This is a genomic window from Bacillus sp. OTU2372, assembly GCF_038440275.1.
In the GTDB taxonomy this organism is placed as follows: domain Bacteria; phylum Bacillota; class Bacilli; order Bacillales; family Cytobacillaceae; genus Neobacillus; species Neobacillus bataviensis_B.
The window spans coordinates 1-57671 of sequence record NZ_JASATK010000023.1 but is presented as its reverse complement, the minus strand read 5'-3'; the positions used below and the strand labels follow the sequence as shown (position 1 = coordinate 57671).

Genomic DNA, 57671 nt, shown 5'->3' with positions numbered 1-57671 from the left:
ATGGGGAGGATGAGATTTCTTATTCTTTTTCCAGTCGTGACAATGCTGGCAACCGGATGAAGTCGTTTTGGTTCAGACATCTTCTTCTGCCACCCTTGCTAATTTTGAAATAAACTTTCGCAGTTTTTCTGCTTCATCTTCTTCTAAAGCAGGGATTTCATGTGCCGTTGCTGCTGTATGTATGAGAACAGAGGCTAATTTATACTTTCTTAAAAGCGGTCCTTGAATAGTATCGACATGCTGCACACGAACCATCGGAACTAGTGTCCGTGTTTTAATAAAGATCCCCTCCTCCAGTTCCACTTCTTCCTCACGTACCTCATATCTCCAGCTCTTCCATCTAAAGAGTGGAGAAATTACTATATGATAGAGAGGAAAAATCACTCCCAGGGTTATTAAAATAATGGAAATCCAAAAAGGGGCATCAAAAACATCTAATAATAACAGAATTACTGCAGTTATCGTCCAGCCAATCACTGACCTAATCACACCGGAAATTCTCCAGACCGTTAATGCCTTCCTTGAGATTGTATTTTGCGGTTTTGCTAACAAATTATAGCCTCCTCCAAATCGTTAGGAAAAAACTTTCTCTAGTATCAATATATCCCATATGAATACACAAAAAAATATCAACAAATAATCTTTTAATTTATATTTATTTATGATAACGTATAAAAATAAAAAGTATTTACTGCAACATTTATATGAAGTGAAGGATTCCCTTCTTTTAGAAAGGTGGATAAGATGGAGCCACTTCCCTTTAAACAATTAGTTAAGGATCAATTTAACCATTTATCGGCAGGGCAAAAGAAAGTTGCCAATTACCTGATTGATAATTTAGATAAGGCTGCCTTTAAGACGGCTTTTCAAATTGGTCAGCAGGCATCGGTTAGCGAAACCACCGTCATCCGCCTTTCATACGCATTAGGATTTCAAGGATTTAGCCAAATGCAGGATCTCATTCAGCGGCAGATGCTATTGCAAAACCAAACCGCAGCGGCTGCCGCCCCGATTCAACCGACAGATAAACATGTTTTTACAAAGGTTATAGAAAACCAGATTGATATATTAAGGAATCTGCTAGACACTGCAAATATCCAAGAGATATGGAAAGCCGTTGAGGCGTTAATCAAGGCAGACCAAATTTTAATCACAGGCCACCGCATTTCTCATGCGGCCGCCTATTGGTTCTCCTATATGTTGAGTACCATTCGAGAACAGGTAAATCTATGTTCAACGTCAGGAGACTTTTTCGAAAAGTTTTCCAATCTGACTAAAGACTCAGTTGTTGTTGTGTTTTCGTTTCCACGCTATTCCAATGAAACCATAAAAATTGCTGAGTGTGCAGTAGAGAATGGAATTACCCTTATCTCGATAACCGATCGCCTTCTATCTCCTGCGGGAAGAATTTCCGACATCATACTAACTACTGAGGAAAATGCCGAAACAGGCACGAACTCCATTGCATCGGTTATTAGTTTATTAGATTTAGTGATAGTGGGAATCCAACAGAAAGATCAGGAGCGGATATTATCCTATCAGCAAAAACTGGAGAAGCTTTATACAACGTTTAATGTATTTAATGAATAGGATTAGAAGTTTAAGAGGTGAAAAGATTTGAATCCGCTAGACTTTATTGAGCAGCATAAAGAAGAGTTACTAACAACCTATCAAGAGCTTCATTGCCTGGCGGAACCCAGCTGGCATGAAAAGAAAACTTCCAGCTACATTGCAGAAAAACTGCAAACGGCCGGCTTCAGCGTAAAAAGGTTTAACGATCATTACGGAATAATCGCTGAAATACAGGGAACCTCTGGCCAAGTCGTGGCACTGCGGGCAGATATGGATGCATTGGTCCAAGAAGTGAATGGTGTGGTTAGACCCAATCATTCCTGTGGTCATGACGGACACAGCACAATGGTCCTATATACAGCACTGGCTCTGGCCTCAATCGACCTCAAACCAAAGTATACATTAAGATTCATTTTCCAGCCTGCCGAAGAAAAAGGAGAAGGCGCGCTAAAAATGATGGACGATGGTGCACTAGACAACGTCAGCTTATTATTTGGCACCCATGTACGGCCAGTTAGTGAGCTTCCCTATCGGAAGGCCTCCCCTGTGATTATTCATGGTTCAGCCGGTACGATTCGGGGAAATATAAAGGGACGACAAGCACATGCAGCCCGGCCAAACGAAGGAATCAACGTAATTGAGGCAGCTGCCCTACTAGTGCAGAACCTTAAGGAAATTGATTTACAAACAGATGTTCCATACTCAATTAAAATGACACAGCTGACGACGGAAAGTGAAGCAACTAACGTAATCCCAGAAACGGCGCATTTTGCTCTTGATGTAAGAGCACATTCCAACGAAGTTATGTCCCTGCTTGATCAGAGGACTAAAGCCGCGATGGAATTGGCAGCGGAGCAAACTGGAGCAGCCTTCACCTGGTCTATGGAGGAATTTGTTCCCGCCGCTGTTAAAAACGAAAGAGCGATGAAAATGGCGGAAAAGGCCATTGAAGAGGTACTCGGCGAAGAAAATGTTGTTTCGGTCTGTATCTCCCAAGGGGCTGAGGACTTTCATTTTTACACCGCGAAAAATCCCGGTCTTGCTGCTACGATGATTGGTTTAGGCTGCGGTTTAACACCGGGGTTACATCATCCCGAAATGAAATTTAATCTAGATGCATTAATATATGGAACGAAAATATTAACACAAACGTTGTTAACAGCATTACAAGAAACTTAAAAAACAATTAGGAGAGTTGTGCAATGGAAGATACAGCACGTAAAATAGATACAACCATTGAGCGAATTAAAGCTCAAGAACCTTTGGAAAGAAAGTTAAAGACTAGACACCTATCGATGATTGCCATCGGTGGAACGATTGGTACGGGATTATTTTTAGCAAGTGGTGCAACGATTGCGGACGCAGGTCCTGGTGGAGCTCTTGCAGCCTATTTAATTGCCGGAATTATGGTTTATTTTATTATGACAAGCTTAGGAGAAATGTCGGCGTTTATTCCAATCACCGGCTCGTTCAGCACGTATTCGGACCGCTTTGTCGACCCTGCTCTTGGCTTTGCAGTCGGCTGGAATTATTGGTATAACAACGCTATTATTGTTGCCCTTGAATTATCAGCTTCCTCACTGATTATGAAATATTGGTTTCCGGATGTCCCAGGGATTGTTTGGAGTGCCATCTTCCTTGTGTTGATATTTGGATTAAATATTTTATCTGTAAAGGGTTACGGTGAATCTGAATTCTGGTTTGCAATTATCAAGGTTGCTACAATTATTATATTCATTGTGTTAGGTTTATTAATGATTTTTGGAATCATGAAGGGCCATACAGGCGGCTTCGAAAACTTTACAAAAGGCGAAGCACCATTTAAAGGCGGATTCCTTTCGATTTTAAGTGTGTTCATGATTGTCGGTTTCTCGTTCCAAGGCACAGAACTTGTCGGGGTTGCGGCTGGTGAAAGTGAAAATCCGGAAAAGAACATGCCAAAGGCGATTAAACAGATTTTTTGGAGAATTTTATTATTCTACGTTTTAGCGATTTTTATTATCGGCTGTTTAGTAAGCTACAAAGATCCATTATTATTAAGCACAGATGTCAAAGACGTGGCAGTAAGTCCGTTTACACTAGTTTTTAAAAATGCCGGCCTTGCCTTTGCTGCCGCCTTAATGAATACCGTTATTCTTACCGCCGTACTTTCTGCAGGTAACTCTGCACTATATGCTGCATCACGTGTATTATGGGTTTTGGCGAAGGAAGGCAAAGCTCCTTCGTTCTTAAAGCAAGTAAGCAAAAAAGGTCTTCCTACTAATGCTTTATTGGTATCAACCATGATTGGTATGCTTTGTTTCCTTACTTCTCTGTTCGGTGATGGCACTGTTTACGGCTGGCTATTGAATGCCTCTGGTTTAGCAGGATTCTTATCATGGTTAGGAATTTCTATTTCACACTACCGCTTCCGTAAAGCTTATATTGCGCAAGGAAGAAGTTTATCAGATTTACCATATGTAGCAAAATGGTTCCCGCTTGGACCAATCCTAGCAACAGTTTTATGCTTAGTAGCTGTCTTCGGTCAAAATTATGGCGCCTTTTTTGGTCCAAAAATTGATTGGTACGGTGCATTGGTATCTTATATTGGCCTTCCTCTATTCCTATTAGCTTATTTTGGCTACAAGGTTGTGAAAAAGACCAAATTGGTTCCATTGCAAAATGCGGATTTCAGCCGCGAATAGTTTTTAATGGGGGAATTGACATTGACAACGGAACAAATCGAAATTCGATCCCTGTATACGATAAAAGAGCTAGAAGAAGTACGCAGACTTGAAAGTAAAATATGGGGGGAGTCTGACTCCATTCCCACACACCAAACCATTACCGCCGTCAAAAACGGCGGTTTAGTGCTTGGTGCCTATTGTGGCAATCAGCTTATTGCGTTTCAATACAGCTTCCCAGGCTTTAACGGCCAGTCTGTCTACCTTTGCTCTCATATATTAGGGACCGATAAACACTTTCGTAATAATGGGATAGGTGAAAAATTAAAACTAGCCCAACGCAATGAAGCATTAAAACTTGGCTACTCCCTTATCACCTGGACGTATGATCCACTTGAAAGCATTAATGGATATTTGAACATTGGCAAGCTTGGCGGTGTGGTCTCTACTTATCTTCCAAACTGCTACGGCGAAATGGAAGATTTGTTAAACAGTGGACTCCCATCTGACCGCTTCCTTGTCGAGTGGCATATCCGTGACGAAAAATCTGTTGATAGTATCGGGAACGCTTTCGAACAAGACTTTGTTTTGACGAACTCGATTCTGCAGTGGGACGTAAATGATAAAGGGCAGCCCGTTGTATTGCCTTTTACACTTAAAGACTTACATAATAATACGATTCAATTTGTGCCTGTCCCCAAAAACTATCGGTCGATTCGTGAAACAGACATCGAGCTTGCTGGTGACTGGCGAATGCGAACAAGGGACGCTTTTTCTGAGCTGTTTGACCAAGGCTGGCAGGTCAGCGGTTTTAAAAAAATCAGCAATCCGGAGATTCCGGTAAATTTCTATATTCTCACTAGGAACTAACCCGAAGAGTTAAAGGAGACTATTGGTATGAAGATTAAGCAAGTCATTTTAAGACACTTAAAACTAGATTTACTCTACCCTTTTACAACTAGCTTTGGAACCGAATATGATAAAGATTTTATTTTGGTGGAAGTCAAAAACGAGGACGGTCTCTCAGGCTGGGCCGAATCTGTAGCGATGCTCGATCCGCTTTATAATGAAGAGACTGTCAAAACTAATTGGCATATCCTAGAGGATTATTTGATCCCTATCGTTTTAAAAAATGACATCCAGCATCCCGATGAACTGTTTGAGAAGTGGTTTGCTCACTTACGCGGCAATTATATGGCTAAAGCAGCAATTGAGGGGGCTGTTTGGGATTTGTATGCAAAAGAACAGAACATGTCTCTTGCCCGTGCTCTTGGTTGTGAAAGATCCAAAATTGATGTTGGTGTCAGCATTGGAATTAAGGACTCTATTGAAGAAACGATAGAAACGATTGGTGAACGCCTTGAGGAAGGTTATAAGCGGGTAAAATTGAAAATTAGGCCCGGCTGGGATGTTGCTTTAATTGATCGGGTTCGCCAGGAATACCCTGATATTCCGTTAATGGCGGATGCCAATTCTGCCTATACGCTCGATGATATGGACCGTTTGGTTGCATTAGATGATTATCAGTTAATGATGATTGAGCAGCCTTTGGCCCATAATGATATTATTGATCATGCTGACTTACAGGCTAGGATGAAAACACCGATTTGTTTAGATGAGAGTATCCATTCTGTCGAGGATGCACGAAAGGCCTTGAAGCTTGGCAGCTGTAAAATTATTAATATTAAGATTGGGCGTGTTGGCGGGTTAACAGAATCACGCAAACTCCATGATTTCTGCCAGGCTAATGATATCCCGGTATGGTGCGGGGGGATGCTTGAGTCCGGGGTCGGCCGTGCCCATAATATTGCAATTACCTCTTTGCCGAATTTTACTCTGCCAGGTGATACTGCTGCTTCTTCGCTTTATTGGGCTGAGGATATTATTGAACCTGAAGTAACCGTTCAAAACGGTGAGATTACGGTTCCGACTTCTCCAGGGATTGGGTATGAGACTAATTTGGAAAAGGTTAATAAGTATACCGTTTACAGCAGGACTTATCGTGCTTAAGTTTTGTTGACTGAGGTGGCCCTTCGTTGAGGGGCCACTTTTGTTTTGTCTTAGAGATTGAGTATTCTTTCGGGGAATGAAGGACAGTACCGAGCTTGGCACTTCACAAATTGTCCTTCATTCTCCTGATGAAAGACAAAACCGATCTCAGTTCTCCACATTTCGTCCTTCATCCCCTACTCCACCACAAAATTAGTCTGATCAAGCCACTTAAATCCCCCGCGCTCCTTCAAATCCCGAACCAATTGAAACAGTGCCCCATCCTTTTGCTTCGCTTCAATCATACAATGAATCTCCGGCACACTCCCCTTTATTTCATTTACAAACGTCATAAACATTTCCGGATCAACGTTATCGGCATGCGCTCGAAACTCCTTCTTCGATCGCGGGCTTGAAATATGCATTTTAATCGGCAGGGCGGAATGTTTCCAAGTGGTAACAACCCGTTCCCAATCAGACACCCAACCCTCCTCTTCGTGGTTTGCAAGGTGGTGATGGTAATCAAACACCATCGGAATTCCTAACTTCTCACAAAGATATAACGTGTCTTTAACTGTAAAAGTAGTATCATCATTTTCTAACATAATCATCTTTTGAATACCGGGCTTAATATATCCCCAATTATGAATAAATTGTTCCAGCGCTTTCTCTTTATCCTCGTACCCTCCGCCAATATGCAGGACACAACGATGCTCGGGATTGATTGCCATTCCCTTCAAGAGAGCCTCATGCATCGATAAGGTCTTAAGTGAGTTTTTTAAAATATCCTTATCTAATGAATTCAACACAACAAAATGATCAGGATGGAAATCAATTCTCGCAGGGTGCTCCTTTAAAAAATCGGCTAATTTTTCAAGTGGCTCTTTCAGAGGCTTGATATAGTCCCAATCAAGTAAATCCTCATGATTGGCGAGTGGAATCAGCCGTGAGCTAAATCGGAAAAACTGAATATCATTCCCTACATTATGCTTAAGGAGGCGCAGACAATTCTCTAAATTAGATTCAGCAATCCTTTCTAATTTCCGAATCGCAGCTTCACGGTCCTTTATTTTGGAGAATTGGGCAAACGTCATGGTTTGAGAGGGGGATGCGTGCTGTAGTTCTACACTCATCGCTACATACCCTAGTTTCACAATCATATCTTCCACCTCTACTCAGTCAATATTATTATTCTCACCTATCTATTTTTTTCAACTACAAATTATTTACTTTAAATAGGGAAATCTAAAAAAAAGTTTTGTGGAAAGAGTGAACACCACCATGCCCATTTTTTCAAAAGTAAAAAAACAAACCCCAAACAGCAATACTCCTGAACAAGTTTTTTTAGGAGAAGATTTTGATGTCCGGTATAAATGGCTGATGCAGTCATTTAATCAATGCTCTGATATCACAATCTATGAATTAACCGCTAACCACACGCGCTGCGGGATTGTTTACTTACAGGAAATGGTTGATGAAAAATTATTTGATGAGCAGGTCCTATCCTATATCGTCAATGAGGATTTTGCCTCCTCACACCAGGAATTTATTCATAAATTACTTGAATTAAAATTGATTAGCTCAATGTCAAGCAGTGTTCTGACCGATATGCAAAAGGCAGTAGAACTTGTCCTTGATGGAAATATATTAATTTTTTTCGAGGGCGACCAGCGGATGCTTGCCTTCCCATTACAAAAATTTGAGAAAAGAGCTATCAGTGAGCCGGCAAATGAAAATGTAATCAGAGGACCTAGAGAAGCATTTGTTGAGGATATTCATACGAACATTACCCTTATTCGCAGGAAGATCAAGTCGCCCTCCTTAAAAATGGAACAGCTTGTGTTAGGGGATTATACAAAAACAAAAGTAGTCATTGGTTACCTAGAAGGAATATGCAAGCCAGAAATCATTGAAGAAGTGAGACAGCGGATTGGTCGTATTCAAATGGATGGTGTATTAGGAAGCAGTTATATAGAAGAGAATATTGATGATTTCCCATTATCACCCTTTCCGCAGTCACAAAAAACAGAGCGTCCGGATGTCGTTGCTGCAGCCCTGCTCGAAGGAAGAGTGGCTATTTTTGTAGATGGAACACCTATCCCTCTTATTGTACCGGTTATCCTTACTATGTTTCTTCAATCACCGGAAGATTATTATCAACGCTATGTTTTCGCCAATTTCGTCCGATGGCTGCGAATGGCTTTTCTAGTTATATCACTGCTGTTTCCATCCTTCTATATTGCGCTGACCACCTTTCATCCTGTGATGATTCCATCCGACTTATTATTGAGTGTAGCAGCTGCAAGAGATTTAGTTCCATTTCCAGCATTGGTAGAGGCCCTTATTATGGAACTAACCTTTGAAGCATTAAGAGAAGCAGGGCTTCGAGTACCTAAGGCAATCGGTCAAGCCATTAGTATACTAGGTGCACTAGTCATTGGGCAAGCAGCCGTTCAAGCAGGAATCGTTTCTGCGCCAATGGTCATTATTGTTTCCTTAACAGGGATTGCTTCCTTTATCGTACCGTATTTTGATTTGGGTTTTTCGATTCGTCTGCTCCGTTTTCCCATTATGATTTTATCTGGAAGTTTTGGCATTTTTGGATTGATGATTGGCTGTCTTCTCATTTATATCCATTTGGTTCACCTTCGTTCTTTTGGAATGCCATACCTTACACCAATTGCACCAATCCGCGCTAATGATTTAAAGGATACCTTTTTACGAGTCCCTTGGTGGTTAATGAAACGTCGTCCTTCGTTCGTTGGCACAAATGATCATAAGAGATCTAATCTTAATTATCCATTTGTGGAGGAGGATGAGGATTGAATAAAGCCCTTATTTTCTCAATGGTTATTTGCACGTTTTTTTTAACAGGATGCTGGTCTCGTATAGAAATAAATGAGCGAGCGTTTGTCTCAGCCATCCTAGTGGATAAAGGGAAAAATGGCAATATTGATGTTACCTTAACCTTTCCACTTCCCAATCGACTTGCTACAGGTCAATCAGGCGGAACGCTGTCATTAGGGAAACCTTATGCAACCTTAACTTATTCAGGCGCAAATATCTCACAAGCCTTTCATAAAATGCAGGTTGATTTGCCACGGAAAGTTAGTTTTGGACAAGCGAAACTTTTGATTATTGGTCAAGAAATGGCCAGGGAAGGGATAACCAAGATATTGGAATTTATTATTCGTGAACCCAGCCTTAACATTAATCTAGCTATGTTTGTAACACCTGGAAAGGCAAAGAATATTATTAACATGGTTCCAACCTTTGAGCGGTCGCAATCACGAATACTGTTAGGTTTCACCAAAAATGATATTGCCCTATTAACTACACCTAAGGACTTTCTTGAAACAGTAAATGGTGATATGGCAGTCAGTATTTTAAAAGTAGGTAAACGCAAAATGGTTAGCGAAAATGGAAAAAAAGTTGTTTGGGTTGGTACAGATGGAGTCGCCTTATTCAAAAATTACAAAATGGTCGCTAAGCTAACATCTTATGAAGGACGTGGTGCCTTGTGGCTGCGAAACACGATCAAGCGTGCACTGGTCACGATTCAATCACCAACGGATCACAAAGAAATTAGCTTAACCGTATTGCAGGCAAAAGCAAAAATTCATCCTTCAAAAAGCGAACCATATACGTTTGATGTTCACTTCAATGTCGAAGATGACCTTTCGGAATCGGACTCAACAATCGATTTAAGTAAGGAGACAAATATTAATAAATTAGAATTAATTGCAGAAAAAGATATTAGAGAAAGGATTGAGGGTGCCTTTACTGCCTCTAAAAAAGCTGGTGCAGATGCCTTTCAATTTGGTGAATATTTATCATGGTATAAACCAAAAATATGGGAAAAATCTGAAAGGAACTGGTCTTCACTTTATCAAGACAAAGTAAAGCTTAATATCTATGTCGATCTAAAGATAAAACGAAGGGGTACAGAGAATAATCCATTTTGGACAAAGGAACTAAGCCCATGATTATCATTATTTTATTTTTCATTATTATCTTTTTTTACGAATGGAATTACCTTAAGAATCGAAAGCGCAAAAAAAGAACATTCTTCATCGTTTTAGGTATTATGGGTGTTTCTTTCTGTTATTGTACTTCTACATATCTTTTCAAGTATAGTCTGAATCCCAATGAATTAATTGAAATCCTATTTAGACCGCTGCAAGAAAAGATTATAAGTTAGGTGGGGCATCGTTGAAAACTGAGGGGATCTCTCAACATCAAATCATCCATTTTTTAATTCTCTTTTTTTTCTCTACATTTGTTGGGTTTTCTTCGGTCCAACTCGTTAAAATGTCACAATATGATTCCTTAATTGTCATTTTTATCGGAGGATTAAGTGCAGTCGCTCAAGCCTTAATAGGAATAAAACTTGCCAACCGAAGACCAGATCAATTTATTGTGACTTATGGAAAAGAAATCTTTCCTTACTGGATCCATCTCTTCCTTATGGGGGCAATGTTCTTTTTTTGCTTTCATGGCAGTGCCTTTATGTTAAGAGAGTATGAGGACTTCATTATCCAAGTCTATCTGCCGGAAACACCAAACTGGGCCATCGGGATTCTCTTTGGTGGTACTGTCGCCATAATGGCTCGATTAGGTATCGTGACGCTATTTCGATCAGCGCAAGGTTTATTTTTTATCACCATCTTAGCCATTCTTTTAAACACGGTCTTTGTTGGAAGAGAGCTAAGATGGGAGCGTTCGATTGCTTTTATAACCAATCATGATTTCGAAGGTATTCTACAAGGAAGTTATTTTATTTCGCCTTTTTTCTGCGAGATAGTTCTATTAATTTTTATCTATCCCTATATTATGGATAAGGAAAAAACAAGAAGATCGCTTTTCTGGGCGATATTCTTTTCGGTTAGTCTGATTATCGTCTATATTAGCTTTTTATTACTTCTGTTTGGCCCAAATTTAACCGCTCATTTAGCCTTCCCAATATTAGAGATGGTTCGATTCATTAAAATTGCTGAATTTATTGAGAACTTAGATCCTCTCTTGATTGCCGTGTGGTCTACAATGGTTTATATCAAAATTAGTTTTTTCTTTTATCTGGCCGTTCAAATCCTTGCTCAGTTATTAAAACTAAAAGATTACAGGCCCCTAACATTTTCATTAGCAGCAGTTGTGGTTTCAATGTCGGTAACTATGGCGGAGAATTTCGCAAATCTTAGTGATGTTTATGAACACTCTTGGCCTACCTTTGCCCTCTGTGTAGAGTCCATCCCTTTATTATATCTTCTAATGGATACCATTAAAAAATATGTAAAGAAAAAGTCGATTAATCCAAACTAAGAAAAAAAGAGCAAGGACTGTGTCCTTGCTCTTCTTACGTTTATTGATGATTATAGCTTCTTGGCTTTGATGACTTACCGCCAGTTCGCTTTTCACCGCTTCTTGGCTTTACCGGTGCTTTTTTTCGGTTACGGTCAGAGTTGTATGAACCTCTAGAATCGTCTCTTCTGCGGCGGTCGCCACGGTCAAACTGTTTTCTATCTCTTTTTTGTGGCAGCGGAGATTCTTCTGTCAATTTTACAGGAGTGGTATCCGGCTCTTTTGTTAACATCTTTAACACTGCAGCCACAACAGTTTGAGCATCATTGCCTTCTAGTAATTCCTGTGCTGCTGCTTTGTAATAATGAAGGTTGTTGGATTCAATTGTTTGAACAATTTTATCTACAACTGCACGTTGTTGACCTTCTAGTGCTTCATCAAGGGTTGGAGCCTGCATTCTTTCCATCTTCCTCTTTGTTGTTTTTTCCACAACAGCAAGGTAAGATTTTTCACGTGGTGTGATGAAAGTCATCGCAACACCCGTCTTTCCGGCACGGCCTGTACGGCCGATACGGTGAACATAGCTTTCCGGATCCTGCGGAATATCAAAATTATATACATGTGTAACGCCGGAAATATCCAGACCCCTTGCCGCTACGTCAGTTGCAACAAGGACATCGACTGTTCCCTCTTTAAACTTTCGAAGGACCGACATACGTTTCGCTTGAGTCAAATCACCATGAATACCCTCTGCTGTATATCCTCTTAAAGTCAATGCTTCCGATAATTCATCAACACGGCGCTTTGTCCGGCCAAAAACAATGGCAAGTTCCGGTGATTGAATATCAAGAAGTCTTGTTAACACATCAAATTTATTTCTTTCTTGCACTTCAATGTAATATTGTTCAATTAAAGGAACGGTCATTTCTTTCGTTTTTACACGAACAATTTGCGGATCCTTCATGAATTTTTCTGCCATTCTTTGAATTGGTCCAGGCATTGTCGCAGAGAACAATAGGGTTTGGCGCTCTGCAGGTGTTGAAGCAAGAATCGATTCAATATCTTCGATGAATCCCATGTTCAACATTTCATCTGCTTCATCAAGAATAACGGTATTAACGGTATCAAGACGCATTGTTTTCCTATTAATGTGGTCTAATACACGTCCAGGAGTTCCAACAATAATATGTGGAGCTTTCTTTAATGAGCGAATTTGGCGGCTGATATCCTGACCACCATAAATTGGCAAGACACGAACTCTTTTTCCTGCTCCAATTTTATACAGTTCTTCCGAAACCTGAATCGCTAATTCTCGAGTTGGCGCAATAATAATCCCTTGGATGGCATCCATTTTTACGTCAACCTTTTCCACCAACGGAATTCCAAAAGCAGCTGTTTTACCTGTTCCTGTTTGAGCTTGCCCGATCAAATCTATACCTTTTAGCCCCAACGGAATCGTTTCTGATTGGATTGGTGTAGCTTCCTCAAAACCCATTTTGAGTACAGCTTTTAAAGTGGCTTGACTTATGCCTAAATCTTCAAACTTTGTCAATGTTTTCATTCTCCTTCATCTATATAAAAAATATTTGGTATATAAGTGCTGAATATACAAACATACGCATCAAAATGCGGTAATTTTCACTTCTTTATTTTACCAAAAAAAAGACATTCTCCAAAAGAGTATGCCTTCAATCATCGTCCTTTAGACACGTTGATGAATATCATACCACTGTTACTATTAATTTGCAATAATGACATCTTTTAAACCATCTTCAAGCCTTAAATAGGCTTTTTCTCCATTAAAAAGTCAAACACTTGAGAAAACAGGGAATCCCGTTCCTCACAGTGGCATATGAGATGCTTGGAATGCTTGATATAGGTGAGTTTTTTCTGCTTTGCACTTATGGTTTGGAATAAATATTCAGCACTTTTGGGCGGCACAATCCCGTCAGATTCCCCTTGTGCAATAAAGGTGGGTACATTTACCTGATGCAATAGAGGTTTAATAAAAGAAACAAGTCTACGGAACTGCAATGTCGCCGCAAAGGGTGTTTCTGTTATTTTTCTTTTATAACGGAGAAATAATTCATTTGCTTGTAAGTTTCCGTTCAGGGAATCCTTGGCTATTTCTTTTATGTCGACAGCTAACTGTTTCGGGTTCAGATAGAAAGCCGCTGCACTTAATAGAACCAGCTTTTTTACAGGATACTTGGCGGCGAGATAACTGGCTATCATACCACCCATAGAAAAACCAACGATATATACCTCTTTACAGGTAACAATCAATTTCGATAATTCAGCCTCGGCATAATCAATCCATTCCTGATATTGAACCCCTTTTAAGGAGCCGGGAACACCGTGTCCCGGCAATGTAGGAACACTAAATTTCCAATCTGTCCGTTCCTGTAAATACTCTGCCAGCGGCTCTACTTCATAAGGAGCACCCGTGAAGCCATGAATAAGCAAGCAGCCAATCATATTCTCACCGCCCATCCCCTTTACTTCTTTTGTAAGGCTTGAACAATCTCCTCTAATCTCATCCCGCGTGAAGCCTTAACAAGGACAAGTGTAGTTTCATCTACATATGTCTTTAATTTTTCAATCAGTTTTGACTTATCTTTAAAAGCAAATACCTTCTCTTCGCTTAAAGCCTGATGGGCTCCTTTGGCAATGTGGCTGCCTAACTCACCATATGTGAACAGATAATCGATTTTTTCCGAATTTAGTCCTGTACCTATTTGCAAATGATACTGCTCTTCCTCTGGACCAAGCTCGAGCATATCCCCCAGCACGAGGATTTTCCGTTTGTATCCCTGAAGATTGGATACCAATTCAATCGCCGCCATCATCGATGTAGGGCTGGCATTATAAGCATCGTTAATGATCTTTTCACCTTGTTTCCCTTCAACAAGTTCCATACGCATGTTAGTAAGCTTAATGTTAGCCAATCCTGCGTTCATTTTTTCAAATGGAATGGAAAAATAATGGGCGATTGACATGGCGGCGAGTGCATTCAATATGTTATGTGTACCAAGAACAGGCAGCTCAAAGACCGTGTCTGAGGCATTTATTTTAAAGGAGTTGCCTTGCTCAATTTGTGTTATATCCTTAGGATAAAGGTCATTCGTTGAATTTCGGCCAAACGTTTGGATATTGATGTTCCCTTTATATTGGAAAATCCTCTCCATTAATAACGGCTCATCACCGTGAAGAACGGCAAGTCCACCCTCACGCAGCCCTTGAAGAATTTCTAGTTTCGCTTCCGCTATCCCTTCTCTTGAACCAAGGTCAAGTAAGTGCGATTCCCCAATGTTAGTAATCACAACGGCATCTGGGCAGGCAAGTTTAGTCAAGAAGGCAATTTCCCCTCGGCCGCTCATCCCCATCTCCAGCACTGCAATCTCTGTGTCTTCATTTAGCCCTAGAACGGTTAAGGGGAGTCCCAGGTGATTGTTATAATTCCCCTCGGTCTTTTGAACCTTATATTGTGTTGATAATAAACTAGCTGTCATATCCTTAGTTGTTGTTTTCCCATTACTGCCAGTAATACCCACTACTTTTACTGATAATTCCTGGCGATATTTACGTGCCATCTCTTGCAGGGCAACAAGACAGTCCTCAACAATTAAGATTGGCAGCCCTTGCGGCGGATTTGGAACATCCTTCTGCCATAGTGCCGCGGCTGCCCCTTTTTGGATTGCCTCTTCCACATGCATATGACCGTCTGAACGTTCACCTTTAAAGGGTACAAATAAATTTCCTGCCTGAATTTTTCGCGTATCGATGGTAACCCCTTCAATAACAACATCTGCGAAAGGGGTAATATCATTTATGGCAGAGGCCATTTCTGAAATCTGCTTCAAAGAACGTTTGATCAATTGGGATACCTCCTTTTTCTCATTATAAATCTACCCACTTTTCTTAAATAGAAACGGACACGGCGTACAAGCCGTGTCTCAATCAATTTATTAAAACGTATACTTAATTTGCTGTTTCTCCGCATGTCTTTCTTGTGCTAGCTGAACCAGGCGTTCAATCAGCTGCGGATATTCTAAGCCTGTATGCTTCCATAAAAGCGGGAACATACTGAAAGGGGTGAAGCCAGGCATTGTATTTACCTCGTTAATTAACGCCTTGCCATCCTTTGTTAAAAAGAAATCTGCACGAACAAGGCCGGAACAGTCTAGTGCCTTAAACGCACGAACAGCCATCTCCTTCATTTCTGCATATTCTTCCTCGGTAATATCCGCAGGGATAATTAGTGCTGTATCCCCGTCTTCATATTTCGCTTTGTAATCATAAAAATCCTTCTTTGGAACAATTTCACCAGCCACAGAGCATTCTGGCTCATCATTGCCAAGGACAGCAATTTCAACTTCGCGAGCAACAACACCTTCTTCAATAATGACTTTGCGGTCAAATTGGAATGCTTCCTCAAAGGCTTTGTCTAACTCAGAACGATTTGTGCATTTGCTAATTCCGACACTAGAGCCAAGGTTTGCTGGTTTCACAAAACACGGATAACCAAGCTGCTCTTCGACACGGGAATAGGCCTCTTCCTTTGCCTTTGCCCATTCACTTTTAATAAAAGAGACATAGTTTACCTGCGAGAGCCCGGCTTGTGCAAAAATATTTTTCATCAACACTTTATCCATCCCGGCGGACGAAGCAAGAACGCCGTTTCCAACATACGGCAAATTGAGGAGTTCTAATAAGCCTTGGACGGTTCCATCCTCGCCGTTCGGTCCGTGTAACAATGGAAAAATAACATCAAGCGGCGCAGATTCTTGCTGATCTGCCTGAAAAAGGGCAGGTGCTAATGATAATGGTGATAATTGTGGCGCATTGGTAAATTCAAGTGCTTGCACATTTTCAACCGGCTCAAGTAACTGCGGCCCTTTAATCCACTGTCCTTCAACATTTATGTAAATTGGATAGATTTCAAATTTTTCAAGATCTAATGCTCGGATGACAGCAAGTGCTGTTTGTAAGGAAACCTTATGCTCCGCGGATTTTCCGCCATATAATAACCCTAGTTTTGTTTTCATTACTATTCCTCCAAATTCTCATTCACATTATATTTTAACACTTTACTAAATAAGATAGGAAATGTAGCAGACCTGTTTTTAAATGTTTTTTCTCATTCATTATTTTATGATGCCTAGTGCTTGCTTCAATACCATCTATCCACATTTTGTCACAATTTCTATCCCACAGGGCTACCTAGAAGTATAAACATAAACTGACTCTAGACAATGATCATTTTTTCCTATAAGAAAAACAGTCCTGCTATTAGGACTGTTCTGCAAACTATATGACATTGAGCTTCCACTCTTTGGTTCTTTTATCAAAGATTAGTTTGGCATGGTAAGGCTTATTGGAGATTTGTTGGTACTCTTCATACATATCATCCATATTGTCAAAATCGCCCATGACCCAGATTGGAATGTCAATTCGTGTTCGCTGGTGTTCCGCATCTCGTAAAGAAATACAAATCCCCTCTTTTATAAACGGGGTTAATGAAAGCAGGATTTCCTTATTGACCTGCGGATATGTCCGTTTTTTCCTAATCCCTAGAATAGATTTTTCAAGCTTTAATTCGCCAAGCTTACCTGCAATCACTTCACTTAATAAATGAAAAAAGTCCTTAAAGCTTCGATAGTAAATTTTGTTATACCAGCCATCATCATGAGCTAGATAAACAAAACGGTTGCTGAGTTTGTTGTAAAAGGGCAACTTTAAGTGCTGCTTCTGATGGCCAAGGAATAATAATTCAGCTAACTCCTGACCTGAAAGTTCATTCAATACTTCTTCCTCAGTAAAATCAATCCAGCAAAAGTTTCCATATCCGTATACATCCTCGGCTGCTAACTTATCAATTCGGTCGTCCGGACAATATTCGAGTAGTGTATGCATATTAAAATCAGCATCATCAAAACGGTGCTTTAGTAAAAGCAAATGATTTAATGAACCTGAAAAAGCAGCAGCAAATTCGCTGAATTCAATACCGTAGGACATTACATACTGGTCTGATTGATTAAGGTGTACATAGATGAGATCCCGTATGTCTTGATGATGCTTTTTCAAAGCCAAACTCCTCCGATCAACCACATGTAATATGTTAACGGACAGTTTCCATGAAACTTCCAATTATACTTTATAAATCCTTCCTTATTTTATCAAATTATAGGCCTAATAGCATATTTCATTTCTTTTACAAAAAATTTTCATCAGTTACACATACTAATTTTATATATCCTTCTCCTTATTATTTGTTCATCTACCATTTTTAACAGCTAATTTTTATCGGCACCCACAGAAAGGGGCAAATAAGTATGATAAAAGATATGACTGCGGATGAAATCAGCCTTTATATTATTAAAACTCTAAAGGAAAACAAAAAAACAGAATTTGAAGCCATCCTCGACGAGCTCCAGCCGTATGATGTGGCTAAAATTTATGAAGACCTTCCGGAAAAGCATAAAGGGAGATTCCTACTTTTTTTAAAGACAGATGTCCTGGCAGATTTGATGGAGGAGCTTGATAAAGAGGAGCAGCTCGAGTTATTAAATATTCTTGGAATCGAAAAGACCAGTAAAGTTTTGGACCTGATGGACAATGATGATTTGGCCCTGTTGTTAAATGAATTGTCTCCTGAAAAGAAGGATTCGCTCCTATCTGGTATGAAAAAAGAAGAATCAAGTGCCGTTCAAGGCATTATGAATTATCCGCCGGAAACAGCCGGTCGAATTATGACCAACCGTTTCGTTTGGATTCGGGACTATTTTACGGTAAGGGAAGCCGTAGACAAGTTTAAAATATTTGCCGAGTTTGCTGAATCCATTAATTATCTGTATGTCATTGATGAGGCCCGCAAGCTTGTTGGTGTTGTTTCTTACCGAGATTTATTGCTGGCAGAACCTGAAGAAAAAATCCGTGAGATTATGTATGAACGGGTGATTTCCGTTTCGGCTGCCACTGACCAGGAAGTCGTCGCTCAAACAGCTGAACGGTATGATTTCTTAGCTATACCGGTAGTCAATGAAAACAACGTCTTGGTCGGGATTGTGACGGTCGATGACATTATTGATATTTTCATCCAGGAGGCAAATGAGGATATTGAAAAATTATCGGCATCAGGGAAATCGATCGATTTTGAAACGAAAACCTTAGTAGCAGCCGCGAGGCGTTTGCCATGGCTGATTTTATTATTATTTATCGGTGTTATTTCGGGAAGGATCATTAGCAGTTTTGAGGAGACCCTGCAACGCGTAGTGGCACTCGCCTTTTTTATGCCAATGATTGCCGGTATGACTGGGAATACCGGGACCCAGTCGCTTGCGGTAGTGGTGCGGGGGCTGATTACACAGGATATTGATAGAAGGGTGATCACTCGCTTAATCGCACGGGAACTTGGTGTTGGGATTACGATTGGTGTGACCTGTGCAATTATTATTGCAATTATTGCTTATATTTGGCAAGGCAATTTAATTTTAGGGGCTGTCGTAGGTTCCTCGCTCTTTTTTACACTGATTATCGGCACCCTCGCAGGTACGATTATTCCTTTAATTTTATACCGCTTGAAGATTGACCCGGCTGTGGCATCAGGACCGCTGATTACCACTTTAAATGATATCTTTTCGCTAATGACTTACTTTGGGATTGCGACTATGTTTCTGAAGCATTTGATGTAATTTCACTATAAAATGAAACCTTTCGCTTATCTAATCGTTAATATAAATGCCACGCTTCTAGAGAAAGATTCGATCTTCAAAAAAAAAACGATTGATAAATAAGCATGATTTCTTTAATACCACCATATTGATTTCAATATGAGACAAACTGGTATAAAATAAGAAACATAATTTGTTAAAGAAGAGATAAGCGAAGGTGAACTATGACAGACTATATTAACACAATTTTGGAATTTTTTTCGCAGTTAGGCTACTTTGGGATTGCTTTAGGACTAATGATTGAGATCATCCCAAGTGAAATTGTTTTAGGTTATGGCGGCTACATGATTTCCCAAGGTCATCTGAATTTTGTCGGTGCGGTCATTGCCGGGACGATCGGCGGGACGATTGCCCAGCTATTTTTATATTGGGCAGGTTATTATGGGGGAAGACCCTTTTTGGAGAAATACGGGAAATATGTGCTTATTAAAAAGAAACATATTGATGTCGCTGAACAATGGTTTGAAAAGTATGGTGCCGGGGTCATCTTTTCCGCTAGGTTTATCCCTGTTGTAAGACACGCTATCTCCATTCCTGCAGGAATTGCCAAGATGCCGGCCAGCAAATTTACTCTTTACACTGTCGCTGCAGTATTGCCATGGTCAATCCTCTTTTTATATTTAGGAAAGGCGCTAGGCAGTAACTGGTCACATGTAAAAGAGGTCGCACATCCTTATGTATTACCGCTCATTATCGCTGCTATTGTTTTAGGAGCTATCTATTATTTAGTCAAAAGAACGAAGAAAACCACCGATTAATTACTCGGTGGTTTTTTCATTCACTGCTTAGAGAATTTCCTTTGGGCCCATGCATCAAGTTTTTTGACATGTTGTTTTCCAATCGTAAAACCATATACAAGAAGCAGAACAATTATAAGCGTAAACATATCGATTCTTTTCGTTGAAATAAAATTTATAATACCCATTAGGACTTGCGGGATGACTCCTGTTAGAGCGAATAAAACGGTTGCCACTTTAAACCAAAAGGCTGATTTGAGTCTATAACGTGCATACAAAAGAAAAAAAGTAGATGCCCAAGCTAGTACTTCAAGACTGACTAGTATCACCCATTTATTTTCAAGTAATAAATGCAAGTAAAAAACCCCCTTCATCTCCATAAGAAAAGCGCAAGCGCCTTGGTCAGCCCCGATATAGGGCGACTTGTCGACTGGCCGGCAAAAGTGGGGTCAAAGACTAGTCGCCCTTAATGCGTACAGAAAGCGATAGCTTTCTGTAGCCAAGCATAAGACGAGCCGGCCGAAAGGTTGCTTTTTAACCTTTTGGACGGATTGGCTTATGACCTCGAGGGGCTAGGCGCTGGAGCTAGACAATTCTCAAAGTCAAAACTTTTATACTTTCTTATCTCATATTAAAAAGCCTGGACGAAAACGCGTTACGACGCTTTCTTCCAGGCTTTTCTCCTTCCGTGTATACAGAAACAGCTTCTTCTGTACGTTTTCTCTCGGACCAGACTGGCATCCTGCCACGGAACCCTAGAAAACCCATTATATATAATATTTTTTAGCAAAACGGACATTCCTATTTTTTAAAATGATATGGAAGTGTCGCTACAATAACCCTCTTCTTAAAAATCAGGTAGGCCCGAATTAATAAACTTGATTGGTTGTGAAGTATATTATGCCAGTTCTTTTTCGTAATAAACTGCGGTATCAACACGGTAACCCGATAATTGTTTTCGCTCGCTTTGTGCTCAACTGTATCAATGAACTTTGATAATGGGTGTAAGATGCTGCGGTAGTGCGAGTGCAATGTCACAAGCCTAACATCCGGCTGCCATTTCTCCCATTTTTCCTCGAATCGCTTTTCATCTTGCCGGTCAAAGGAAACATAAACAGCAAAGATTTGATCTGTTAAGGACTTAGCATAGTTGATAGAGTTTTCAACTACCTTGGTTATACCTGCCACCGGAACAATAATAACATTCCCTTGAACCGGCATCGCTTCATCATCCGGATGGATCCGCAGCTGTTCTCCGACTGACTCATAGTGCGAATTAATTCGTTTAAACATGAGGACTATCAGCGGCAAGAATATAATGACAAACCATACTTGCCCAAGCTTTGTAACAAAGAAAATAATTAAAACCGTTAAAGTAATGAGAGCACCAACTAAATTAGCCGTCAGCTTTGCCACCCAGCCAGCAGGCTTTTCACGAAGCCATTTAATAATCATCCCTGTTTGTGATAACGTAAATGGAATAAACACACCTACAGCATACAGCGGGATTAAGTGCTCTGTCTGGCCCTTTGAAGCTATGATCAGAATGATGGAAGCCACACCAAGTGAGACAATCCCATTGGAATAACCAAGCCGGTCGCCTCGAATCGTAAACATTCTTGGCATGTACTTATCTTTTGCAAGCGCAAAAGCTAACAGCGGAAAAGCAGAGTAACCGGTATTAGCGGCTAAAACCAAAATCAGTGCTGTTGTTCCTTGAACAAAGAAGTAAAGATAATTTCGTCCAAAGGTTTCTTCAGCAATTTGGGAGACAACCGTTTCATCAGCTTTTGGAGCTATTCCGTAATAATATGCTAGGAACGTTATCCCGGAAAATAATAAGGCCAAAAGGGAACCCATTAATATTAATGTTCTCGCCGCATTTTTAGGTGCCGGGTCTTTAAAGGTCGGGATGGCATTGGATATCGCTTCTACCCCTGTTAAGGCCGAACATCCCGATGCAAATGCGCGAAGCAGCAAGAACAAGGTAATTCCCTGAACTGGTGCTCCAATGGATGCATGCTGTGCGGAAGGAGAAATATCCCCCGTTACAATTTTAAAAAGTCCTACACCAATCAATATAAAAAGTGCAATGACAAACAAATAAACCGGATAGGCCAATATAGAGGCTGACTCTGTTATTCCTCGCAGATTTAAGATGGTAATAAAAATAACTAATACAACAGCAATAAAAACAGAGTGTGCATGTAAGGCCGGAAAAGCGGATGTAATCGCATCTGTACCGGCCGTAACACTTACCGCCACCGTCAATATGTAATCAACTAGTAAGGAGCCTCCAGCAATTAGGCCTGCTTTTTCTCCTATGTTTTCCTTCGATACGACATAAGCCCCACCACCATGAGGATACGAATAAATAATCTGCCTATAAGATAAAATGAGCGCCGCTAAGAGGAATAATACCCCAACAGCAATAGGTATGGAATACCAAAAGGCAACAACGCTAATGGTTGCCAAGACAATCAGGATTTGTTCTGTCCCGTAAGCTACTGATGACAAGGCATCGGAAGAAAGAATAGCTAACGCCTTTAAAATATTTAACTTTTGTTCGCCTAATTCGGTCGATTTCAACGGTCGACCGATTAAAAATCGCTTAAAAGAAGAAAGCACGTGATCTCACCCACCACTTTTTGAAGTAGAATTACCGATTGATTTTAACATAACAGTGTTATCAATATGAAGTACTTCTTTTAAAAAACGAACCATATTTAACAAATTAATGAACGCTTTTTATGTAAGCGCCTATCATAAGAAAATGGATAGCTACCTTTACTTTCTCCGTTTTCCAATGGAATCATCCAATTTTATCAGAAGGGTAGAAAAAGGTAGGAATACTCCATACCTTTTTCTACCCATTTTGTGAGACCCTTAAGCGGTCCCGATATAAGAAATAAAAATAGAGCAGCATCGAAAAAGCAATCGAGACAGCCGCCGTCCAATAGATACTGCTGTAGCCAAGCAGATGGCTTATTTGGCCAAAACCCATTGCCCCTAAGCCAATTCCCAAGTCGAAAAAAGAATAAAAGGTTGCCGTTGCCATTCCCCTTCGATTTACTGGCACCTTTTCAATCGACCAGGATTGAAGGGCCGGCTGAACCATACCAAATCCTAATCCATAAAACGTCGCAGCTGTATATAAGATTAGGCTATTAGGCAGCCAGGCTAACAAAATCATAGCTGCCAATATTAGTAATGTACCAGGAAGGAACACAGCCCGAAGGCCTTTTCGGTCATATAACTTTCCTGCAAAGCTTCGCGTAATCATTAACGCCAGTGCGTAAAATAGGAAGTATAATTGTATTCCTGAAATATGCCTTTCAGCTGTATATAAGGGTAGAAAGGCAGCAATTCCGCCAAAGGTGACCGTAATAAAAAACATCAAAATGGATGGCTTCAAGGCCCCTTTTTCATAAAGCTTTCTCTTTGTTTTTTCCTTACCTGGTTTTGAATCGATTTTTTTATAGGAAATGCGCGATGATAAAATCAATGCGATCAATCCCAATCCTGCACAAATAAGAAAAAATGGTTTAAAGTTGATAATACCAGTTAAAGTGAGTCCCAGTGAGGGGCCAATCGCCAGCGCCAAATTACCTGAAAGTCCGTAAAAGCCCATCCCCTCACCTCGTCTAGAGACAGGGATTAAATCTGAGGCAATTGTACCTGACGCGGTCGTGGAAAAGCCCCAGCCACCACCTTGGACGACCCTCATCATAAATAACAACACAATACTGGTTAAGAAACCAAAGGAACCGACTGAAAGCACAAAGATGGTTAAGCCGATTATATAGACAAACCTTCTTCCTTTTGTTTCAAGAGCGGTACCTGCATAAGGACGAAGCAGTAACGCAGAAAACGTAAAAATGCCGACAACAAAGCCAATGAGTTGGTCATTTCCGCCTAAATCTTCCACAAACAATGGAATCGTTGGAAGAGTCATTTGAAATCCAAGAAAGATAAAGAAATTAGCCAAACAAATTAGTACAAAGTCTTTTGTCCATATCTTTTCTTTCTGAAGCTGTTTTTCCATAAAGCCAAGATTCTCCTTATTAATTATGACGAAAAGCCGTTTCTACGGTTGTAAAAACGACTTTTCGGATGAAAATCATTTAGTTTTTGCTGTCTCGATTACTCGTTTCATTGCTTGAATTTGCCCAAAATGATTCGCCTCGTGGAAGATGGCAAAATTGGCAAGCTCACCAAAGGTTTCTTGACCAAGAAATGGTGTTTTCAACTTCTCATTAAAGCTTTCTCCGGGTATTTCTTTGATCCTTTTGATTTGCTCCTTTAACTGCTCAGTTAATTCTTTTATGGAAGGAACCTCTCCTTGCCAGTCAGCCGGTTTTGTTCCTGTTGCAAATAACTCCATGTAATTGGCTGGAAGGTTGGTTGATTTTTTTGGAAAACCAAACATAAATTGTTCCGCAACCGTTAGAACATGCCCCACATGCCAATGAATGGTATTGTTAAAACCCTCTGGCTGTACATCTACGTTTGCCTCATCGATTCCTTCGACATTTCTCACTAAGAAACTTCTTGTCAGCTCAAAGCTTTTAAATAAAAGTTCACTCATTTTAATGGCCTCCTCTTTCAATTTCAACTTCCATTTTATACCATTAATGGATTATTAATAAACAAAACGTACTTACATTTCTTCCGGTGCTTCAATCCCTAACAGGCGCAAGCCCTCTTTAAGAACAACCGTAACCGAAAAGACTAGGGCTAAGCGGGCTTCTAAACTTTCATTTTCCTCTAAAATTTTTACTTCTGCATAATACTTGTTAAAGCCTTGAGCTAAGTCGATAATATACTTCCCGATAAGCGACGGGTCATGATTCTCACAAGCTCTTTTAATGGCAGGTGCAAATTCCATCAAAAGACTTGCCACTTTCCATTCCTTTTCCCAAGTAGTTGACTCGTTTTCCGGAAGAACTACTGCTTGATAGTTTGCTTTTCTTAAAATGGAACAGGCACGGGCAAACGTGTATTGAACATAGGGCCCTGTCTCTCCCTCAAATCGAAGCATTTCCTCAAGAGAGAACTCTATATCGTTCATGCGGTTATTTTTTAAATCATGGAAAATAACCGCCCCTACACCTACCTGTTTAGCTACCTGATCCTTATTTTTTAAATTAGGATTCTTTTCTTCGATATTGTGTCTTGCCATCGCAATTGACTCGTTTAGTACTTCCTCTAATAACACAACCTTACCTTTACGTGTGGACATCTTTTTGCCGTCTTTTAACATCATTCCAAATGGTACATGAACCATATTCTCTGCCCATTCATAGCCCATTTTTCCCAGAACAGCTATTAGTTGCTTAAAATGCAAACTTTGTTCATGGCCCACTACATATAATGACTGAACAAAATCGTAGTTTTCTTTACGATATAGCGCCGCTGCCAAGTCACGGGTGGCATAGAGCGTTGCTCCATCTGACTTCTTAATAAGACACGGAGGCAGTTGTTCCTCGGATAGATCCACAACCATAGCGTGGTCTGATTCTACCAATATCTGCTTTTCCTTGAGGAGGTTAACAATCCGATCCATTTTATCATTGTAAAAAGCTTCACCGGCAAAAGAATCAAATTCCACGTTCATCAGCTCATAAATACGCGAGAATTCTTTTAGTGATTCATCACGGAACCATTGCCAAAGTAATAAGGCTTCCTCGTTGCCATCTTCTAGTTTTTTAAACCAGCTGCGCCCTTCAACCTCTAATGTTGAGTCACTTTCTGCCTCTTCATGAAACTTAATATACAAAGCAAGGAGTTCTTTGATGGGATTTTGTTTAACCTTTTCAGCATCGCCCCAAAGTTTATAAGCAGTAATTAACTTCCCAAATTGTGTCCCCCAGTCGCCAAGGTGGTTGATCTTAAACGGCTTAAAACCGCATTTTTCGGCAATAAGGGCGATAGCATTCCCAATCACGGTTGAACGCAAGTGCCCCATCGAAAACGGTTTGGCTATATTCGGTGATGAAAGATCAATCGTCACCGTTCCGCCCTTCCCGAAATCAAGGCCGGCAAACTGCCCCTTTTCAGCGATCACTTGATTTATTAGTCTTTCAGAGACGAGCCTTTTATTTAAAAAAATATTGATATACCCGCCTACAACCTCTACTTTTCCGAATGTTGCTGACTGAATTTTCTCACTTAGTTCTTGAGCAATAACGTTAGGTGATTTTCGTTTTAATTTAGCCAGTGTAAAGCATGGGAAAGCCAAATCCCCATGGTCTGGGTTTTTGGGTTTTTCAATCAAAATTTCCAATTGGGCTGCAGGTATTTCCTGATCGAGCAGACCATAAAGTATGGCCGCCAGCTCCTTTTTATAGTTCATGTTAATGCCTCCTTTGTTTTCATAAAAATAAAAAACCCCCGCCTCTATATAAGAGACGAGAGTTTGATTTTCCCGCGGTACCACTCTAATTGTTCACAAAGAACCAGCTTTCTTTTGTAACGGAGGATTCTCCGGCCTCACCCTACTTTTTCAGGCTGGCATCTCAAAAGTGCGTTTCATTATCTGTTCCATGTCAGGCTCACACCGTCCCTGACTCGCTATAACTTCCCAGATAACTACTCTCTTTTTCATTGACTTTTCCAGTTTGATTATCAGTTATTATACTGGAAAGATTAGGATTTATCCATAGGTGTTGATTATTTTTTTCATTAGGGAACCTTACTGTTAAAGGAGGGATTTTTATGGCCAGACGAAATAAAATACTTGTTCCGGAAGCCCGCAATGGATTAGATGCCTTGAAGGCAAGAGTTGTTCAATCTGGAAGTCCTGAGAATGCGAAATTTGAAGCGGCCGAGGAGGTTGGTGTTCCTTTAAAAAAGGGATATAACGGCCAGCTGACCTCTGAACAAGCTGGGAAGGTTGGCGGAAGGCTCGGCGGCAGTATGGTTCGTGAATTGGTTAAAATGGCACAAGAAAACTTAAGTAAAAGGCAGTAAATAAAGGGAGCCATTTGTCAAGGCTCCTATATTATTTTAAAAAAAGTTTGACAATTTTGTGACAATTGGTAGAATATTCAGTATAAGGAGTTGATGGATATGCATGAAAAATATGTAAAGAATTTACAAACTTTTAAAATGGCATCAACCTACGTTGGGGGATTTGGAATCATTTTTCTTTTATTCAGTATTTTTGAAAACGGTTTCAACCTCGCACTCGGATTGGGTATCGGATTAACCGCTGCTTCAGTCGTCCTTTTCTTACTTGGAATCTTTTTGGGATTAATGGAAGAGTATACACTTGCAAGTAAACGGAAAGCACCGGTTTCCCGATCATCACATCAATTTTTTTATTAAAATACACAAACAGACTTGTGCGCCTGACACAAGTCTGTTCTTATTTTGCCCCCTCTCTTAACAGAAAAATTTTCATGACGTCGGCAATTTGATCGGAACTCAATGGGTCATGATTTCTTTCCCAATCAGAGACGAGGGCTATGTACATTTTTAGCAATAGAAAACTGATTACTTCCGTGTTTGCAGGTGGAATGGCTCCTTTTGCAATTGCAGTTTCAATCTTTTGTCTTAAATATGCAATAATTTCATCCTCTACATGCTTCAACATTTCGGATACCGCTAATGTCCCCATTTCTGTTTCTTCTTGGACAAGCTTTATCATCAACTGGTGCTGAGAACGAAAGGCTAATAATCGAGTCAGGGCCCGGTGGACGTTCTCCGTAAATGGTAATCCCTTGTCGATGACGTCCTCAGCCTCGGCAATCATTTCTTTTACTAATTTAGATATGATTTCTTCAAAAAGCTCTTCTTTATTTTTAAAAAAGGTATAAATTGTTCCTTTACCAACATTTGCTAGCCTTGCTACCTGGTCCATGGTGGTGGCTTTGTAGCCGAATAACGAGAAAGACTTTGTTGCCGCTTCTATGATCATTGTTCTTCTATCGGGAGCCATGTTTCGGTCCTCCTGTTTGACTAAATTAGTTTTTTGGTCAATTCCTTATTTTAATATATCATAGCTTATGATTTGTTTCAAACGGAGGAGAAATTAGTCTTGCCCAAACTAAAAAAGCCCTTTCAAATTAATAAAAGGATTAGTGTCTCTAATTCAAATAAACCTTCCCCTTTATCTTCTTGCTCCGTTTGTTTAATAAATTCTCAATCGAATATTTGCTCATGTGGCTACCACCCTTCTATTTATAGATTTAACTAAACGTTTGATTAGTACTCAAAAAGCCTTTACTTGTAGATACAGCCTAATTTAATCAAACGTTTAGTTAGTTTTTGAACCGCCTTCAAAAAATTAATCAAACGTTTAGTTAATTTTATCTCCTCTTTTAAAAGTTGTTTTAAACGCAAATCAGTTTCTTTGTTCACAAGTCTATCACTTTGCGAGAATGTTCATTGCTCTCACAATCGACTATAATATGTTTGGGGTGAGTATATGGCACGAGAACGCAAATTCTCAACAGAGGATTTATTTCAAATTACAAAACAAATGCTTTTAACACATGGCTATGAGGGATTTTCGTTTAGCCTCTTGGCTGAACAATTGAAAATCTCTAGAGGGGCCATCTATAAGTATTATGAAAATAAAGAAGAGCTCATTACAGATTATATGCTCTATGAGATGGAGCATTTTCTCACTGAATTAAAAGACATTGAATCAGTAAATGGATTTGATGCAAAGTTTGACTTTTTAATCGATCTTATATTCAAAAATTCAACCATCCCGCATATGATTGAATTAGGACGCCGGATTCCCATCAATGGAAATCAAAAGGTCAAGGAAAACCATGAAAAGCTGGAAAAGCAGCATTTGAATATGTATCACCATCTAAAGGGATTCATCTCCTTAGGCAGACAGGAATTAAAGTTGAAGGAGACACTACCCGATCCGTTAATACTTGGATTTATTTTTCAAACGATTATGATTCCGAATCACTTTGGAATTCCCCATCCACAATGGGTTAGCTCGATTAAAGAGATGATTCGTCATGGAATGTTAAGAAATGAGTAATTGACACTACTGTCACTTTAACAGATAATTATAGTGATAAAGGTGTCTTTTTTTTCGGCAAAGTGACAAGAGTGTCACTTTTTACACTAATTATAGAAAGGGGTACAAAATGAAAGCATTTCTAAAAGCCATTACTGATCGTGTTACTACTAAAAAGGGAATGTGGATTACGCTCTCTGCCTGGTTGGTTGTTACCGTCCTTTTGGCGGTCTTTGCTCCAAGTGTGAGAGATTATGAGGTTTCTAAGATTGATACCCTTCCAGATGATGCAAAATCCGTTATTGCTCAAAAGAAAGTGGACCATTATTTTAAGGATAATGATGGAATTCCAGCCATTTTAGTCTTCCAATCTAGTAAAGGTGAGGTCAAACTATCCGACCTTACTAAGCTTTTTGATCATGTTAATAGTGAAAAAGTTAAAGGCGTACAGCAATTAGTCTCTTTATCAGCATTACCTCCCCAGGCCGCAGCTGGCTTCTTCTCCGCTGATAAGACGACTGCCATAATTCCTTTAACTTATGATTCATCCTTAGAAACAAAGGAAATAAAAAAGTCGATTGACCAAATCACAAGGATTACAAAAGAAACAACGAATTTAAAATTGTATGTGACAGGACCCGCAGGGATTGCAGCGGACACGCTTGACCTTTTCTCACGGGCAGATTTAGTCCTTATCTTCTCTACAGTTGGTTTAATCCTTGTTTTATTAATTGTTATTTATCGCTCTCCATTATTGGCATTCATTCCACTCCTTGCCGCAGCCTTTGTCTATGAAGTTGTGTCTCAAACACTTGGATTGATGGGTAAAGCAGGACTTGTGATGAGCAGTCAAACGGTATCCATTATGTCGATTTTGCTCTTTGCCGCCGTTATTGATTATTCACTATTTGTTTTCTCACGATACCGTGAGGAGCTGAAGGCATATGAAAATAAATATGATGCCATGAAAGAAGCAATGAGGGAAACAGGCACACCGGTTTTCTTCTCAGGGGGAACTGTATTAGCTGCGATGCTTGTGTTATTTTTTGCGAAGTCCGGCGACTATCATAATTTTGCTCCTACCTTCGCCACTACAATGCTAATCATTATGCTGGCTTCGATTACACTCGTTCCGGCCTTGTTTACCCTATTTGGCAGAAAGTCCTTCTGGCCTAAGATTCCAAGGGTAGGAGATGCCGCAGTTAATCAAAATTCCCTATGGAGTAAAGCGGGCCGTTTTGTTGCAAAAAAACCAGGCCTCTCCGTTGCTGTCATTAGTGTTTTGCTACTTATTGCTGCAAGTAATATGTTTAATCTTAAATATGAATTTGACACCATGAAGTCATTCCCGAAAGATATGCCGTCACGATTAGGCTATGAAATTCTGGAGAAAAAGTTTGAAAAAGGCGATCTCGCTCCAACAACGGTTCTTTTGGAGTCGCCAAATCCCATCACAGCTGAGCAGCAAAAGCAATTACAAACGGTCCTCTCGGATCAGACGCTTGTCAGCAGTGTACGTATAAATGGCTATACTGAGGACCAAAAGGTGATAAATTACAGCGTGACATTTAAGGGAAATCCATATTCTATTTCGACCATTAATGCGATGGAAAAGATTATTAATAAATCTGGAGACATAATAGACGACAGTGGTGTGGACGGGAAGCTTTATTTTGCGGGAGAAACGGCTGTCAAAGTGGATGACCGTGCGACTAATAATCGTGATGTAATTGTTATTGTTCTCCTTGAGACGGTCTTGATTTTTGCCATGTTAATTATCTTAACTAAGTCATTTAAGATGCCTATTTATATGATGGGTACCATTTTAATTTCCTTCCTTGCTGCACTAGGTTTAGGGATGTTCTTAAGCAGTCTATTCTTTGATATTAGCACGATCAGTGACCGCGTGCCCCTTTATGCGTTTGTCTTCCTGGTGGCTCTTGGAATTGACTATAATATTATGTTAATCTCAAGATTCCAAGAGGAACAAAAGAGACATTCCGTTAAGGAAGCAGTGGAAATTGCCGTTGCAAGCACAGGTGGAGTAATCTCATCTGCAGGTGTCATTCTTGCTGCAACCTTCGCGGTCTTGATGACTCAGCCAATTCAATTATTATTTGTTTTTGGATTCATTGTTGCTGTCGGGATTTTGCTTGATACCTTCTTAATTAGAGGGATTCTATTACCAGGGTTAATTATATTATTGGAAAAAGATAAAAAGGGAAGCGAGAGTAAATAGGTCTCCAGCAATAACAGAGCCAGCCTTTTTTTGTTGAAAGACTGGCCTTTTTTACTAATAAAGCTTGCTCCTGACAGGACTTAGTTTCAGGAAATTTTCGTATACTATGCTAGTATAGTGAATGAAAGTAAATGAATGGAGGAAAACAAAGTGCTTCCTAACTTTGAAGAAAATCTACATAAATATGCAAGACTACTTGTTGCCAAAGGGATCAATGTTCAGCCTGGCGATTGGGTTAAAATGACCATCACTGTTGATCAGGCTCCTTTAGCTCGCTATATCACTAAAGAAGCCTATGCATTAGGTGCTGAAAAAGTAATTGTAAAATGGTCTGATGACGAAATCAGTAAACTCAACTACTTACATCAACCAGTAGAAGTGTTAACCAACATCCCCAACTATGAAATTCAAGAATCCGAAGACCATGTTTTAAATCATCGTGTTAGCCGGCTTTCGATCGTATCAAGTGATCCTGGGCTATTAAATGAGGTGGATCCAGCTAAAATAGCTGCCTATCAAAATAAAGCAGGGAAAGCATTCAAGGCACAACGTGTGGCAACACAAAACGATGAGCTGAAATGGACCGTTGCTGCAGCTGCCGGGGCTGGCTGGGCGGCTAAAGTTTTCCCTGACTTAGCTACTTCAGAAGAACAAATAGATGCTCTTTGGGATCAAATCTTTAAAACTTGCCGTGTATATGCTGACGATCCAGTTGCTGCATGGGATGAACATAAACAGACATTGAATGAAAAAGCAGCAAAATTAAATGAAATCCAGTTTGATGCACTAAATTACACAGCTCCTGGTACCGATTTGACGTTAGGACTTCCAAAGAATCATATTTGGATGAGCGCGGAAAGCCATAATCCAAAAGGGGAAGAATTTATCGCCAACATGCCGACAGAAGAGGTTTACACAGCTCCAGATACCCATCGTATGGATGGTGTCGTTCGCAGCACCAAGCCGCTTAGCTATGCTGGTACGTTAATCGAAGGTATTGAAGTACACTTTAAAGAGGGAAAAATTGTTGATATTTCTGCTGAAAAGGGCGATGAAACCATTAAGAAACTCGTTTTTGACAACGAAGGCGGTACTGGCCTGGGTGAAGTTGCTTTAGTTCCAGACCCCTCACCTATTTCTCAATCTGGAATTACCTTCTTTACTACTCTTTATGACGAAAATGCTTCGAACCACCTAGCCATTGGAGCAGCGTACCCTACTACCATACAGGGTGGTACGAAAATGAGCGAAGAGGAATTATTAAAACATGGTATGAACACTTCTACTGTTCATGTTGACTTTATGATTGGTTCTGACAAAATGAATATTGATGGTATTAAGCAGGATGGGACTATTGTTCCGATCTTCCGTAACGGCGACTGGGCATTCTAGTTTAATACAAAAAAACAATCCAGTTTCTATGAAGCTGGATTGTTTTTTTAATGCCTTCTTGAAAAGGGATATTTAGTCCCCGTTAACTACACGAAGAGATACATCTTGTTCATCCACAGGGATGACAGCAGCTGTTAAATTTTGTTCGAGTAATAGTGAATAATTATTTTTAACTTGTTCCGTCCAGTTTAGTTTCTCTGCCATGCAGGCAATCACCTGTTCCTTCCACTTTTTTACTGTTTGAATATCAAACAAAATAGCACTAGTACGGCGGTTAAAGAAATCAATTGGTGTTACAACCATCTCATGTTCAATTCCATAAATTAATTTTGCAAAAAGAGGCAGCGGCAAGTTATATTTCACTGCATCAGCTGCATTCTCCTTGAGGATGTTAAAAACAGCAGCGGCGTTCGAACCATACATTCTCGTTAAATGTTCCGCTTCTGCTTTTGTTAATCCAGCTTCTTCTCCTTTTTTAAGCATCTTATTAACATAACTATTAAAATTACTCGAACCTCCAACGTCGCCTCCGGAAACTGGAAGATGAATTGTTTGACAAGGTGAGAAACTTCTTGATTCTTCAACTTGGAATATAGATACTAATCGATCAACCACAATTTCAGCCATTTTACGATAACCAGTTAATTTGCCTCCAGCAATTGTAATTAATCCTGATTTCGATTCCCAAATCTCATCTTTTCGAGAGATTTCAGAGGCACTTTTTCCTTCTTCATAGATCAGCGGCCGAACACCTGCCCAGCTTGATTCAATATCTTTCTCGCTTATCTTTACCTCTGGAAACATATAATTGATAGCATTAATAATATAACTCCGATCAGCAACAGTCATGTTAGGATTTACTGCATCCTCATTATAAAAAGTATCCGTGGTTCCAACATACGCCTTACCATCACGAGGAATCGCAAATACCATTCTGCCATCAGGTGTATCAAAGTATATAGCTTGTTTTAAAGGGAACCGTGATTGGTCGATCACAAGGTGGACACCTTTTGACAGCTGCAGCACCTTTCCTTTTTTTGAATGATCCATTTCCCGGATTTTATCAACCCACGGTCCCGCCGCATTGACCACTTTTTTCGCATGGATTTCGTATTTATCACCGGTTAACAGATCTTGTACAAGTGCTCCAATCACTTTTCCATTGTTGTAAAGCAACTCCATTACTTTTGTATAATTGGTGGCAGTGGCACCTTTTTCAACGGCAGCCTTCATTACTTCAATCGTCAAACGAGCATCGTCGGTGCGATATTCTACATAATATCCGCCGCCCTTTAATCCACTATTCTTAACCAGCGGTTCTTTGGCAAGTGTCTCCTCAGCTGAAAGCATTTTTCTACGTTCTTGCTTTTTCACTCCCGCTAAAAAATCATAAACCCGCAAGCCGATTGATGTACTAAACTTACCAAACGTTCCCCCTTGGTGGATCGGCAATAACATCCATTCAGGTGTTGTTACATGGGGACCATTCTCATAAACGATGGCCCGTTCTTTTCCAACTTCCGCTACCATTTTTATTTCAAATTGTTTTAAATACCGTAATCCGCCATGAACGAGTTTTGTTGATCTGCTTGATGTACCTGCTGCAAAATCCTGCATTTCAACAAGAGCCGTTTTCAATCCACGTGATTCAGCATCCAATGCTATCCCTGCGCCGGTAATACCGCCTCCAATAACTAATACATCAAATGTTTCACCTTTTAATTTATTGATTATCTCTTCCCGATGTAAAGTTGAAAATTTCATCGTCTCTTCCTCCGATTAAGTGTCTTATTATTTACATATGCATTGAAATATAGGATGGAAATAGAAAAAGACCACAAAAGACATTATCCAATTCCGATAATGTTTTTGTGGTCTCTCCGACTTCTCCTGACAAATATTAACTTATCTATAGCTTACCATACTGAATCATCTAGATACAACTATTATTATTTGAAGGCCATTGCAGCTTTAACTGCCTTTTTCCAGCCAGCATATAGATTGTTTCGATTATCGTCTGTCATTTTTGGATCAAACTTACGGTCTACCGCCCATTGTTTTGCAATTTCCTCTTGGCTTTCCCAAAAACCTACTGCCAGTCCCGCTAAATAAGCAGCTCCCAATGCAGTCGTTTCATTTACAACCGGACGTTCAACAGGGACGTTTAATAGATCACTTTGGAACTCCATTAAAAAGTTATTTTTTACAGCACCTCCGTCAACACGAAGCGCTTTCAGTTCAATTCCGGAGTCTGCTTCCATTGCAGATAATACATCCTTTGTTTGATAGGCTAATGACTCAAGTGTTGCCCGGATAAAGTGTTCCTTCGTTGTTCCCCTTGTTAAACCAAACACAGCTCCGCGGACATCGCTATCCCAATAAGGTGTTCCTAATCCAACAAAAGCAGGGACAACATACACACCTTCAGTAGATTCAACCTTTTTCGCATATTCCTCACTATCTTTGGCGTCCTTGAACATTCTTAAGCCGTCACGAAGCCATTGAATTGCTGAGCCTGCTACGAAAATACTGCCTTCGAGTGCATATTCTACTTTGCCATTTAAACCCCAAGCAAGGGTAGTTAATAAGCCATGTTCAGACCGAACTGCTTTTTCTCCCGTATTCATTAACATAAAGCAGCCTGTGCCATATGTGTTTTTAGCCATTCCGTCTTCAAAACAAGCCTGCCCAAACAATGCTGCCTGCTGATCCCCTGCCACTCCTGCGATTGGGATTTCTTTGCCAAAGAAATGGTAATCAATGGTGTTTGCATAAACTTCTGATGAAGGGCGTACATCTGGAAGCATTGACTTTGGAACCCCAAGTATTTCTAATAATTCATCGTCCCATTTAAGGTCATAAATATTAAACATTAGTGTACGAGATGCATTAGAATAATCCGTTACATGGGCACGGCCTCCGGAGAGCTTCCAAATCAGCCATGTATCGATTGTTCCAAACAAAAGCTTGCCTTGCTCTGCTTCGTCGCGTGCACCCTCTATATTGTCAAGAATCCATTTCACTTTGGTTCCGGAAAAATAGGCATCGATGAGAAGCCCTGTCTTTTCCCGGAAAAGATCATTATATCCCTTCTCTTTCAGCTGTTCACAGATTTCACTTGTTTGGCGAGACTGCCAAACAAGTGCATTGTATACTGGCTCTCCCGTTTCTTTATCCCATACAACCGTTGTTTCACGCTGGTTGGTGATACCAATTCCGGAAATCTGTTCAGGTTTGATGCCTGACTCAGAGAGCACTCCAGCTATTACAGAAAGAATAGAACCCCAAATTTCATTTGCATTATGTTCCACCCATCCCGGTTTCGGAAAGTGCTGTGTAAATTCCTTTTGAGCAGTATGAACAATTTCTCCATTTTTATTAAATAGAATAGCCCTTGAGCTTGTTGTACCTTGATCTAAAGATAAAATATACTTTTCCATGATAAATTCCCCCATTTAAAAATAACTTACTATTAAGCTACTTGGTTAGCCTGACTTCTAAGAGAACTCTGCTTTTTACTAGAAACAAATGAAAGTAGTAGTACCACAAGACTGATTCCTAATACAATCCAAAGAGACCCTGTTGTTTTTCCTAAAAAGACTACTTTATAAAAAACTGCACCAAGGCAGCCGCCTAAAAGCGGTCCGACAACCGGAATCCAAGAATAGCCCCAATTAGAACTTCCCTTACCACTGATTGGCAATAAGAAGTGGGCAATTCGCGGACCAAGGTCACGAGCAGGATTAATCGCATATCCAGTTGTCCCACCTAAGGACATCCCGATGACCACGATTAATAAACCAACAGCAAGTGGATTTAATCCTTCTGTAAATTTATTAGCCCCAATAAATAATAGACCAAGTACAAGGATAAAGGTACCAATAATTTCACTTAATAGATTTGAAAAAGTATGCGGTATAGCAGGACTTGTTGCAAATACCCCAAGCTTTGTTGCAGGATCTTCCGTTTCCTTCCAATGAGGCAGGTAATGTAAATAAATTAACACCGATCCTAAAATAGCTCCAAGCATTTGTGCCAAAATATAGGACGGCACATCAGACCAAGGAAAATCTCCATTTAATGCTAAGGCTATTGTTACAGCTGGATTTAAGTGAGCTCCACTCACCGACCCTACCGCAAAAACTCCCATTGTTACTGCAAGTCCCCAAGCAACTGTAATTACAATCCATCCCGCATTATTGGAATATGACTTCTTTAAAGAAGAGCCAGCCCCAATTCCTGCACCAAACACAATAAGAATCATTGTTCCAATCATTTCCCCAACGAATGGTGTCATTTTTCTTTCCCTCTCTCTTATAATATTATTTTTTTCTGTCTTCCCATGCTGTAAACGAAAAAAAGAGATCCACAACAGAATGAACCCATAATTGGGTTTCTGTGTGAATCTCCTTATCTCCGTCACAAATTATTAACTTAAGAAGAGTATATTACGCGAGTGAAAGCGGTGTCAACAAGTATTTATGATTAATATAGTATTAAAGATAAAAATTTATTTAGCAAATAAGTTCCATAGTTCTTTTTTAGAAGTGGTAATTCCAGAGGCACCTGCTTCTAATGCTGCATAAACGTCTTCAGATGTTCGAATGAGTCCTCCAGCTAATATAGGTATTTTCACTCGCTCTTTTACTTCTGTTATCATCTTAGGCATGGCTCCAGGGAGTACTTCAATATAATCCGGCCGTGTTTTTTCAATGAGCTTGTAGCTTTTTTCAAGCGCATGACTATCAATTAAAAAGATCCTTTGCACGGCAACAACACCCTTTTGCTTTGCCTTTTGGATGACGCTTGACTTGGTTGAAATTAATCCGTAAGGCTTGAATTCTTGGCATATATATTCGGTTGCATATTCATCATTTTTAATTCCATGGATTAAATCAACATGATAAATCATTTTTTTATTATGTTGATTTGCCATTAAACTAATATTTTTTAGTTGCGCTATATGCATATCTAAATAAACACCGATTTCATATGGGCTTTTTAGGAAGTTCTCAAATTCCTTCATATTCCCAGAAGCAGGTAATATTTTTTGTTCCAATTGACTCCATCCCCTTTGTATCAACCTTTCTACTATCTTAAAGAGAAAATATCTATTATTCAATAGCAAAAAAAGGGTCAGTCTCCCGCTGCTTTGAAGCAGCGGGGCTGACACCTTTCCTTTATTTCTTTAACATATCATAATATCTAATTACTTCTTGGGTGATTTCGCTGGTTTCATCCAACCCACTTACTTCTTTTAAAATAGCAGAAAGTCCATTTTCCTTAATCATTGCTTGCAGTTTAATAGCTTCTGGATCTTCTTGGTGATCAAAAAGTAAGGCTGAAGCAATTGCCTTTGCAAGGTTCGTGTATGATAGCCCGGCCTTTTGGGCTTCGACAGCAGGGCGTACAAGACGATCATTAGGACCAAGTTTACGGATTGGTGAACGGCCTACTCTTGTCACGTCATCATTTAAATAAGCATTTTCAAAGCGATGAATAATCTTATCAATGTATTGGCTATGATCTTCAGGTTTCAAGCCATATTGATGGATTAAATAGGCGCCCGTTTCGCCAAGAGTCGCTTTAACCTGTTTCACAATCTCCTGGTCTGCTAATGTTTGGTCAATGGTCGACTTATTCTCCAAATAACCTAAATAGGCAATAACAGCATGGCCAGTGTTTACCGTAAATAACTTCCGTTCAATAAAAGGGGCAAGGTCACGGACCTTTGTCATCCCTTCAACGGGTGGGATGGTTTCACTTGTTTCTACTACCCATTCATAATAAGGTTCTACTAAAACATCGAGAGAGCCTTGATTGTTTTGAAGAGGTACGATTCGGTCAACAGCGGAGTTAAAGAAGTACACTTTGCCTGCTAATTTCTCCTTTGTTTCACTATCTAAATGTTCATAGATATATCCTTTTAATAGGTCGGTTGCTGAAATTTGATTCTCGCATGCTATTACATACAACTTCTCATCGTTATTTTTTACTCTCTCAGCCAAACCCTTTGCAATGAGCGGCGCAATATGTGGAAGAATATTTGGACCTATTGCAGTAGTTACATAAACAGCTTGTTTGATTGCCTCGACTACTTCGCTTTCTTGTGTCATATTATTTAATCCGGAAACATTCTTGATTGTCATGCTTTCTTGTTCAGCTGTGGCTAATTTCACTTGATATTGATTTTCCTCATTTAGCTGATTGATAATTTGATTGGCAATATCAACAAAAGTCACGTGATAGCCAGACTGTGAAAAAAGTGCTCCGATAAATCCTCTTCCAATGTTCCCTGCTCCAAAGTGAACTGCTAGTTTCATCCTAATCATTCCTTTATTATTTTAGTTTGAAGATAATGTAAAAAAATATTTTCTAATTTTCCGCGAATAACTTCCTCATTCGAGGATGAAAAAATCATAATAGCTTCACTGTCTTCAATTAAACTAGTGCTAATCAAGCTTACTATTTCCTGCTCTCTAACACTTAATTCCTCAGGGGCTAGCAGCAATAGTAAATTTTTCATATACATATCGCTGCCGTCCATCCCTTTTACCAAAATTGGTTCATGTAGATGGGAGATTTGAAAAATGAGCTTATGAATATTCTTATCTCTGCAATGAAAAAGGCCCATACCAGTTCCAGGTATCCCTAGTCCTCCTTTTCTTTCCCTCTCCCTTAACGCGGTGAGGACATCTATCGCAGAGTTTAAAAGCTCCTCCTTTTGAGCGGTGATGACCATTTCTGCCAGCACTTTCTCATGATTATTAATATGGTGCATTTTATATACTCTAAAATTATTTAGTACCGCCTCTATACTTTCCTGTACGGCCTTGAGCTGACTTAGAAGTTCTACTATTGTTCCACTAGAAGCATCGCCTGTTGGAGAAACTTCTGTACTTGGTATAGGAATATACTCTCTTTTTTCAGTAAGTTTTTTTAAGTTATTTCTTAGATAGCTCTTAATCGCAAGGATGTTTTCCTCTGTTAAAAGAGGTGAAACCAAGAGATAGCCATTATTTAAAGATGGAAGTTTTACGGTAGAAATAATTAAATCATAATTTTTTATATTTGTTTGATCTTGAACTTCCTTAATAGATTTAATATCTATATGATCAATTCCGATGATTTCTTTTTTAATCCTGCTTGCTAACATTTTTGATGTTCCAATACCGGTTGGACAAACAACCAATGCCTGTATCGATAATTTCTCTTCCCTCATAACGAGGGCAGACCCGAAATGCAGGACAATAAAAGCTATCTCATCATCAGGGATTGAATCAATATCCGTAAACAGCTGCTCAACGCTATTTTTTACCGCCAAGAAAAGGATCGGATACTTCTGTTTTATTTCCTCTTTTAAAGGATTAAACAATCCCATTTGTTGCTTAATCCGATAGAGTGATGGTTCCATATGAGCTAATAGGCCTTGATACAGGGAAAAATCATTCGTCAAATCAATATGTAGCTGCGAAGAAACATCCTGTATAAGGCTTTTTACCATTTTACTTAAAACAAGACTATCATAGGGAACAACATTCACAGCCTGAAGCTTTGAGCCTTTTAGGATAACAGCCAAATAGATTATATCTTGTTCCGTAAAGGCTACCGAAAAGGCAGTTTCAAGTTCAGCACATATTTCATTGATCAGGTTATATTCATTCGTTAAGTTATCGATAGACCCCTCATCCTCTTCTAGAAAAAAAGAGGCATCTACCCTTTGCATGGTTATACCTATATGTACTATAAGTCCGATATAATCATTATCCGCAAGACGCTGCTGGGTACGATCAAAAATTGTATTTACGATCCGGTCTATAACAACAATGTACTCCGGATGAAAATAATGTAAAATTAATTCTTTTGCGTATTTATGATTTTCTAACAAAAATAAACTCTCAATTAACTCTTCGTTAAAAAACAACAAGAAGTAGCCAGCTAGTGCTTTTCGTTTAGCTGACTCCGATCCTATCAGATCAACGCCAACTCCCCTTTTTCTTGTAATCGCCACATTAAAAGAGCTTAACCATTCGGTCAATTCTTCTAAATAAGTTGTTAAAGTTGCGTTACTAACCCCAAGTTCATTGGCTAAAGCTTGTATCTTAAAGGCTTCCTCTTGCATCAGGGCTATCAGCAGCAGCAATTTCTTTTCTTCCGGGGTTTGATCAATTGGGACAATAGTCGTTACATTTTGAACCAAACGAAATATATTTTCGTTTTTCCCCTCAATTTTAAGCCCTGTTTCTATATGTCGAAGTAAGTGAAGATTAAAGGATTGTAGAATTTTTTCTACCCCGATTAAATCTCGGTGCACCGTACGTACACTTACATTCAAGTGGTTTGCAAGTGATGTTACTGAATGTTTACCCGATGTTTTAACAAGTAATTCGATAATTGCCTTTTCCCTTGTAGTAATATACATGCTACCAACTCGATTCTGTGAAGTAACATAAATGAGCCTTACGGGATTTATTTTACGAATTATAAAAAAGTGAATACAAAAAGCGGCTTTGCCGTTTTTTGTATTCATTCGTTATATTATTTACTATTTAAGATATCCATAATTTCTCTTGCTGATTTTGCTTCAACTAATTTTTCGATATTAGCCATATCTGAGCATGTTACCGCAATACCAGATAAGATTTCAAGATGTGTACCATCTTTCCCTGCGATGCCAAAAATTAGCCGAACCTTCTGACCATCAAAATCAACACCGTTTGGTACTTGTAAAACGGTAAATCCTGAATTTAGGACATCTTTTTTTGCCTCTTCTGTTCCATGGGGAATCGCTACATCGTTACCCATGTAAGTCGATGTCATTTCATCTCTCGCGATCATGGCTTCAATATAACTTTCTTTAACATACTCCGCATTAACCAACGCTCTTCCTGCAAAGCGAATTGCCTCTTCCTTCGAGGAGAAGGATTGATTTAAGAAAATATTTTCCTCAAGAAGTAGTGCGTTGTTCGCTTGGTTGTCTGCTTCTGGAACATTCGCTTCAGCATCTTCTACGATTTCTTGAAGTTGAGCAGTTTCCGGATTTTTAAGTTGGTTAATCAATTTATCATACTCTGGACTCGATAGGAAATTATCAACCGAAATATGGTATGCATTTGGCAATTTATTCTGCGCTCTAGGTGTTAACTCTTCTTGTGTTACAACAATTTGTGCATCCGCTGGCAAGTTACTAATCGCCGTATTTGTAACGGAAATATTCAAGCCTGCTTCTTTTACTTTTTTACGCAGCAGGGAAGCACCCATTGCACTTGAACCCATTCCTGCATCACAAGCAAAAACAATTTTGTTTACTTTTTCAGGCATGGTGCCGGAATTAGCTTCAAACACGTTAGAGACTGAGCTCTTCTTCCCTTTCATTTCCTGCATTTTTCTTGCCGCTTCTTCGATATCTTCTTCTTGTTCTTTACCTGTTTTTAGAATAAAAGACGAGATAACGAAAGATACGATTCCTGCTACAAGTACTCCTGCTAGGTTGGCAATGTATGTTCCTGCATGATGAGGAGTGACTGCCATAATAGCAAGGATACTACCTGGTGATGCAGGCGCAAGTAATCCGCCGCCTAAAAGAACCAGTGTAAATACGCCGCTCATCCCGCCTAGTATAACTGCTAAGAACAACATTGGACGCATTAAAATGTATGGGAAGTAAATTTCATGAATTCCGCCAAAGAATTGAATAATGGCAGCACCTGGAGCCGTTCTTTTTGCCGTACCTTTTCCAAAGATGCAGTAGGCAAGCAGCACACCAATACCAGGTCCTGGGTTTGCTTCTAGAAGGAATAGTAATGACTTTCCTGCTGTTTTTGCTTGCTCTACACCGATTGGTGAAAGAACACCATGGTTGATCGCATTATTTAAGAATAAGATTTTCGCAGGTTCAATGATAATACTTGTTAGTGGTAATAACCCTGTACTAACTAACCAATCGACACCTGCTACAAGCCAGCCTGTAAACACATCTACTGCTGGTCCGATTGCCAAGAAAGATAGAATGGCCAGCAATCCACCTAAAATACCTGCTGAAAAGTTATTAACCAGCATTTCAAAGCCAGCTTTAATTTTCCCTTCGACTGATTGGTCAAATTTCTTGATCACCCAGCCGCCGAATGGTCCCATGATCATGGCACCTAAGAACATTGGAACATCTGGTGCCCCCACAATGACCCCCATGGTTGCAATGGCACCAACTACACCTCCGCGTTGCTCATGTACAAGCTTACCGCCTGTATATCCAATTAAGAGTGGCAGTAAGTAACTAACCATTGGACCAACCATTTTGGCAAGGCTTTCATTCGGAAAGAAACCTGTTGGAATAAATAAGGCCGTAATTAAACCCCATGCTATAAAAGCGGATATATTCGGCATAACCATTGAGCTTAGGAAGTTACCAAACTTTTGGACCGCTACTTTTATATTTGATTGAGCCATTTGCTCTCATCCCTTCATTGTTTAGTACATTATTTATAGTAAAGTACTAATCCTCTGTATACAATAAAGAGGAAAGTGATGTTTGTCACACCCAAAGTGACAAACATATTGTTTCTCAAAGAATATGAATTATTCACCTATTCTTTTTAGCAATAAATGAAGGTATGCGCTGCAAGATAGATGGCCAATCTATTTCTTTAGGGCTTACTTAGGTCAATAGCGATGAAATTAATTAACATCTTCAAAAATAGCAAGTATTTCATCAACAGATTGCGCGGAAACTAGTTTCTCGATGTTTTCTTCTTCGGAACAAATAATGGCAATATTAGATAGGATATCTAAATGTTCATTATCTTTTCCGGCAATACCAATAAGCAGCTTAACAATATTTCCAGCACCAAAGTCTACACCCTGAGGTACTTGAACAAACGAAATGCCTGATTCCTTTACAAAAGGCTTCGAGTCCTCTGTGCCATGTGGAATGGCTACAAAGTTCCCCATATAAGTAGAAGTTAACTGTTCCCTCTCGAGCATCTTTTCAATATAGTTAGTCTCCACATAGCCTTTTTCAACAAGTATTTTACCCGTTAATCTAATTGCGTCCTCTTTTGAATGAACTGTTGTGTTTAATTGAATATTGTCTTTTGCTAAAATTGAATTTGCCATTTCTTATACACTCCTTAATTCTGTTAATTTTTGATTAAAAAATTGCTCAAATCTTCCCGTCAGTAATCCTATAATTTGTTCTTTATTATTAGATTGAAAAATTCTAATCGTTTCTTCGCTTTCGATTAACAATGAGCTTAGAAAGCTCAATACCTCTAAAGTCTTATTGGTTGTATGACTAGGTGATAAAAGCAGAATCAGGGATTTCATGTTCATTTCTACCCCATCCATACCAATAACCACGATCGGTGTATGAAGTGTGTTGATGATAAAACAAGGCTGCATGACATGGTGCGAACGGGCATGAAATAACGCCATGGCTGTTTCAGGGATACCAACTCCCCCCAGACTCTCTCTATCAAGGATGGCCTGTATTACCTTTTCGGCATCATTTATCCTTTGTTGATCAGACAGGTTTTTACAGTCAATAGTTAAGAGCCCTTCCACCGTGTGGCAGCCATTTACATCTATTACTTCAAATCCCTCTAGAACGGTTGCAATCGTGCTTGCATATTCCTTGATACTTTTCATTTCCTCTATAAAACTAATAGTATTTTTTGCAATCTTATTTGTTTGGAATGTAACTGGAAGTTGTTTTTCTGAGCTATTAGCAAACTTGTATTCATTTAAAAAAGACCGAATTTTTTCAATTTCATCCTTATTTAAAAATGGATTTACCACTATATAATCCGCATCATACTCCGGAATAGGGATGGTTGATATCACAAGTTGATAAACTTCCTTATTCATTTTTCGAAATTCCATTACCGATACATTTTGGATTTGTTTTAGATTTGGGAATTCTTTTTGTAATCTTGTTGTCAGCATTTTAGATGTGCCAATGCCACTAGAACAAACCACTAGTGTTTTAAAGCTTCCGAGGTCTTTATTACCCATTATAGCTGCTCCAAAATGCATGACTAGATAGCCTGTTTCCTCATCCGGAACAAAAAATTCAGGGAACACTTGGTCTACAGCTTGTTTGACGATTGCAAATAAATCCTCATAGTCCTTTTTTATCTTATCTAGCAAAGGGTTACTAATGCCCATCTTTTCCTTTATCCGATAGATTGCTGGCTTTAGATGTACAATAAGACCTTCAAAAAGAGAACGATTGGCCGATAAATCTATACCAACTAACTTCCCTACTATTTCTATCAGCTTTTTTGTTTTTATGGCGGTCTGTAAACTTGCATCCTCTATTACATGTTCATTTTCATGCCTTAGTTTAGCTCCCTTTAAGTGCATCGTAATATAGGCTACTTCGGCATCCGGTATACGAATTTGAAATACCTGCTCCAATTGGGAGACTATTTTTTGTGCATAGGTGTATTCCTTGGTTACCTTCTGGTCCTCCAAATAGGCCAAATTTATTTTAATACCTTCCCCTTTTTGGATTCTTTCTAAAGCCAGAGCTAAATGAACCACAAGACCAATATAAGCACTGTCTGCCATTGAGAAGGGCAGCTCTTGAACAATAGACTTAACTATGTTTTCAACAATAACTAATTTCCTTTTTTCAACCAGTCCCATTAGTCTTTCAGAAATAGTGTGAATTTGCTGTGTCGATCTCATTTGAATATTATCTCGTGTTAAGGAAAGAAGCTCAGACTCATCAAGGTATTCGGAAATTAAATGGCTCATTGCCCTTCTTTTTGCACTTTCTTCCCCCGCGATTTCTACACCGTATCCTCTTCTTCGGATAAGATTTAATCCAAACGATTTTAACTTCTCTTCCAGTTTTGTTAAGTCAGAGCTTACAGTTGCAATGGTTACGTTTAAGTCTGTGGCAAGTGCAAGAAGTTTTACAGGTTCATTTGTTTCTAAAAGCTCACATAGCATAATGGTTTGTCGTTCATCTGGTGTATATTCTGTATGTGACAGATTAAACAAATAGAGTTCCAGATCCGAAATTCCTTTTTTCTCGCCGGTTAGTTGGACACCGACTCCTGATTTTTTTTTGTAATGTCAGGTTATATTCGTCCAGAATATCTTCTATGTTTTTTAAATCTCGATGGATCGTTCTTCCACTAACACCAATTAAATCTGCAAGATCCTTTACGGTTGTTTCATCAGTGGTCTTTAATAGGATTTCAAGAATTTGCCGTTCTCTTGCCGAAATATACATTTCTCACCTTCCTTAAGGCAGGAAGGGCCTATCACATTATGTGTAGGCCCCTATGACTTATCTTTTCAGGCTATTTACTAACTCATCATATTTAGGGCTGTTTAAAAAGTTTTCAACTGAGATATGCTTGGCATTTGGTAATTTAGCTTTTGCACGGTCTGTTAAATCCTTATGTGTAACAACAACATCTGCATCTGATGGTAAATTACTAATCGCCGTGTTCGTAACGGTTACATCTAAACCTGCTTTATTTACTTTATTTCTTAGAATGGAAGCACCCATTGCACTAGAACCCATTCCAGCATCACAAGCAAAGACAATTTTATTTACATTTTCAGGCTTGATTTCATCTTGTATTGCTAAGACAGAAGTCACTGAGCTTTTCTTGCCTTTCATCGCTTCCATTTTAGCAGCTGCAGAAGATAAGTCCTCCTCAACTGTTGCTTTGCTTGTTCTTAGAATCAAGGCCGCTACCGCAAAGGACACGGCCGTTGCCACGATTACACCCGCTAATGTTGCAAAATATCCACCTCTTGGTGTCATTGCAAGCAGCGCAAAGATACTTCCTGGTGATGGAGCTGCAACAAGTCCTGCATGAAGAATGTTAAATGTGAATACTCCACTCACACCGCCTGCCATTGCTGCAAAAATTAACATTGGCTTCATTAGGATGTATGGGAAGTAAATTTCATGGATACCACCTAAGAAGTGGATAATTACCGCACCTGGTGCCGTTTGTTTTGCTGTTCCTTTTCCAAATAACCAATAAGCAAGTAAGATACCAAGACCAGGACCAGGGTTTGTTTCTAGTAGGAATAGTATGGATTTTCCTGCTTTTGTTGCTTGTTCAATTCCTAGAGGACTTAGAATACCATGGTTGATCGCGTTATTTAAGAATAGTACCTTTGCTGGTTCAATAAATATGTTAGCAAGTGGAAGCATGTTATGATCCACGATGAACTGAACTCCAGATGCTAAAAATTTGCTTAAGGCTTCAACAACGGGGCCCACACCTTTATAAGCTAAAAGAGTTAAAGCGCCTCCAAGAATACCTGCTGAAAAGTTATTGACTAACATTTCAAATCCTGACTTTACTTTTCCCTCAATCAGTTTGTCGAACTTCTTAATGACAAGCCCGCCAATTGGTCCCATAATCATGGCGCCAAGGAACATTGGGATATCGGTTCCGACAATCACACCCATTGTTGCTGTAGCTCCGACTACTCCACCGCGGATATCATAAACCATCCGGCCACCGGTAAAACCTATTAATAATGGCAATAAGAATGTGATCATTGGGCCGACTAGTGTAGCGAGATCCTTGTTTGGAATCCATCCTGTTGGAATAAATAATGCTGTAATTAGCCCCCATGCAATAAAGGCACCAATATTCGGCATGACCATTCCACTTAAGTAGCTTCCAAATTTTTGTATTTTAACTTTTACATCTGATTTTTCTTTAGCTGTTTCATTTGGTACTTTTATATCTTTCTTAAGTGCTTCACTCATCACTTTTCCCCCTTCTTTATTTTGTTGCTCTACCTATCCTTAATAATAAAGCGGTTTCATTAGGTAAACAATCGATACAAAATTTCATTTTGTCACACTGATTGTTGCCAACATTTACTTTTCTAAAAAAAAAAAGGCTGGAGATGAATCAAGTAATGATTCATCTCCAACCTTATATTAGCCTTTTTACTCAACCGTTACCGATTTAGCAAGGTTACGTGGTTTGTCAACATCACAATCACGGTGTAAGGCTGCGTAATAAGCAATTAATTGTAATGGGATAACAGAGATAAGCGGTGTTAATAACTCATGTACTTCAGGGATGACAAAACTATCTTCATCCATATTTAGACCATCCATTGAAATAATGCATGGGTTTGCTCCGCGTGCTACAACTTCCTTTACATTTCCACGAATACTTAAGTTGACGCTCTCTTGCGTAGCAAGGGCAATAACAGGTGTACCTTCTTCAATTAATGCAATCGTACCGTGCTTTAACTCACCGCCGGCAAAACCTTCTGCTTGAATATAAGAAATTTCCTTAAGCTTCAAAGCACCTTCAAGGCCAACATAATAATCAACCCCGCGGCCGATAAAGAAGGCATTGCGTGTGACGGATAAGAACTCTCTTGAAATATGTTCAATTAGCTCTTTTGAGTCACATAGAACTTCCATAGCATTCGCAATAATACCAAGCTCATGGATTAAGTCAAAATCAACTGGAATTCCTTGGCTCTTCGCCGTTACATCCGCTAATATCGCTAACACAGCCAACTGTGCTGTATAGGCTTTGGAGGAAGCCACCGCAATCTCAGGACCAGCATGCAATAAAAGTGTGTAATCCGCTTCACGTGAAAGTGTCGAACCTGGTACATTCGTAATCGTTAATGTACGATATCCGAGCTCTTTCACTTTTACAAGTACAGCACGGCTGTCAGCAGTTTCACCGCTTTGTGAAATGAAGATAAACAACGGCTTCTTAGTTAGAAGCGGCATATTATAAACAAATTCACTTGCAATATGAACTTCCACTGGCAGTTTAGCAATGGTTTCAATAAACTGCTTTCCAACCAATCCTGCATGATAAGATGTTCCAGCTGCGATAATATAGACACGGTCAGATTCATTCATAGCGGTAATGATTTCAGGGTCGATTGTCAATGCCCCTTGCTCATTTTGATAAGTTTGAATAATTTTACGCACGACCAGCGGCTGTTCATCGATCTCTTTTAACATGTAGTACGGGTAAGTTCCCTTTTCAATGTCACTTGCATCCAATTCAGCAGTATATGGCTTACGGCTAATGATATCGCCTTGTAGATTTTGAATGGTAACTTCATCTTTTGTAACAAGGACAATTTCCTTATCCATTAATTCAAGATATTGATTTGTTACTTGCAGCATCGCCATTGCATCACTAGCTACCACATTAAAGTCACTTCCAAGGCCGACTAAAAGCGGACTTTTGTTTTTTGCAACATAAATGGTTTCATTGTCTTGTTCATCTAAAAGCGCAATTGCGTATGATCCATGTAAAAGGGTTAGCGTCTTACGAAATGCCTCAATAACCTCTAAGCCCTCATTAACAAATAACTCAATCATCTGAACAACCACTTCAGTGTCTGTTTCGCTTTTGAATTGTACATTTGTTAGATATTCGCGTTTTAATAGATCATAGTTCTCGATAACGCCATTGTGCACTAGCGTAAAGCGGCCTGATGTGCTTTGGTGTGGATGGGAGTTTACTTTGCTTGGAACGCCGTGTGTTGCCCATCTGGTATGACCAATTCCGATATTCGCTTTAACATCTAAATCAACAATTTCACGTAAGTCAGCAATACGGCCCTTTTCTTTAAAAACATGGATACCATATTCATTCTTTACAGCGATTCCAGCTGAATCATAGCCTCTATACTCAAGTTTTTCTAAACCTTTTAATAGGATTTCCTTCGAATCATTATTACCAATATATCCAACAATTCCACACATTTTCTTTTTCCTCCCAAGATTCAGGGGGCAAGAATGCTTTGGAGGCGTGCTTGCCCCCTCATCTCTGTTTTTGATAAAGGTATCTGTCTATACCTTTTAGAACATTACAGTTAGTATGCGCATATTCTTCTCTTTGTGCACAGAGTTGCCTCTATGTTTTAAAGAAGAACTTTTCGGTTGTGCGTTTGCAACCGGGAGGTATCCGCCGAACATTCGATAATCCTCCTCCTCGTCAACTAATCAACCGTCTTTGATTAGTTCAGGCGCTTAAAAATTTCCGTTGTCCTCTACCTCTATCCTCCTTACAAAAATTCGCTATAAGAAACAGCAAATTAATCTTACATGATTACTCACGTTTCCGTCAACTAAAAACTTAAACCTTAACATTATTGATAACTTTCCATAATAAAATATGCATAAGGGAAATAATCCGTTCCCTTATGCATAAAGAAAGGCAATGCGTGCAGCTGAGAAGTTACTCGCAGTTGTTCCGCACTAGCTTATATTTTTTCTATTCCTTTAATTCCATCTCTTCTTTCACTACCTCAACAATTCGGTTGACAAAGGATTCACAAAGTTCTTCGGTTGCTGCCTCTGCCATGACACGAACAAGCGGTTCTGTTCCACTTGGACGGACAAGAATTCTCCCGTTCCCAGCCATCTCTGCCTCAACTTGTTCAATGACAGCTTTTACTTCGGCATTTTCGGTCACATGGTTTTTATCCGTTACTCGGACATTGACAAGCTTTTGCGGATACTTTTTCATTTCACCGGCTAATTCTGATAATGGCTTCCCGGTTACCTTCATGATATTAACCAACTGCAATCCTGATAATAATCCATCACCTGTTGTGTTGTAGTCTAAGAAAATGATATGTCCTGATTGCTCACCGCCAAGGTTAAAACCACTTTTCTTCATTTCTTCTACCACATAACGGTCACCTACCGCTGTAGGTACACTATGGATTCCATGAGTTTCAAGGGCTTTGTAAAAACCAAGGTTACTCATCACGGTTGAAACGATTGTACCATGCTTTAAACGTCCTTGCTCTTTCATGTACTTCCCGCAGATGTACATGATTTGATCGCCATCCACGATATTCCCCTTTTCGTCGATTGCAATTAAACGGTCGCCGTCTCCGTCAAAAGAAAGGCCTACGTCTGCTCCTTTTTCTTTTACAAGAGCTGCCAGTGCTTCTGGATGTGTTGATCCTACTCCGGCATTAATGTTTAATCCATTGGGAGAAGCCCCCATTGTTGATAAATCTGCGTCAAGGTCTGCAAATAAATGGCTTGCTAATGCCGAGGTTGCCCCATTTGCACAGTCCAAGGCGATATGGATGCCTGAGAAGTCCTCATCCACTGTATTTTTCAAGTATTGAAGGTACTTCTGACCGCCTTCAAAATAATCCATCACCTGACCAAGGTCCGCACCTGTTGGTCGTGGCAGCTGGTCTTCCGGTAAATCAATATAGTTCTCAATTTCTAATTCCTGTTCATCTGACAGCTTAAAACCATCTGGACCAAAAAATTTAATTCCATTATCCGCAACTGGATTATGGGAGGCGGAAATCATAACACCTGCTTGAGCCCCTAATGCTTTGGTTAAATAGGATACCCCAGGTGTTGAAATGACTCCCAAACGCATGACCTCTGCCCCAATAGACAGTAACCCGGCTACAAGCGCTCCTTCTAACATATGACCTGAGACACGTGTATCACGGCCAATAATTACTTTAGGGCGATCTTTATCCTTTGTTAAAACATAACCGCCAAAGCGCCCCAATTTAAAGGCCATCTCCGGTGTTAATTCGCTGTTTGCTACTCCACGTACCCCATCGGTACCGAAATATTTACCCATTTTAAAAAATCTCTCCTTCGACATGTCTATTGCTAGATATTAGGCATTATTAGTAATGGTTATTTTTGCTGTTGATTTATCAGGCGTCCACTCGATATCCGTTGGCCCTTTTACCTGGATTTTGACATCATGAGTCCCTTCGGTCAAGCCGGACAAGTCAATAAAAACCGTGAAATCACTAGGCCCCAGCTCTGTTACCGACTCAGTTGGGCCATTCACTTGTAAATTAACAGTCTGACTCGTCGGATCATTTACTTCTGCTTTAAAGTTATCCGCTAAGCCTTGAATTTCCAAAGGTATGCCTGAGACCGTTTTTTCTTCATCTGTAGCCGTTACTTGTTCATCTGTGGCTGTTTTCTGTTCCTCTTTTTTCACCACTACCGTTGCTTTTACTAATTGAGGGGTCACCTTCGTAATCCCATTTGAAATAATAACCGGCAGGGTTAGTGTTGTGTTTTCCGTGATCTTACTTAAATCGACTTCTACTCGAACACTTTCTGTATCTTTTAAGACCTCTTCACTTCCGGTAATTTTGGCTTCCGTTTCATCTAACTCAATAGATTCTATCGTAACCCCTTCTGGAGAAGTTCCCTTTTTCACTATATTGATCGGAACCGTTTTGCTGTTCGACTTAATAGGAATGGTTACATTAACTGTTTCAGGTTCAACAGTAACATCCAACTTATTTAATTTTTTATCAAGTACTTGAATTTGCGCTTGTTTCGAAATGGTTGCTTTTAGTTTACCATTACCCTCAAGGGTGGCTTTAACGTAGGTAATTCGGTCAATGTCACTTTTAGCACCAGTAATTTTTACTTTTCTAGGTTCAACCACCGGCAGACCAGCTGAGTAACCATCTTCTATTTGGCTGGAATCGAATTCTGCTTCGACCCTGAATTCCTTCGAAATCTTTTCTTGCACAGACACCGTCACACTGGCTGGCTTCATGGTTGCCTTTAATTTATCAGATAAATTTTTAATCTTGAGCTTTACCTTCTGATCTCCAATTTTTGCATTTGTCAGATCGACATATACCTCAAAGTTCTTTAAAGCCTTAGCCGATTGGACATGTGTGATAGGACCCTTTATGGTTACATCTACCGTGTTCGGAATCCCCGATACAACCAAGTTCTCAGTATCATAATAAACCTTTACAGGGATATCCTTTATAGTCGCAGTTGTTTGCTCCCCAGGAACATTAACATCTGTTAACTTCCCACCTGTATGAGGTATAGAGGAATATAATAGGACCGCCAATAATAAGGCCAGTATTTTTATAAACCAAGGATTATCAAACATTTTATCCATTCTGTTTTCCCCTCCAGTTCCAACGAGCTGAAGAAGCCTGTTTATCTTTAGGATGGATCAACATTTCTCGGGTAAGTAATTCTTTTAGTTCCTCCACTTTCAAATCACGATGAAGTTCTCCATTCTTTGTCAGTGAGATTCCCCCCGTCTCTTCAGAAACGATGACTGTTAAGCTATCAGTAACCTCACTTATTCCTAAGGCTGCCCGGTGCCTAGTACCCAATTCCTTCGAGATAAATGGACTTTCAGATAAGGGAAGATAGCATGCTGCCGCTGACACATTATTTTTTTGGATAATGACTGCACCATCGTGAAGTGGTGTATTAGGAATAAAAATATTAATGAGCAATTCCGAAGAGATATTGGAATTTAATCGTATACCTGTTTCTATGTAATCACTCATGCCCGTTTCTCTTTCAATTGAAATTAAGGCTCCAATACGGCGTTTTGCCATATAATCAGTTGCCTTAACTATGGCTTCGACTGTTTTTTCCTGGTTATCATCGTCTTGTGTACTGCTTCGCGAGAAGAATCGCCCTCTTCCTAATTGTTCAAGCGCTCTCCTGAGTTCAGGCTGAAAGATAATGATTACCGCAAGAAATCCCCAATTTATGGCCTGTTGCATCATCCAGCTTAAAGTAATTAAGCCGAGCCACTCACTGACCACCCTGACAAGAAGAATAACAAGGATCCCTTTTAATAATTGAACGGCCTTTGTGCCTCTTATCACATTGATCAGTTTGTAAATGACGTACCATACGAGGGCAATATCAACAATACTAGCTAGATACTTCCATATACTGAGATCAGCAAACTGCATTGTTTCTTCCTCCGTAACTTTCTAAGAACATACAATTCATACAACTAATTTATTATACCATAACTTCACCATACAACTTATTATATGTTTGTGGTTAAAAAAACAAATCACCCGTCACTTGGAGTGATTTGTTTTTTATTTGGTTTCAGGCTGGCCAAAGATATCTAGAACGTCTTGAGTAGTTCTTTTCATATGATACCAAATCCAGTCGAAAACTTCATTTACTTCTTCTATTTGCCCTGTTACATGACCTGCAGAGGCTAAGTATTTTTCCCCGTTAATCACGGTAACATCACCTTGAACCTCGCCTTCTATCCGCACATTCCCATTGTGAACTACAACATCTCCTTTAACCGTTTCACCTTTTGGGACTATAACTGTATTATTTTTAACCACCAAGTTCTTTTGCTTGGAAACAGAAAATTCCTGATCTTGGCTCCATGTTGAAAATAAGCTTCCCATCATAAGAATAATAAAAACAGAAGCTGCTGTGAGCATAGGATGATTTGTAAACCATCTCTGCATCCAAATTCTTTTCTTTTCTTTTGGCAGACGGGCGAGCACATTAGCTGTGAAATCCGGTGACGCCTGCATATGAGAAATGCCTCTAACAAATGCATCCGTCTTTTTTAATTCATTAAAGATCGTTTCACACTCTTTACAACTTTTGAGGTGGTCTCTTAAGGCTCTTTCTTTTTCTGGGTCTAGTTCTTCATCTAAGTAATCGTGCATGAGTTCGAAGATTTGTTCAGGACACATTTATGTTTTCACCTCTTTATACATATCGTAATTGCTGCCTTAATGCTTCCCGGCCGCGATGAATTCTTGTTTTAACAGTTCCAAGAGGAAGATTGAGAATCTCACTTATTTCATTTAGAGACATATCTTCCATATATTTCAGGACAATTGCGGAACGATACTTTTCCGGCAGTTTTAATATTTCCTTTTGAACAGTCTCCTGCAGCTCAAGACTTTCTACTTCGGCCTCCGGCAAAGGAGAATCCGAGGAGATTTGCGAATACATGGTTAACCCCTCTGTCCCAGCTACTTCCGCGTCTAAGTAATAGTCTGGTTTCTTTTTGCGAATCCGGTCGATGCAAAGATTTGTCGCAATTCGAAAAAGCCATGTTGAAAACTTCTTATCCTGCTTAAACGACTGGATATTTACATAAGCACGGATAAATGCTTCCTGCGCGATATCCTCCGCTTCATGGCGATTACCCAGCATTCTGTAACATAATTGGAAGACACTGTTTTTATATATTTCTACGATCTCTCCGAAGGCGTTCTGATCACCTTTGATAACCTGTTTTATTCTTTTTTTCACTATTGTATCCATTAAGTTTCCTCAGCTCCAATGTCGCTATACGATATACGAACGTCAGCAAAAAAGGTTTCGTTTTTAAACGAAAAACTTCTCAATACCTTTAATATTAACAAAAATTTACCAATGTGGGACAAAATATGTTTAAAGATTTTAATACAGGGGAAAAAGGTAAATATGTACCTAGAAAGAGGTGGAAGGAGATGTCTTCTCTATACCGTGGATTACTAGAAGAAATAGAAATTCAACGAAATGATATGGTTCGATTAGCATCTGAGACTTCTCTGTCTAATCACAAAGTAATTGAAGCTAGTAAAAGGCTTGACTGCTTACTTAACAAATACCATCTATTTTTGTACCGGTAAAATAGCGCAGCTGCATATTTTAATATGCAGCTGTCTATTTTTATAGTAGTTTTTCACCAAATAACGATCCCATTAGCTCCACAGCACATATAGCAGTTTTATTTTTCTCGTCTAGGATTGGATTTACTTCCACAAATTCCGCAGAGGTGATGATTCCTGCCTCTTCAAGCATTTCCATAGCGAGATGGCTCTCACGATAACTAATCCCACCAATAACAGGAGTTCCCACGCCTGGTGCATCACTTGGATCTAGACCATCTAAATCAAGCGATAAATGAACTCCATCTGTTTTTTCATTTAGATAGGCTATTGTTTCCTCCATGACCTTAGCCATTCCCAATCTATCTATTTCATGCATGGTATAAACCTTTATTCCCTTTTCCTTAATTAATTCTTTCTCACCGTCATCTAGAGATCTAGCACCAATAATGACAATATTTTCTGGTTTTACTTTCGGATTATAACCGCCAATTTCAGTTAATAACGGATGACCCAAGCCAATGCTTACAGCAAGAGGCATTCCATGGATATTTCCTGATGGACTTGTTTCGGCCGTATTTAAATCACCATGAGCGTCATACCAAATAACACCTAGATTCTTATAATGTTTAGAAACACCTGCTAGTGTGCCAATTGCGATGCTATGATCTCCACCAAGTACGAGTGGAAAGGCACCGGATTGAACGGCTTCATCCACCTTGCCGGCAAGCAAAGCACTTTTTTCTGCAACTAGATCTAGGTTCCTTAAATTAGATTCTTTATCAATGACTACTTCTGGTCTGCCAACCGGGATATCACCCCAGTCATGGATTTCATCAAAGAGTGGCTTTAACCTTTCGTTAATTCCCGCATAACGGATTGCACTAGGTCCCATATCTACTCCACGTCTCATTTGTCCTAAGTCCATCGGCATTCCAATAATTGATAGTTTTCTTTTCATCCCCATATTCCCCCTTGCCTGTTATACCTCCTATTTTAACCGCTTTCATAGTGATGACTCAACTCGACAAAATTCTGTATATATATGCGTAATTGTAAAATAATTCTGTGGTTAAACGATTACACGACGACGGTGACTATTTCTTGCGGTAAGAGAGGAGGTAGAGCCATTAGAAGAAAGGATGGTTCGAAAATTTAAGATTGGGGATATTGTTTACTGGCTTTTTAATAGTTTTGTCTTCAAGGAGGCCTATAGAGGACACTCCTTCCTGGGTTTGCTTTTATTTTGTCCTCAACAAAGGTTATTGAAGATATTCCTCTCTTCACTTCAACCAGTTATGTTCTCAACTTGGTCGTAGAGCCTAATAAAATCAATTTATCCCTAATTTGTCCCTAATAAAAGCTGCTAGATCGTCTAAAAAATAAAAAAAGCCTTAAACCATTAACATGATTTAAGGCAAAATATGTAGTGTGATGGTGGAGTCTAGGGGGATCGAACCCCTGACCTCCTGCGTGCAAAGCAGGCGCTCTCCCAGCTGAGCTAAGACCCCATTTGGAGCGGAAGACGGGATTCGAACCCGCGACCCCCACCTTGGCAAGGTGATGTTCTACCACTGAACTACTTCCGCATAACGCGGATAATATTATAAGTAAAAAAGAAATGAGCCATGAAGGACTCGAACCTTCGACCCTCTGATTAAAAGTCAGATGCTCTACCAACTGAGCTAATGGCTCTTGGCTGGGCTAGCTGGATTTGAACCAACGCATGTCGCAGTCAAAGTGCGATGCCTTACCGCTTGGCTATAGCCCAAAGATGTAATTACTTCTAGTATGTCCAACTTTTTAAATAATATAAATGGTGGAGGGGGACGGATTCGAACCGCCGAACCCGGAGGGAGCGGATTTACAGTCCGCCGCGTTTAGCCACTTCGCTACCCCTCCACACTCAAAAAATATAAATGGTGCCGGCGAGAGGACTTGAACCCCCAACCTACTGATTACAAGTCAGTTGCTCTACCAATTGAGCTACCCCGGCGTAAAGTTTGGATAAATAAGAATAATATATGGTGGAGGATGACGGGATCGAACCGCCGACCCTCTGCTTGTAAGGCAGATGCTCTCCCAGCTGAGCTAATCCTCCAAATTTATAAAAGTTATTATCGCTACCGAAAAAACTTTGGTGACCCCTACGGGATTCGAACCCGTGTTACCGCCGTGAAAGGGCGGTGTCTTAACCGCTTGACCAAGGGGCCATAATATTTTTGTTAAAGGTAAGCTTCCAAGCGGGCTCGAACCGCTGACCTCTTCCTTACCATGGAAGTGCTCTACCTGCTGAGCTATGGAAGCATAGCTGAAAGTTAAATTGACATAAAAATGGCTCCGCAGGTAGGACTCGAACCTACGACCGATCGGTTAACAGCCGATAGCTCTACCACTGAGCTACTGCGGAACGATAAATAACAGCCTGGCAACGTCCTACTCTCACAGGGGCAATGCCCCAACTACCATCGGCGCTGAGAAGCTTAACTTCCGTGTTCGGTATGGGAACGGGTGTGACCTTCTCGCCATAATTACCAGACTATTTATTAGACACTATCTTATTATAATGTCTTTTTTAAAATTTGCAAGAGAAAATTTTAATATTTTCATTCTCTCAAAACTAGATAATATAGAAGAAATTCCGTAAAAACGAGTTAGTTCGCTTTT

At 39.7% G+C, this 57671-nt stretch carries 48 protein-coding genes, 10 tRNA genes, 1 rRNA gene, 1 riboswitch and 1 other annotated feature (1 of these 61 running past the window's edge); of the genes, 16 read left to right on the top strand and 43 right to left on the bottom strand.

Annotated features, from left to right (window positions below):
- Together AAHB15_RS24575 and AAHB15_RS24570 are read right to left on the bottom strand one after the other, a co-directional pair.
- A protein-coding gene (locus AAHB15_RS24575; RefSeq protein ID WP_335572731.1) for a PH domain-containing protein crosses the window boundary here: on the bottom strand, positions 1–80 show its 5' end (the start). Its footprint begins 1357 nt before the window's first position; only the first 80 of its 1437 coding nucleotides appear in the window; the start codon lies at positions 78–80; the stop codon falls past the left edge of the window.
- Positions 73–552: a PH domain-containing protein gene (locus tag AAHB15_RS24570; protein WP_335572732.1), complete on the bottom strand. Its 480-nt coding sequence runs from the start codon at positions 550–552 to the stop codon at positions 73–75. Before AAHB15_RS24570 ends, AAHB15_RS24575 begins: the two co-directional genes overlap by 8 nt.
- A gap of 192 nt (positions 553–744) precedes the next feature.
- Here AAHB15_RS24570 and AAHB15_RS24565 point away from each other — a divergent pair, with 192 nt between their 5' ends.
- From AAHB15_RS24565 to menC, 5 genes are read left to right on the top strand one after another with little or no spacing between them, the layout of a single operon-like run.
- Positions 745–1590 carry a MurR/RpiR family transcriptional regulator gene (locus AAHB15_RS24565; RefSeq protein WP_335572733.1) on the top strand — a complete coding sequence of 282 codons (846 nt, stop codon included), beginning with the start codon at positions 745–747 and terminating at the stop codon, positions 1588–1590.
- A gap of 27 nt (positions 1591–1617) precedes the next feature.
- Entirely contained in the window at positions 1618–2751 is a 1134-nt protein-coding gene (locus AAHB15_RS24560; protein ID WP_335572734.1) for an amidohydrolase, read from the top strand.
- A gap of 23 nt (positions 2752–2774) precedes the next feature.
- The gene (locus AAHB15_RS24555; RefSeq protein ID WP_335572735.1) at positions 2775–4256 is read left to right on the top strand and encodes an amino acid permease; all 1482 of its coding nucleotides are present in this window, start codon (positions 2775–2777) and stop codon (positions 4254–4256) included.
- A 21-nt stretch (positions 4257–4277) separates the two neighbouring features.
- Positions 4278–5105 carry a GNAT family N-acetyltransferase gene (locus AAHB15_RS24550; RefSeq protein WP_335572736.1) on the top strand — a complete coding sequence of 276 codons (828 nt, stop codon included), beginning with the start codon at positions 4278–4280 and terminating at the stop codon, positions 5103–5105.
- Positions 5106–5132: 27 nt separating this feature from the next.
- A complete protein-coding gene (gene menC / locus AAHB15_RS24545; protein ID WP_335572737.1) occupies positions 5133–6245 on the top strand; it encodes an o-succinylbenzoate synthase in 1113 nt (370 codons plus the stop codon).
- Between the two features lie 176 nt (positions 6246–6421).
- Here the strand turns inward: menC and uvsE are convergent, their stop codons facing one another.
- Positions 6422–7384 carry a UV DNA damage repair endonuclease UvsE gene (gene uvsE, locus AAHB15_RS24540; RefSeq protein ID WP_335572738.1) on the bottom strand — a complete coding sequence of 321 codons (963 nt, stop codon included), beginning with the start codon at positions 7382–7384 and terminating at the stop codon, positions 6422–6424.
- A 121-nt stretch (positions 7385–7505) separates the two neighbouring features.
- On the opposite strand from uvsE, the gene AAHB15_RS24535 reads away from it, so the two are divergent.
- The 3 genes from AAHB15_RS24535 (at position 7506) to AAHB15_RS24525 (ending at position 11543) form a co-directional block, all read left to right on the top strand.
- Entirely contained in the window at positions 7506–9050 is a 1545-nt protein-coding gene (locus AAHB15_RS24535; RefSeq protein ID WP_342043542.1) for a spore germination protein, read from the top strand.
- Positions 9047–10210 carry a Ger(x)C family spore germination protein gene (locus AAHB15_RS24530; RefSeq protein WP_335572740.1) on the top strand — a complete coding sequence of 388 codons (1164 nt, stop codon included), beginning with the start codon at positions 9047–9049 and terminating at the stop codon, positions 10208–10210. The genes AAHB15_RS24535 and AAHB15_RS24530 overlap by 4 nt, the downstream gene beginning before the upstream one ends.
- 226 nt (positions 10211–10436) lie before the next feature.
- Complete coding sequence (locus AAHB15_RS24525) at positions 10437–11543, top strand: GerAB/ArcD/ProY family transporter (protein ID WP_335572741.1); 1107 nt, start codon at positions 10437–10439, stop codon at positions 11541–11543.
- Between the two features lie 40 nt (positions 11544–11583).
- Here the strand turns inward: AAHB15_RS24525 and AAHB15_RS24520 are convergent, their stop codons facing one another.
- The 5 genes from AAHB15_RS24520 to AAHB15_RS24500 form a co-directional block, all read right to left on the bottom strand.
- Positions 11584–13083 (bottom strand): DEAD/DEAH box helicase, encoded by a 1500-nt coding sequence (locus tag AAHB15_RS24520; RefSeq protein WP_144568359.1) that lies wholly within the window; start codon positions 13081–13083, stop codon positions 11584–11586.
- A gap of 218 nt (positions 13084–13301) precedes the next feature.
- Positions 13302–14000 carry an alpha/beta hydrolase gene (locus AAHB15_RS24515; protein ID WP_335572772.1) on the bottom strand — a complete coding sequence of 233 codons (699 nt, stop codon included), beginning with the start codon at positions 13998–14000 and terminating at the stop codon, positions 13302–13304.
- Between the two features lie 20 nt (positions 14001–14020).
- On the bottom strand, positions 14021–15400 hold the full coding sequence (locus AAHB15_RS24510) for a UDP-N-acetylmuramoyl-tripeptide--D-alanyl-D-alanine ligase (RefSeq protein ID WP_335572742.1): 1380 nt from the start codon (positions 15398–15400) through the stop codon (positions 14021–14023).
- 90 nt (positions 15401–15490) lie between these two features.
- Positions 15491–16570, bottom strand: a complete 1080-nt coding sequence (locus AAHB15_RS24505; RefSeq protein WP_144568361.1) for a D-alanine--D-alanine ligase — start codon at positions 16568–16570, stop codon at positions 15491–15493.
- A gap of 262 nt (positions 16571–16832) precedes the next feature.
- The gene (locus AAHB15_RS24500; protein WP_098531709.1) at positions 16833–17609 is read right to left on the bottom strand and encodes a hypothetical protein; all 777 of its coding nucleotides are present in this window, start codon (positions 17607–17609) and stop codon (positions 16833–16835) included.
- 248 nt (positions 17610–17857) lie between these two features.
- On the opposite strand from AAHB15_RS24500, the gene mgtE reads away from it, so the two are divergent.
- Positions 17858–19216 (top strand): magnesium transporter, encoded by a 1359-nt coding sequence (mgtE, locus tag AAHB15_RS24495; protein WP_335572743.1) that lies wholly within the window; start codon positions 17858–17860, stop codon positions 19214–19216.
- Positions 19217–19419: 203 nt separating this feature from the next.
- On the top strand, positions 19420–20013 hold the full coding sequence (locus AAHB15_RS24490) for a DedA family protein (RefSeq protein WP_335572744.1): 594 nt from the start codon (positions 19420–19422) through the stop codon (positions 20011–20013).
- Between the two features lie 20 nt (positions 20014–20033).
- Here the strand turns inward: AAHB15_RS24490 and AAHB15_RS24485 are convergent, their stop codons facing one another.
- The 5 genes from AAHB15_RS24485 to argS form a co-directional block, all read right to left on the bottom strand.
- Positions 20034–20348 (bottom strand): hypothetical protein, encoded by a 315-nt coding sequence (locus AAHB15_RS24485; RefSeq protein ID WP_335572745.1) that lies wholly within the window; start codon positions 20346–20348, stop codon positions 20034–20036.
- A gap of 309 nt (positions 20349–20657) precedes the next feature.
- Positions 20658–20762: riboswitch (guanidine-I (ykkC/yxkD leader) on the bottom strand.
- 31 nt (positions 20763–20793) lie between these two features.
- Complete coding sequence (locus AAHB15_RS24480; RefSeq protein ID WP_342043541.1) at positions 20794–22620, bottom strand: APC family permease; 1827 nt, start codon at positions 22618–22620, stop codon at positions 20794–20796.
- A gap of 238 nt (positions 22621–22858) precedes the next feature.
- The gene (locus AAHB15_RS24475; protein WP_335572747.1) at positions 22859–24037 is read right to left on the bottom strand and encodes an MFS transporter; all 1179 of its coding nucleotides are present in this window, start codon (positions 24035–24037) and stop codon (positions 22859–22861) included.
- Between the two features lie 75 nt (positions 24038–24112).
- A complete protein-coding gene (locus tag AAHB15_RS24470) occupies positions 24113–24580 on the bottom strand; it encodes a DinB family protein (protein WP_335572748.1) in 468 nt (155 codons plus the stop codon).
- Between the two features lie 72 nt (positions 24581–24652).
- Positions 24653–26347, bottom strand: coding sequence for an arginine--tRNA ligase (gene argS / locus AAHB15_RS24465; RefSeq protein ID WP_335572749.1), 1695 nt, complete (start codon positions 26345–26347; stop codon positions 24653–24655).
- A 48-nt stretch (positions 26348–26395) separates the two neighbouring features.
- Positions 26396–26608 (bottom strand) — a binding site (T-box leader).
- Between the two features lie 101 nt (positions 26609–26709).
- Here argS and AAHB15_RS24460 point away from each other — a divergent pair.
- Both AAHB15_RS24460 and AAHB15_RS24455 read left to right on the top strand, forming a co-directional pair.
- Entirely contained in the window at positions 26710–26964 is a 255-nt protein-coding gene (locus AAHB15_RS24460; RefSeq protein ID WP_335572750.1) for an alpha/beta-type small acid-soluble spore protein, read from the top strand.
- A gap of 99 nt (positions 26965–27063) precedes the next feature.
- Positions 27064–27321: a hypothetical protein gene (locus AAHB15_RS24455; protein WP_335572751.1), complete on the top strand. Its 258-nt coding sequence runs from the start codon at positions 27064–27066 to the stop codon at positions 27319–27321.
- Positions 27322–27361: 40 nt separating this feature from the next.
- Here the strand turns inward: AAHB15_RS24455 and AAHB15_RS24450 are convergent, their stop codons facing one another.
- The gene (locus AAHB15_RS24450) at positions 27362–27934 is read right to left on the bottom strand and encodes a TetR/AcrR family transcriptional regulator (RefSeq protein WP_335572752.1); all 573 of its coding nucleotides are present in this window, start codon (positions 27932–27934) and stop codon (positions 27362–27364) included.
- Between the two features lie 489 nt (positions 27935–28423).
- Between AAHB15_RS24450 and AAHB15_RS24445 the strand changes: the two genes are divergently transcribed.
- From AAHB15_RS24445 to AAHB15_RS24435, 3 genes are all read left to right on the top strand, one after another.
- Positions 28424–28999, top strand: coding sequence for a TetR/AcrR family transcriptional regulator (locus AAHB15_RS24445; RefSeq protein WP_335572753.1), 576 nt, complete (start codon positions 28424–28426; stop codon positions 28997–28999).
- A gap of 109 nt (positions 29000–29108) precedes the next feature.
- On the top strand, positions 29109–31217 hold the full coding sequence (locus tag AAHB15_RS24440; RefSeq protein ID WP_335572754.1) for an MMPL family transporter: 2109 nt from the start codon (positions 29109–29111) through the stop codon (positions 31215–31217).
- Between the two features lie 150 nt (positions 31218–31367).
- On the top strand, positions 31368–32609 hold the full coding sequence (locus AAHB15_RS24435) for an aminopeptidase (RefSeq protein WP_342043540.1): 1242 nt from the start codon (positions 31368–31370) through the stop codon (positions 32607–32609).
- A 72-nt stretch (positions 32610–32681) separates the two neighbouring features.
- Here AAHB15_RS24435 and AAHB15_RS24430 read toward each other — a convergent pair whose 3' ends face one another.
- The 17 genes from AAHB15_RS24430 to sigW all read right to left on the bottom strand — a co-directional run bounded on the left by AAHB15_RS24430 (position 32682) and on the right by sigW (position 54675).
- Positions 32682–34373 (bottom strand): glycerol-3-phosphate dehydrogenase/oxidase, encoded by a 1692-nt coding sequence (locus tag AAHB15_RS24430; protein ID WP_335572756.1) that lies wholly within the window; start codon positions 34371–34373, stop codon positions 32682–32684.
- A 185-nt stretch (positions 34374–34558) separates the two neighbouring features.
- Positions 34559–36049 carry a glycerol kinase GlpK gene (glpK, locus tag AAHB15_RS24425; protein WP_342043539.1) on the bottom strand — a complete coding sequence of 497 codons (1491 nt, stop codon included), beginning with the start codon at positions 36047–36049 and terminating at the stop codon, positions 34559–34561.
- A gap of 32 nt (positions 36050–36081) precedes the next feature.
- Positions 36082–36906, bottom strand: coding sequence for an MIP/aquaporin family protein (locus AAHB15_RS24420; protein ID WP_144568378.1), 825 nt, complete (start codon positions 36904–36906; stop codon positions 36082–36084).
- Between the two features lie 213 nt (positions 36907–37119).
- Complete coding sequence (locus AAHB15_RS24415; RefSeq protein WP_335572758.1) at positions 37120–37668, bottom strand: glycerol-3-phosphate responsive antiterminator; 549 nt, start codon at positions 37666–37668, stop codon at positions 37120–37122.
- A 121-nt stretch (positions 37669–37789) separates the two neighbouring features.
- Complete coding sequence (locus AAHB15_RS24410) at positions 37790–38932, bottom strand: mannitol-1-phosphate 5-dehydrogenase (protein ID WP_335572759.1); 1143 nt, start codon at positions 38930–38932, stop codon at positions 37790–37792.
- Positions 38933–38937: 5 nt separating this feature from the next.
- Positions 38938–41031, bottom strand: a complete 2094-nt coding sequence (locus AAHB15_RS24405; RefSeq protein ID WP_342043538.1) for a BglG family transcription antiterminator — start codon at positions 41029–41031, stop codon at positions 38938–38940.
- A 116-nt stretch (positions 41032–41147) separates the two neighbouring features.
- The gene (locus AAHB15_RS24400; protein WP_335572761.1) at positions 41148–43055 is read right to left on the bottom strand and encodes a PTS mannitol transporter subunit IICBA; all 1908 of its coding nucleotides are present in this window, start codon (positions 43053–43055) and stop codon (positions 41148–41150) included.
- Positions 43056–43283: 228 nt separating this feature from the next.
- Positions 43284–43721, bottom strand: coding sequence for a PTS sugar transporter subunit IIA (locus AAHB15_RS24395; protein WP_335572762.1), 438 nt, complete (start codon positions 43719–43721; stop codon positions 43284–43286).
- A 3-nt stretch (positions 43722–43724) separates the two neighbouring features.
- Positions 43725–45614, bottom strand: coding sequence for a BglG family transcription antiterminator (locus AAHB15_RS24390; protein WP_342043537.1), 1890 nt, complete (start codon positions 45612–45614; stop codon positions 43725–43727).
- Positions 45607–45849 carry an HTH domain-containing protein gene (locus AAHB15_RS24385; protein ID WP_342043536.1) on the bottom strand — a complete coding sequence of 81 codons (243 nt, stop codon included), beginning with the start codon at positions 45847–45849 and terminating at the stop codon, positions 45607–45609. The genes AAHB15_RS24390 and AAHB15_RS24385 overlap by 8 nt, the downstream gene beginning before the upstream one ends.
- Before the next feature lie 57 nt (positions 45850–45906).
- Positions 45907–47358, bottom strand: a complete 1452-nt coding sequence (locus tag AAHB15_RS24380; RefSeq protein WP_335572764.1) for a PTS mannitol transporter subunit IICB — start codon at positions 47356–47358, stop codon at positions 45907–45909.
- Between the two features lie 186 nt (positions 47359–47544).
- Positions 47545–49347, bottom strand: coding sequence for a glutamine--fructose-6-phosphate transaminase (isomerizing) (glmS, locus tag AAHB15_RS24375; protein WP_335572765.1), 1803 nt, complete (start codon positions 49345–49347; stop codon positions 47545–47547).
- A gap of 511 nt (positions 49348–49858) precedes the next feature.
- Entirely contained in the window at positions 49859–51208 is a 1350-nt protein-coding gene (glmM, locus tag AAHB15_RS24370) for a phosphoglucosamine mutase (protein WP_335572766.1), read from the bottom strand.
- Between the two features lie 39 nt (positions 51209–51247).
- Positions 51248–52516, bottom strand: coding sequence for a CdaR family protein (locus tag AAHB15_RS24365; RefSeq protein WP_098532676.1), 1269 nt, complete (start codon positions 52514–52516; stop codon positions 51248–51250).
- Positions 52509–53336, bottom strand: a complete 828-nt coding sequence (gene cdaA, locus AAHB15_RS24360) for a diadenylate cyclase CdaA (RefSeq protein ID WP_144568388.1) — start codon at positions 53334–53336, stop codon at positions 52509–52511. Before cdaA ends, AAHB15_RS24365 begins: the two co-directional genes overlap by 8 nt.
- A gap of 135 nt (positions 53337–53471) precedes the next feature.
- On the bottom strand, positions 53472–54095 hold the full coding sequence (locus AAHB15_RS24355; RefSeq protein WP_335572767.1) for an anti-sigma factor: 624 nt from the start codon (positions 54093–54095) through the stop codon (positions 53472–53474).
- A 16-nt stretch (positions 54096–54111) separates the two neighbouring features.
- The gene (sigW, locus tag AAHB15_RS24350; RefSeq protein ID WP_098532682.1) at positions 54112–54675 is read right to left on the bottom strand and encodes an RNA polymerase sigma factor SigW; all 564 of its coding nucleotides are present in this window, start codon (positions 54673–54675) and stop codon (positions 54112–54114) included.
- Positions 54676–54800: 125 nt separating this feature from the next.
- Between sigW and AAHB15_RS24345 the strand changes: the two genes are divergently transcribed.
- Entirely contained in the window at positions 54801–55025 is a 225-nt protein-coding gene (locus AAHB15_RS24345) for an aspartyl-phosphate phosphatase Spo0E family protein (RefSeq protein ID WP_335572768.1), read from the top strand.
- Positions 55026–55065: 40 nt separating this feature from the next.
- Here AAHB15_RS24345 and rocF read toward each other — a convergent pair whose 3' ends face one another.
- The 12 genes from rocF to rrf all read right to left on the bottom strand — a co-directional run bounded on the left by rocF (position 55066) and on the right by rrf (position 57543).
- Positions 55066–55965: an arginase gene (gene rocF, locus AAHB15_RS24340; RefSeq protein ID WP_335572769.1), complete on the bottom strand. Its 900-nt coding sequence runs from the start codon at positions 55963–55965 to the stop codon at positions 55066–55068.
- A gap of 474 nt (positions 55966–56439) precedes the next feature.
- A tRNA-Ala gene (locus AAHB15_RS24335) sits at positions 56440–56515 on the bottom strand.
- Positions 56516–56518: 3 nt separating this feature from the next.
- Positions 56519–56593, bottom strand: a tRNA-Gly gene (locus tag AAHB15_RS24330).
- 33 nt (positions 56594–56626) lie between these two features.
- A tRNA-Lys gene (locus tag AAHB15_RS24325) sits at positions 56627–56699 on the bottom strand.
- A 1-nt stretch (position 56700) separates the two neighbouring features.
- Positions 56701–56775, bottom strand: a tRNA-Gln gene (locus AAHB15_RS24320).
- A gap of 46 nt (positions 56776–56821) precedes the next feature.
- Positions 56822–56906: transfer RNA gene (locus tag AAHB15_RS24315), tRNA-Tyr, on the bottom strand.
- An 18-nt stretch (positions 56907–56924) separates the two neighbouring features.
- A tRNA-Thr gene (locus tag AAHB15_RS24310) sits at positions 56925–57000 on the bottom strand.
- A 29-nt stretch (positions 57001–57029) separates the two neighbouring features.
- A tRNA-Val gene (locus AAHB15_RS24305) sits at positions 57030–57105 on the bottom strand.
- 37 nt (positions 57106–57142) lie between these two features.
- A tRNA-Glu gene (locus AAHB15_RS24300) sits at positions 57143–57217 on the bottom strand.
- Positions 57218–57238: 21 nt separating this feature from the next.
- Positions 57239–57311: transfer RNA gene (locus tag AAHB15_RS24295), tRNA-Thr, on the bottom strand.
- Positions 57312–57339: 28 nt separating this feature from the next.
- Positions 57340–57414: transfer RNA gene (locus tag AAHB15_RS24290), tRNA-Asn, on the bottom strand.
- A 13-nt stretch (positions 57415–57427) separates the two neighbouring features.
- Positions 57428–57543 (bottom strand): 5S ribosomal RNA (rrf, locus tag AAHB15_RS24285).
- Between the last annotated feature and the right edge of the window lie 128 nt (positions 57544–57671).

Coding starts and splice junctions, on each gene's coding strand:
- AAHB15_RS24565 (WP_335572733.1), top strand. CDS start 745: ATGGAGCCACTTCCCTTTAAACAATTAGTTAAGGATCAATTTAACCAT.
- AAHB15_RS24555 (WP_335572735.1), top strand. CDS start 2,775: ATGGAAGATACAGCACGTAAAATAGATACAACCATTGAGCGAATTAAA.
- menC (WP_335572737.1), top strand. CDS start 5,133: ATGAAGATTAAGCAAGTCATTTTAAGACACTTAAAACTAGATTTACTC.
- uvsE (WP_335572738.1), bottom strand. CDS start 7,384: ATGATTGTGAAACTAGGGTATGTAGCGATGAGTGTAGAACTACAGCAC.
- AAHB15_RS24535 (WP_342043542.1), top strand. CDS start 7,506: ATGCCCATTTTTTCAAAAGTAAAAAAACAAACCCCAAACAGCAATACT.
- AAHB15_RS24520 (WP_144568359.1), bottom strand. CDS start 13,083: ATGAAAACATTGACAAAGTTTGAAGATTTAGGCATAAGTCAAGCCACT.
- AAHB15_RS24515 (WP_335572772.1), bottom strand. CDS start 14,000: ATGATTGGCTGCTTGCTTATTCATGGCTTCACGGGTGCTCCTTATGAA.
- AAHB15_RS24505 (WP_144568361.1), bottom strand. CDS start 16,570: ATGAAAACAAAACTAGGGTTATTATATGGCGGAAAATCCGCGGAGCAT.
- mgtE (WP_335572743.1), top strand. CDS start 17,858: ATGATAAAAGATATGACTGCGGATGAAATCAGCCTTTATATTATTAAA.
- AAHB15_RS24490 (WP_335572744.1), top strand. CDS start 19,420: ATGACAGACTATATTAACACAATTTTGGAATTTTTTTCGCAGTTAGGC.
- AAHB15_RS24475 (WP_335572747.1), bottom strand. CDS start 24,037: ATGGAAAAACAGCTTCAGAAAGAAAAGATATGGACAAAAGACTTTGTA.
- AAHB15_RS24470 (WP_335572748.1), bottom strand. CDS start 24,580: ATGAGTGAACTTTTATTTAAAAGCTTTGAGCTGACAAGAAGTTTCTTA.
- argS (WP_335572749.1), bottom strand. CDS start 26,347: ATGAACTATAAAAAGGAGCTGGCGGCCATACTTTATGGTCTGCTCGAT.
- AAHB15_RS24460 (WP_335572750.1), top strand. CDS start 26,710: ATGGCCAGACGAAATAAAATACTTGTTCCGGAAGCCCGCAATGGATTA.
- AAHB15_RS24455 (WP_335572751.1), top strand. CDS start 27,064: ATGCATGAAAAATATGTAAAGAATTTACAAACTTTTAAAATGGCATCA.
- AAHB15_RS24450 (WP_335572752.1), bottom strand. CDS start 27,934: ATGGCTCCCGATAGAAGAACAATGATCATAGAAGCGGCAACAAAGTCT.
- AAHB15_RS24445 (WP_335572753.1), top strand. CDS start 28,424: ATGGCACGAGAACGCAAATTCTCAACAGAGGATTTATTTCAAATTACA.
- AAHB15_RS24440 (WP_335572754.1), top strand. CDS start 29,109: ATGAAAGCATTTCTAAAAGCCATTACTGATCGTGTTACTACTAAAAAG.
- AAHB15_RS24430 (WP_335572756.1), bottom strand. CDS start 34,373: ATGAAATTTTCAACTTTACATCGGGAAGAGATAATCAATAAATTAAAA.
- glpK (WP_342043539.1), bottom strand. CDS start 36,049: ATGGAAAAGTATATTTTATCTTTAGATCAAGGTACAACAAGCTCAAGG.
- AAHB15_RS24420 (WP_144568378.1), bottom strand. CDS start 36,906: ATGACACCATTCGTTGGGGAAATGATTGGAACAATGATTCTTATTGTG.
- AAHB15_RS24410 (WP_335572759.1), bottom strand. CDS start 38,932: ATGAAACTAGCAGTTCACTTTGGAGCAGGGAACATTGGAAGAGGATTT.
- AAHB15_RS24405 (WP_342043538.1), bottom strand. CDS start 41,031: ATGTATATTACTACAAGGGAAAAGGCAATTATCGAATTACTTGTTAAA.
- AAHB15_RS24400 (WP_335572761.1), bottom strand. CDS start 43,055: ATGGCTCAATCAAATATAAAAGTAGCGGTCCAAAAGTTTGGTAACTTC.
- AAHB15_RS24395 (WP_335572762.1), bottom strand. CDS start 43,721: ATGGCAAATTCAATTTTAGCAAAAGACAATATTCAATTAAACACAACA.
- AAHB15_RS24385 (WP_342043536.1), bottom strand. CDS start 45,849: ATGTATATTTCGGCAAGAGAACGGCAAATTCTTGAAATCCTATTAAAG.
- AAHB15_RS24380 (WP_335572764.1), bottom strand. CDS start 47,358: ATGAGTGAAGCACTTAAGAAAGATATAAAAGTACCAAATGAAACAGCT.
- glmS (WP_335572765.1), bottom strand. CDS start 49,347: ATGTGTGGAATTGTTGGATATATTGGTAATAATGATTCGAAGGAAATC.
- glmM (WP_335572766.1), bottom strand. CDS start 51,208: ATGGGTAAATATTTCGGTACCGATGGGGTACGTGGAGTAGCAAACAGC.
- AAHB15_RS24365 (WP_098532676.1), bottom strand. CDS start 52,516: ATGGATAAAATGTTTGATAATCCTTGGTTTATAAAAATACTGGCCTTA.
- cdaA (WP_144568388.1), bottom strand. CDS start 53,336: ATGCAGTTTGCTGATCTCAGTATATGGAAGTATCTAGCTAGTATTGTT.
- AAHB15_RS24355 (WP_335572767.1), bottom strand. CDS start 54,095: ATGTGTCCTGAACAAATCTTCGAACTCATGCACGATTACTTAGATGAA.
- sigW (WP_098532682.1), bottom strand. CDS start 54,675: ATGGATACAATAGTGAAAAAAAGAATAAAACAGGTTATCAAAGGTGAT.
- AAHB15_RS24345 (WP_335572768.1), top strand. CDS start 54,801: ATGTTTAAAGATTTTAATACAGGGGAAAAAGGTAAATATGTACCTAGA.
- rocF (WP_335572769.1), bottom strand. CDS start 55,965: ATGAAAAGAAAACTATCAATTATTGGAATGCCGATGGACTTAGGACAA.